Origin of the sequence: Terribium retamae (genome assembly GCF_022347545.1) — a bacterium.
GTDB lineage: Bacteria > Pseudomonadota > Alphaproteobacteria > Rhizobiales > Rhizobiaceae > Mesorhizobium > Mesorhizobium retamae.
Map to the genome: position 1 here is coordinate 1 of NZ_JAKREW010000031.1, position 57,082 is coordinate 57,082.

Annotated in this window: 53 protein-coding genes and 1 pseudogene; 31 read left to right on the forward strand and 23 right to left on the reverse strand. The window is 63.0% G+C overall.

The genetic code is table 11. From position 1 onward, the window contains the following. Positions 1–225: 225 nt before the first annotated feature. The 5 genes from L4923_RS22885 to speB form a co-directional block, all read right to left on the reverse strand. Positions 226–1,020, reverse strand: a complete 795-nt coding sequence (locus L4923_RS22885; RefSeq protein ID WP_239369413.1) for an ABC transporter permease — start codon at positions 1,018–1,020, stop codon at positions 226–228. After that, positions 1,017–1,871, reverse strand: a complete 855-nt coding sequence (locus L4923_RS22890) for an ABC transporter permease (protein WP_239369414.1) — start codon at positions 1,869–1,871, stop codon at positions 1,017–1,019. Before L4923_RS22890 ends, L4923_RS22885 begins: the two co-directional genes overlap by 4 nt. Then, complete coding sequence (locus tag L4923_RS22895) at positions 1,868–2,905, reverse strand: ABC transporter ATP-binding protein (protein WP_239369415.1); 1,038 nt, start codon at positions 2,903–2,905, stop codon at positions 1,868–1,870. Before L4923_RS22895 ends, L4923_RS22890 begins: the two co-directional genes overlap by 4 nt. Before the next feature lie 141 nt (positions 2,906–3,046). Beyond that, positions 3,047–4,135: an ABC transporter substrate-binding protein gene (locus tag L4923_RS22900; RefSeq protein ID WP_239369416.1), complete on the reverse strand. Its 1,089-nt coding sequence runs from the start codon at positions 4,133–4,135 to the stop codon at positions 3,047–3,049. Between the two features lie 133 nt (positions 4,136–4,268). Beyond that, the gene (speB, locus tag L4923_RS22905; protein ID WP_239369417.1) at positions 4,269–5,321 is read right to left on the reverse strand and encodes an agmatinase; all 1,053 of its coding nucleotides are present in this window, start codon (positions 5,319–5,321) and stop codon (positions 4,269–4,271) included. A gap of 238 nt (positions 5,322–5,559) precedes the next feature. On the opposite strand from speB, the gene gcvA reads away from it, so the two are divergent. The 9 genes and pseudogenes from gcvA (at position 5,560) to L4923_RS22950 (ending at position 14,613) form a co-directional block, all read left to right on the forward strand. After that, entirely contained in the window at positions 5,560–6,537 is a 978-nt protein-coding gene (gcvA, locus tag L4923_RS22910; RefSeq protein ID WP_239369418.1) for a transcriptional regulator GcvA, read from the forward strand. A 143-nt stretch (positions 6,538–6,680) separates the two neighbouring features. Further along, positions 6,681–7,985 carry a nicotinate phosphoribosyltransferase gene (gene pncB, locus L4923_RS22915; RefSeq protein ID WP_239369419.1) on the forward strand — a complete coding sequence of 435 codons (1,305 nt, stop codon included), beginning with the start codon at positions 6,681–6,683 and terminating at the stop codon, positions 7,983–7,985. Between the two features lie 29 nt (positions 7,986–8,014). Further along, positions 8,015–9,448 (forward strand): hypothetical protein, encoded by a 1,434-nt coding sequence (locus L4923_RS22920; RefSeq protein ID WP_239369420.1) that lies wholly within the window; start codon positions 8,015–8,017, stop codon positions 9,446–9,448. A 125-nt stretch (positions 9,449–9,573) separates the two neighbouring features. After that, entirely contained in the window at positions 9,574–10,878 is a 1,305-nt protein-coding gene (locus L4923_RS22925; RefSeq protein ID WP_239369421.1) for an ABC transporter substrate-binding protein, read from the forward strand. A gap of 47 nt (positions 10,879–10,925) precedes the next feature. Continuing rightward, positions 10,926–11,807: a branched-chain amino acid ABC transporter permease gene (locus tag L4923_RS22930; RefSeq protein ID WP_239369422.1), complete on the forward strand. Its 882-nt coding sequence runs from the start codon at positions 10,926–10,928 to the stop codon at positions 11,805–11,807. Continuing rightward, on the forward strand, positions 11,804–12,766 hold the full coding sequence (locus tag L4923_RS22935) for a branched-chain amino acid ABC transporter permease (RefSeq protein ID WP_239369423.1): 963 nt from the start codon (positions 11,804–11,806) through the stop codon (positions 12,764–12,766). The genes L4923_RS22930 and L4923_RS22935 overlap by 4 nt, the downstream gene beginning before the upstream one ends. Further along, a complete protein-coding gene (locus tag L4923_RS22940) occupies positions 12,763–13,494 on the forward strand; it encodes an ABC transporter ATP-binding protein (protein WP_239369424.1) in 732 nt (243 codons plus the stop codon). The genes L4923_RS22935 and L4923_RS22940 overlap by 4 nt, the downstream gene beginning before the upstream one ends. Beyond that, positions 13,487–14,194 carry an ABC transporter ATP-binding protein gene (locus tag L4923_RS22945; RefSeq protein WP_239369425.1) on the forward strand — a complete coding sequence of 236 codons (708 nt, stop codon included), beginning with the start codon at positions 13,487–13,489 and terminating at the stop codon, positions 14,192–14,194. The genes L4923_RS22940 and L4923_RS22945 overlap by 8 nt, the downstream gene beginning before the upstream one ends. Then, positions 14,178–14,613: pseudogene (locus L4923_RS22950) on the forward strand (type II toxin-antitoxin system VapC family toxin). The gene L4923_RS22945 and the pseudogene L4923_RS22950 overlap by 17 nt, the downstream one beginning before the upstream one ends. A gap of 14 nt (positions 14,614–14,627) precedes the next feature. On the opposite strand, the gene L4923_RS22955 reads toward L4923_RS22950, so the two are convergent. Then, positions 14,628–14,807: a hypothetical protein gene (locus L4923_RS22955; protein ID WP_239369426.1), complete on the reverse strand. Its 180-nt coding sequence runs from the start codon at positions 14,805–14,807 to the stop codon at positions 14,628–14,630. A 116-nt stretch (positions 14,808–14,923) separates the two neighbouring features. On the opposite strand from L4923_RS22955, the gene L4923_RS22960 reads away from it, so the two are divergent. Beyond that, complete coding sequence (locus L4923_RS22960; RefSeq protein WP_239369427.1) at positions 14,924–15,895, forward strand: LysR substrate-binding domain-containing protein; 972 nt, start codon at positions 14,924–14,926, stop codon at positions 15,893–15,895. Between the two features lie 81 nt (positions 15,896–15,976). On the opposite strand, the gene L4923_RS22965 is transcribed toward L4923_RS22960, so the two are convergent. The 9 genes from L4923_RS22965 to L4923_RS23000 form a co-directional block, all read right to left on the reverse strand. Continuing rightward, positions 15,977–16,252, reverse strand: a complete 276-nt coding sequence (locus L4923_RS22965; RefSeq protein ID WP_275448541.1) for an NUDIX domain-containing protein — start codon at positions 16,250–16,252, stop codon at positions 15,977–15,979. Further along, complete coding sequence (locus L4923_RS30995) at positions 16,192–16,320, reverse strand: hypothetical protein (RefSeq protein WP_275448539.1); 129 nt, start codon at positions 16,318–16,320, stop codon at positions 16,192–16,194. The genes L4923_RS22965 and L4923_RS30995 overlap by 61 nt, the downstream gene beginning before the upstream one ends. A 1-nt stretch (position 16,321) precedes the next feature. Then, entirely contained in the window at positions 16,322–17,014 is a 693-nt protein-coding gene (locus L4923_RS22970) for a response regulator (protein WP_239369428.1), read from the reverse strand. Continuing rightward, entirely contained in the window at positions 17,011–19,707 is a 2,697-nt protein-coding gene (locus L4923_RS22975) for a sensor histidine kinase (protein WP_239369429.1), read from the reverse strand. The genes L4923_RS22970 and L4923_RS22975 overlap by 4 nt, the downstream gene beginning before the upstream one ends. A gap of 119 nt (positions 19,708–19,826) precedes the next feature. Then, complete coding sequence (kdpC, locus tag L4923_RS22980; protein ID WP_239369430.1) at positions 19,827–20,396, reverse strand: potassium-transporting ATPase subunit KdpC; 570 nt, start codon at positions 20,394–20,396, stop codon at positions 19,827–19,829. A 2-nt stretch (positions 20,397–20,398) separates the two neighbouring features. Beyond that, positions 20,399–22,438, reverse strand: a complete 2,040-nt coding sequence (gene kdpB / locus L4923_RS22985) for a potassium-transporting ATPase subunit KdpB (protein ID WP_239369431.1) — start codon at positions 22,436–22,438, stop codon at positions 20,399–20,401. Positions 22,439–22,449: 11 nt separating this feature from the next. Next, positions 22,450–24,159, reverse strand: a complete 1,710-nt coding sequence (gene kdpA / locus L4923_RS22990) for a potassium-transporting ATPase subunit KdpA (protein ID WP_239369432.1) — start codon at positions 24,157–24,159, stop codon at positions 22,450–22,452. Between the two features lie 18 nt (positions 24,160–24,177). Then, positions 24,178–24,270: a K(+)-transporting ATPase subunit F gene (gene kdpF / locus L4923_RS22995; RefSeq protein ID WP_244483472.1), complete on the reverse strand. Its 93-nt coding sequence runs from the start codon at positions 24,268–24,270 to the stop codon at positions 24,178–24,180. Between the two features lie 313 nt (positions 24,271–24,583). Beyond that, positions 24,584–25,345: a DeoR/GlpR family DNA-binding transcription regulator gene (locus tag L4923_RS23000; RefSeq protein ID WP_239369433.1), complete on the reverse strand. Its 762-nt coding sequence runs from the start codon at positions 25,343–25,345 to the stop codon at positions 24,584–24,586. A 203-nt stretch (positions 25,346–25,548) separates the two neighbouring features. Here L4923_RS23000 and L4923_RS23005 point away from each other — a divergent pair, with 203 nt between their 5' ends. From L4923_RS23005 to L4923_RS23015, 3 genes are all read left to right on the forward strand, one after another. Next, positions 25,549–26,436, forward strand: a complete 888-nt coding sequence (locus tag L4923_RS23005; RefSeq protein WP_239369474.1) for a phosphotransferase — start codon at positions 25,549–25,551, stop codon at positions 26,434–26,436. Continuing rightward, on the forward strand, positions 26,433–28,886 hold the full coding sequence (locus L4923_RS23010; RefSeq protein ID WP_239369434.1) for a GcvT family protein: 2,454 nt from the start codon (positions 26,433–26,435) through the stop codon (positions 28,884–28,886). Before L4923_RS23005 ends, L4923_RS23010 begins: the two co-directional genes overlap by 4 nt. Positions 28,887–29,014: 128 nt before the next feature. Next, positions 29,015–29,644 (forward strand): CDGSH iron-sulfur domain-containing protein, encoded by a 630-nt coding sequence (locus tag L4923_RS23015; RefSeq protein ID WP_239369435.1) that lies wholly within the window; start codon positions 29,015–29,017, stop codon positions 29,642–29,644. A 247-nt stretch (positions 29,645–29,891) separates the two neighbouring features. Here L4923_RS23015 and L4923_RS23020 read toward each other — a convergent pair whose 3' ends face one another. After that, a complete protein-coding gene (locus L4923_RS23020; protein ID WP_239369436.1) occupies positions 29,892–30,806 on the reverse strand; it encodes a DMT family transporter in 915 nt (304 codons plus the stop codon). Between the two features lie 117 nt (positions 30,807–30,923). Beyond that, on the reverse strand, positions 30,924–31,643 hold the full coding sequence (locus tag L4923_RS23025; RefSeq protein WP_239369437.1) for a methyltransferase family protein: 720 nt from the start codon (positions 31,641–31,643) through the stop codon (positions 30,924–30,926). Between the two features lie 119 nt (positions 31,644–31,762). Between L4923_RS23025 and L4923_RS23030 the strand changes: the two genes are divergently transcribed. Further along, positions 31,763–32,455 (forward strand): response regulator, encoded by a 693-nt coding sequence (locus L4923_RS23030; protein WP_239369475.1) that lies wholly within the window; start codon positions 31,763–31,765, stop codon positions 32,453–32,455. Continuing rightward, positions 32,452–33,615: an ATP-binding protein gene (locus L4923_RS23035; protein ID WP_239369438.1), complete on the forward strand. Its 1,164-nt coding sequence runs from the start codon at positions 32,452–32,454 to the stop codon at positions 33,613–33,615. The genes L4923_RS23030 and L4923_RS23035 overlap by 4 nt, the downstream gene beginning before the upstream one ends. Before the next feature lie 19 nt (positions 33,616–33,634). Here the strand turns inward: L4923_RS23035 and L4923_RS23040 are convergent, their stop codons facing one another. After that, positions 33,635–33,898 (reverse strand): hypothetical protein, encoded by a 264-nt coding sequence (locus L4923_RS23040; protein WP_239369439.1) that lies wholly within the window; start codon positions 33,896–33,898, stop codon positions 33,635–33,637. A 241-nt stretch (positions 33,899–34,139) separates the two neighbouring features. Here L4923_RS23040 and L4923_RS23045 point away from each other — a divergent pair, with 241 nt between their 5' ends. From L4923_RS23045 to L4923_RS23075, 7 genes are read left to right on the forward strand one after another with little or no spacing between them, the layout of a single operon-like run. After that, positions 34,140–34,754 carry a helix-turn-helix domain-containing protein gene (locus L4923_RS23045; protein ID WP_239369476.1) on the forward strand — a complete coding sequence of 205 codons (615 nt, stop codon included), beginning with the start codon at positions 34,140–34,142 and terminating at the stop codon, positions 34,752–34,754. A 53-nt stretch (positions 34,755–34,807) separates the two neighbouring features. Next, entirely contained in the window at positions 34,808–35,893 is a 1,086-nt protein-coding gene (locus L4923_RS23050) for an extracellular solute-binding protein (protein WP_239369440.1), read from the forward strand. A 4-nt stretch (positions 35,894–35,897) separates the two neighbouring features. Beyond that, entirely contained in the window at positions 35,898–36,761 is an 864-nt protein-coding gene (locus L4923_RS23055; protein ID WP_239369441.1) for an ABC transporter permease, read from the forward strand. Then, entirely contained in the window at positions 36,761–37,558 is a 798-nt protein-coding gene (locus tag L4923_RS23060) for an ABC transporter permease (RefSeq protein ID WP_239369442.1), read from the forward strand. The genes L4923_RS23055 and L4923_RS23060 overlap by 1 nt, the downstream gene beginning before the upstream one ends. Then, positions 37,555–38,670, forward strand: coding sequence for an ABC transporter ATP-binding protein (locus L4923_RS23065; RefSeq protein ID WP_239369443.1), 1,116 nt, complete (start codon positions 37,555–37,557; stop codon positions 38,668–38,670). The genes L4923_RS23060 and L4923_RS23065 overlap by 4 nt, the downstream gene beginning before the upstream one ends. A 21-nt stretch (positions 38,671–38,691) precedes the next feature. Beyond that, positions 38,692–40,077, forward strand: a complete 1,386-nt coding sequence (locus L4923_RS23070; RefSeq protein ID WP_239369444.1) for an NAD(P)/FAD-dependent oxidoreductase — start codon at positions 38,692–38,694, stop codon at positions 40,075–40,077. A gap of 38 nt (positions 40,078–40,115) precedes the next feature. Beyond that, the gene (locus tag L4923_RS23075; protein WP_239369445.1) at positions 40,116–40,466 is read left to right on the forward strand and encodes a cupin domain-containing protein; all 351 of its coding nucleotides are present in this window, start codon (positions 40,116–40,118) and stop codon (positions 40,464–40,466) included. A 92-nt stretch (positions 40,467–40,558) separates the two neighbouring features. On the opposite strand, the gene ilvD is transcribed toward L4923_RS23075, so the two are convergent. Further along, positions 40,559–42,394 carry a dihydroxy-acid dehydratase gene (gene ilvD / locus L4923_RS23080; RefSeq protein WP_239369446.1) on the reverse strand — a complete coding sequence of 612 codons (1,836 nt, stop codon included), beginning with the start codon at positions 42,392–42,394 and terminating at the stop codon, positions 40,559–40,561. A 363-nt stretch (positions 42,395–42,757) separates the two neighbouring features. On the opposite strand from ilvD, the gene L4923_RS23085 reads away from it, so the two are divergent. Next, positions 42,758–43,234: a VOC family protein gene (locus tag L4923_RS23085; protein ID WP_239369447.1), complete on the forward strand. Its 477-nt coding sequence runs from the start codon at positions 42,758–42,760 to the stop codon at positions 43,232–43,234. Positions 43,235–43,307: 73 nt separating this feature from the next. Here the strand turns inward: L4923_RS23085 and L4923_RS23090 are convergent, their stop codons facing one another. Both L4923_RS23090 and L4923_RS23095 read right to left on the reverse strand, forming a co-directional pair. Continuing rightward, entirely contained in the window at positions 43,308–46,397 is a 3,090-nt protein-coding gene (locus L4923_RS23090) for an efflux RND transporter permease subunit (RefSeq protein ID WP_239369448.1), read from the reverse strand. Further along, entirely contained in the window at positions 46,394–47,614 is a 1,221-nt protein-coding gene (locus L4923_RS23095) for an efflux RND transporter periplasmic adaptor subunit (RefSeq protein WP_239369449.1), read from the reverse strand. The genes L4923_RS23090 and L4923_RS23095 overlap by 4 nt, the downstream gene beginning before the upstream one ends. 151 nt (positions 47,615–47,765) lie before the next feature. On the opposite strand from L4923_RS23095, the gene L4923_RS23100 reads away from it, so the two are divergent. Beyond that, positions 47,766–48,329, forward strand: a complete 564-nt coding sequence (locus L4923_RS23100) for a TetR/AcrR family transcriptional regulator (protein ID WP_239369450.1) — start codon at positions 47,766–47,768, stop codon at positions 48,327–48,329. Here L4923_RS23100 and L4923_RS23105 read toward each other — a convergent pair whose 3' ends face one another. Both L4923_RS23105 and L4923_RS23110 read right to left on the reverse strand, forming a co-directional pair. Then, positions 48,330–49,730: a sensor histidine kinase gene (locus L4923_RS23105; protein ID WP_239369451.1), complete on the reverse strand. Its 1,401-nt coding sequence runs from the start codon at positions 49,728–49,730 to the stop codon at positions 48,330–48,332. It abuts the gene before it with no gap. Beyond that, on the reverse strand, positions 49,727–50,401 hold the full coding sequence (locus tag L4923_RS23110) for a response regulator transcription factor (protein ID WP_239369452.1): 675 nt from the start codon (positions 50,399–50,401) through the stop codon (positions 49,727–49,729). The genes L4923_RS23105 and L4923_RS23110 overlap by 4 nt, the downstream gene beginning before the upstream one ends. Positions 50,402–50,604: 203 nt before the next feature. Between L4923_RS23110 and L4923_RS23115 the strand changes: the two genes are divergently transcribed. The 7 genes from L4923_RS23115 to L4923_RS23145 all read left to right on the forward strand — a co-directional run bounded on the left by L4923_RS23115 (position 50,605) and on the right by L4923_RS23145 (position 57,028). Further along, complete coding sequence (locus tag L4923_RS23115; RefSeq protein ID WP_239369453.1) at positions 50,605–51,207, forward strand: class I SAM-dependent methyltransferase; 603 nt, start codon at positions 50,605–50,607, stop codon at positions 51,205–51,207. After that, positions 51,204–51,821, forward strand: a complete 618-nt coding sequence (locus tag L4923_RS23120) for a DedA family protein (RefSeq protein WP_239369454.1) — start codon at positions 51,204–51,206, stop codon at positions 51,819–51,821. The genes L4923_RS23115 and L4923_RS23120 overlap by 4 nt, the downstream gene beginning before the upstream one ends. A gap of 40 nt (positions 51,822–51,861) precedes the next feature. Continuing rightward, positions 51,862–52,773, forward strand: coding sequence for a LysR substrate-binding domain-containing protein (locus L4923_RS23125; RefSeq protein ID WP_239369477.1), 912 nt, complete (start codon positions 51,862–51,864; stop codon positions 52,771–52,773). A gap of 131 nt (positions 52,774–52,904) precedes the next feature. After that, positions 52,905–54,065, forward strand: coding sequence for an ABC transporter substrate-binding protein (locus L4923_RS23130; protein WP_239369455.1), 1,161 nt, complete (start codon positions 52,905–52,907; stop codon positions 54,063–54,065). Between the two features lie 188 nt (positions 54,066–54,253). After that, positions 54,254–55,252, forward strand: coding sequence for an ABC transporter ATP-binding protein (locus L4923_RS23135; RefSeq protein ID WP_239369456.1), 999 nt, complete (start codon positions 54,254–54,256; stop codon positions 55,250–55,252). Beyond that, positions 55,249–56,223: an ABC transporter permease gene (locus tag L4923_RS23140; protein ID WP_239369457.1), complete on the forward strand. Its 975-nt coding sequence runs from the start codon at positions 55,249–55,251 to the stop codon at positions 56,221–56,223. The genes L4923_RS23135 and L4923_RS23140 overlap by 4 nt, the downstream gene beginning before the upstream one ends. After that, positions 56,213–57,028 carry an ABC transporter permease gene (locus L4923_RS23145; RefSeq protein WP_239369458.1) on the forward strand — a complete coding sequence of 272 codons (816 nt, stop codon included), beginning with the start codon at positions 56,213–56,215 and terminating at the stop codon, positions 57,026–57,028. The genes L4923_RS23140 and L4923_RS23145 overlap by 11 nt, the downstream gene beginning before the upstream one ends. Positions 57,029–57,082 lie beyond the last annotated feature (54 nt).

Here is a 57,082-nt window from a genome sequence, read left to right on the forward strand (position 1 = left end):
CAGTCATGAGAAAGATCGTCATCACGCTCAACGCAAGGCTCAGAGACGCCGAAAGTCCTCAGAGTTGATGAGGGCCGCCGTGTGAACGACATCCAAGTTCTGAAACGCCTCAGGACCAGGGTGTTGTTCCCGACGGCCCCCATCCTGAGGTGCGAGCCCGCACATCGGCGGAAGGCATCGTGCGGTTCTCCAGGGCGAGCCTCGAAGGACGCACCCAGATATCACTCAACCCTCCGACGACATCGCCCCAAGCAGCCTGCGGATGTCGCCGAAATAGGCGATCGCCCCGAACACCAGCGCCGCGACCGTGACGAAGAAGATCGACACCGCTGCCATGGTTGGCGTGTAGCCATAGCGCAGCGCGTTGAAGATCTTGATCGGCAGCGTTTCGGTGGTGAAGCCGATGGTCATGTAGGCGACGATGTATTCGTTGAGCGACAGCACGAAGGCGAAGGCGAAGCCGGAGACCAGATAGGGCAGGATCAGCGGCATCACGACGGTCTTCAACACCGTGCGATCGTCGGCGCCCATCGTCGACGCCGCCTCGGCCAGCGAGCGGTCGATCGAAGCGAAGCCGAGCGACAGCGTCACCAGCGGCAGCGTGACGAAGAAAATCGCGTGGCTGATGATCGCCGTGTAGAACTGCCCGAACAGGCCGACCGTCGCCCAGAAACTCAGGAAGCCGAGCGCGGTGATGACCGGCGGCAGGATGAAGGGCGCGAGCCCCAGCACCTGGAAGATGTTTGCCCAGGGCGCGATGCGCCGCCACAGGAACCACGCCAGCGGCAACGCGATGGCCACCGCGATCGCCGCCGAGCAGACCGCGAGCGTGACCGAATGGATCAGCGCCAGCCGCCATTCCGGGTCGTTGAAGATCTGTCCGTACCAGGCGAGCGAGAAGCCCTTCGGCGGGAAGGTCAATTCCTGCTTCTGGTTCACGGAGACGCCCGCCACCACGATCAGCGGCGCCGCCAGGAACAGGGCGACGAGGACGAAATAAAGCCGGCGAAGCACGGTCATAGCGCGTTCTCCTTGCGGCCGACGAGCAGGGTAAGCCCGACCAGTGCAAGCGAGATCAACACCAGGAACACGGCCATCGCGGCGGCGAACGGCATATTGGACTGGTAGATCGCCTGATCGGTGATCAGCACCGACAGCGTCCAGTTCGACGGCCGGCCGAGGATCTGCGGCAGCAGATAGGAGCCTAGCGCGAAGACGAACACCATGATCAGCGTCGCCACGATGGTGTTGCGCAGCGCCGGCGTGACCACGTTGAAGAAGGCGCGCACCGGTGAAGCGCCCAGCGTGCGCGCGGCTTCCAGCAATGTCGGGTCAAGCCGGACCAAAGCGGGGTAGAGCACCAGGATCGTGTAGGGTAGCGCCTGATAGACCATGCCGGTCAGCACCGCCCAGAAGCTCGGCAGCAACGCCACCGGCTCCTTCATCAGGCCGATCGCCACGAACAGGTTGGTGATGCCGGCGGTGCGCGAGAACAGCGTCGACCAGGCAAAGCCGATGATGACTTCGGAAAGCGACAGCACCGACAGCAGGCCGACCAGCCACAGTGTCTGCACCGCGCGCGAACGTTTGGTCAGCAGATAGGTGAAGGGAAAGGCGATGACGACGCAGCATACGGCAACCAGGATCGCCAGGAGCAGCGAGAATCCGAGCACCGAACCAAAGAAGGCGGTGAGGAAGCGCGCGTAATTGTCGAACACGAAATCCGGCGTGTAGAAGCCGGCCGGATTGCGCTTGAAGAAGCTCACCGCGATCATGATCGAGAACGGCACGACGAAGAAGACGATCAGCATCAGCGCCGGAAAGAACAGCGGCGTGTAGTCGGCGAGGGCCCTTGCCGGTTCGCGTCTCATGGCTGCAGCACCACGCAGCTTTCCGGTGGCAGCACCACGCCGATGGTTTCGCCGACGCTGACATTCGGACGCTCGCGCGGCGTCGCCACGGCCACGATGGTGGTGCCGCCGGCTTCGACGAAGGTTTCGACCGTGCCGCCGAGATCGCGCACGAAGCTGACGGTGCCCGGGATCGCACCGGCGCCGGGTTTCGCGAAATGGATGTCCTCCGGTCGGATCGAGATGGTTGCCTTGGCCGCGCCCGATGGCAGGGCGACGCCGGGCACGGCCGCGCCCAGCACGGTGGTGCGGCCGGCGCTGTCTGCCTCGGCGGGCAGCAGGTTGGTGATGCCGATGAAGTCGGCAACGAAGGCATCTGCCGGCTTGCGATAGATCTCGATCGGCGAGGCCGCCTGCAGGATCTTGCCCTTGCCCATGACGACGACGAGGTCGGCCATGGTCATCGCCTCACGCTGGTCGTGGGTGACGACGATGGTGGTGATGCCCAGGCGTTGCTGCAGCTGGCGCAGTTCCACCTGCATGGCTTCGCGCAGCTTCGCATCGAGCGCCGACAGCGGCTCGTCGAGCAGGAAGAGCTTCGGCGACAGGGCGAGCGCGCGAGCGATCGCCACGCGTTGGCGCTGGCCGCCCGACAGCTTGGCGACTGGGCGGTCGGCGAAGCCCGGCAGATGGATCATCGCCAGCAGTTCCTCGACGCGCTTGCGCTGATCATCCTTCGAGGCGCCGCGGATGCGCAGCGCATAGGCGATGTTTTCGCCGACGCTCAGATGCGGAAAGAGTGCCAGTGACTGGAACACCATGCCGAGATTGCGCCTGTGCGTCGGCACGCGGGTGATGTCGTCGCCGTCAAGCACGATGGCGCCGCTGGTCGGTTCCTCCAGCCCGGCGATCATGCGCAACAGGGTGGTCTTGCCGCAGCCGGAAGGGCCGAGCAGGCAGACGAACTTTCCGTCCGGTACCGAGAGGCTGACGTCGTCGACGGCGGCGAAATCGGCAAAGCGTTTGGTGATCGAATTTATGGACAATCCGGGCATGGCGTTATCCTGGCTGGTCGTGCATGCGGATGGTGCAGTCGGCTCCGCCTTCGAGCTTAGCGAAAGGCGGGCGAGCGGTCGATGCGAAGATGCGGAGCCCGCAAGCGGGCTCCCGATATCGTCACAGGGATGAGAGCAGGATCAACCGACGATCAGCTCGGTCCATTTCTGGTTGATCGCGTCAGCCTTCGACACATAGAGGTCGTAGCGCGGAATGATCGGCGCAATGTCGGAGGACACGGCGGCGAATTCTTCCGGCTTGAGGTCGAGCACCTCGCGCTTCAGCGTCGGTGCGGTGCCGACCTTGCGCGACATCAAGCCCTGGACCGCAGGCTGGCTCATATAGTCGATGAAGGCGTGCGCTTCGTCGACCTTCTTGGAGGCGCGCGACAGGACCCAGTTACCGGAATCCTGGATGCCGCCTTCTTTCGGGAAGGTCGAACGCACCGGTTGGCCATCCTTGGCAGCAAGGCCGGTGACGTCGTGATAGTACTGGCCCATCGGGATCTCGCCCGATTTCAGCGCCTGCTCGAACTGTGCCTCATCGCGGTACCACAGGCGCACATTCGGCTTCACTTCGGCGAGCTTGGCAAAGGCCTTGTCGATGCCTTCATCGGTGTCGAGCGCGTTGGTGCCGCCCATGAAGGTCTTTGCCGTCACTTCGAGCAGGAACGAATTGGAAGCGAGCGCCAAGAGGCCGAGTTTGTCGGCATTGGCCGTGTCCCATAGCGCGTCCCACGATTTCGGCGCTTCCTTGTAGACATTGGTGTTGGTGACCAGCGTGATGTACCAGGCCACCGCGCCGATGCCGGCAACGCGGCCGTCCGGATATTTGTTGATGAACTGCGGCAGCAGGTCGCCATAGTGTTTGAACTTGGCGCTATCGAGCGGCTGCCACAGCTCGGTCGATTGGCCCTTGAGCGTCGAGGTCTGCGACATCATCGAAAGGTCGGCGGGCGCCTGACCGGCCTTGGCGGCCTGTTCGAGCTGCACCAGCCAGGCTTCGCCGGTCGGCTCTGCCACCGATTCCACGGTTATGCCGGTCGCCTTGGTGAATTCGGGGAAGATGTGCTCGTCGAACGACTTCTTGAAGTAGCCGCCATAGACGCCGACCTTCAGCGACTTTTCCTGCGCGCGCAGGATGGCTGGCATCGCAAGCACGCCCGCCGCGGCAATGCCGGCGCCAAGCATGCTGCGCCGGCTGAGCATGGTCTTCATGATCTCGGTCATCATTGTTCTCCGTTGTTCCGGCTTTGGCCGGGTTCCCTTATGGTCTTCTTATAAAACGACGTCGCTGGATAGAGCATGATCTTTTCCGAAAACCGGTTCCCACTTCTCGGGATCAAGCTTTTTTCCAGCGCCGTTATCCTTTCAGCGCGGGGCTGAACACCATCAGCGACAGGATCTCGAACAGCACCTGCGCGCCGGCATGGGCCGTGTTGGTGGTGGAATCGTATTGCGGCGCCACCTCGACCACGTCGCCGCCGACGATGTTGAGGCCCTTCAGCCCGCGCAGGATCTCCAGAACCTCGCGCGTCGTCAGCCCGCCGACTTCCGGCGTGCCGGTGCCCGGCGCGAAGGCGGGGTCCAGGCTGTCGACGTCGAAGGAGATGTAGGTCGGGCCGTCGCCGACGATCTTGCGGGCTTTCTCGATGATGGCTGGAATGCCCAGGGCTGGAACCTCTTCGGCGTGGACCACGGTCATGCCGGATTCGTAGGTGAACTCCCACAGATATTCGGCCGCGCCGCGGATGCCGATCTGGATGGTGCGCGACGGGTCGAGCACGCCGTCCAGCACCGCATTGCGGAAGGGGCCGCCATGATGGAATTTGGTCTGGTCGAAAGCGCCGCCGGTGTCGCAATGCGCATCGATATGGATCATGCCGACCGACCGATCCTTGCCGACAGCCTTCAGGATCGGATGGGTGATCGAATGGTCGCCGCCGACCGACAGCGGGATGACGCCGGCATCGACCACCTGGTTGAGGCGCTTTTCGATATCGTCGTGGCTCATTTCCAGCCGGTAGCGGCTGCGGAACGGCACGTCGCCGATATCCGCCACCCTGAGCTCATGCGTCGGAGCGCAATCCAGCACGTGGTTGTAGGGCCCGATGCGCTCGATGGCGCGCAGCGCGCGCGGACCGAAGCGCGAACCCGGACGATTGGTGACGCCGAGATCCATCGGCACGCCGATCATCGCCACCTGGAGGTCGCCGAAGTCGGGATTGTCGACAGCCACGTCGCGATAGGGCGCGGTCAGGAAGGTTGGAATGCCGGAATAGGGGGCCAGCCGGGTGCCGCTCTTGGAGAAGATTTTGTCGGCGACCCGACGGAACTTCGGATCGAACAATTCGCCGCCATGGCTTTCGCCATATTTGCGGCGCAGCGCGTCGAGCTTGCCTTGGTCGAAACCCATCCTGAAACTCCTCCTGCTGCGCCCGAAAACCGGGACCGATTTTCGCAAAGGCGCCAGATCAAACTGGACGAGCCGAGGTGCCTCCAACGCGGGACATGAAACAGTTTTCGGCTGCCTGCGGTACCGTGTTTTTTTGATTGATTGACGTAGATTGTCAGGGCGTGCGGATGGAAAATCAATTGATATTGTTATAGCGCTGGCTGTTAGAAAATCTCACACTGTATCTTGACTTCGGCCCATGAGCAGTTCCCGTCGCCTTCCGCCGTTAAACCCCTTGCGGGCGTTCGAAGCCACAGCGCGGCATGGCTCGCTTTCCAAGGCTGCCGCCGAGCTCCATGTCACGCATGGTGCCGTCAGCCATCAGATCAAGGCGCTGGAGCAGTCGCTCGGGGTCAAGTTGTTCGAACGTGCCGGCTCTCGCCTGAAACTCACGCCGCATGGGGCAGAGCTTCTGCCTGCGGTGTCGGGCGCCTTCGAGGGGATCGCTGCCGCAGCCGCACGGCTGACCCGCCCGGCCAGCAGCGGCGCGCTCGTCGTGTCATGCGTGCCGGCACTGCTCTCGCTCTGGCTGATCCCGCGTCTCGGCTCCTTCACGGCGCGCTATCCCGACATCCGGATGAAGCTCGTCGCCTCCAATGATGCGCGCGACATCCGCCAGCCCGATATCGATGTCTGCGTGCACTATGGCGACGGCAGCTGGACCGATTGCTGGATCCGCAAATGGTCGGGGCTGGAATTGTTTCCTGTCGTCAGTCCGACACTGGCCAACAACAGGCCGATCCGTTCCATCCGCGACCTTGCCGATCATGTCCTCCTGCATGGCGATGACGGACGCGAATGGCACACCTGGCTTGCCGCTGCGGACGCTCTCGACCTCGAGCGGGTCTGCCGGCGCCACCATTTCAACGATGCCCGCCTGTCGATCGAGGCCGCACTCCATGGCCATGGCGTGGCGCTTGGCGACACGATGACGGCGAGCCGCCTGCTCGCGATGGGCCAGCTCATCGTGCCGTTCGGCCTCTCGGTTCCGGCAGTCGACGATTTCTATGTCATTTGCCGCAACGAGATGCGCTCCACGCCCATCGTGCAGCTCTTCGTGGACTGGTTGTTTGCCGAAAGGGCCGAGGCCGACAGCCGGGCCGAGACGGTCGGTACGAGGCTCTCGCCACGCCGCAAGCGCCCCATGCTGCAACTGGTGGCAAAGTCCGAGGATTAAGCGCGGCTCGACAAGCGGCGGCAATACCCCCATGTTCATGACTTCCCGCCTCGCGATGGCAAACAGGGAAGCGCGTTAATCATTTCAATGCTATGAGGCCACTCCAATAGCGGATTGGATCTCGGTGGAAGCAGGTTTCGGACATGGCCAAGACTGACATTGCGCGGCGCGTCTACAACCACACCTGGAAGCTCGATCCCATCGTGCGGTCGCTTCTCGACACCGATTTCTACAAGCTGCTGATGCTTCAGATGATCTGGGGCATGTACCCCAAGGTCGATGCCACTTTCTCGCTCATCAACCGCAAGACCAAGGTACGGCTGGCCGACGAGATCGACATTGGCGAACTGCGCGAGCAGCTCGATCACGCCAGGACACTGCGTTTCACCAAGAAGGAAATGATCTGGCTGGGCGGCAACAATTTCTACGGCCGCAAGCAGATCTTCGAGCCGGAATTCCTGGCCTGGCTGGAGAAGTTCCAGTTGCCTGAATACGAGCTGTCCAAACGCGACGGCCAGTTCGAGCTCTCTTTCTCGGGCCCGTGGATGTACACCACGCTGTGGGAAATCCCGGCGCTGGCCATCATCAACGAACTGCGCTCCCGTTCGGCGATGAAGGCGTTCGGGCCGTTCGCACTCGACGTGCTTTATGCACGCGCCAAGGCCAAGATGTGGGCGAAGACCGAACGCTTGAAAGAGCTGCCGGCCATCCGCATCTCGGACTTCGGCACGCGTCGCCGGCATTCATTCCTGTGGCAGCGCTGGTGCGTGGAAGCCTTGAAGGAAGGGATCGGCGAGGCCTTCACCGGAACCTCGAACGTGCTGCTCGCGATGGATAACGATCTCGAAGCGCTCGGCACCAATGCGCATGAGCTGCCGATGGTGCTGGCAGCACTTGCCAATTCCGAGGCTGAACTTCGTCAGGCGCCCTACAAGGTCCTGCAGGACTGGCAGCGTTATTACGGCGGCAATCTTTTGATCGTGCTGCCCGACGCCTTCGGCACCGCCGCTTTCCTGCGTGACGCGCCGGACTGGGTCGCCGACTGGACCGGCTTCCGCCCCGACAGCGCGCCGCCGATCGAAGGTGGCGAACGCATCATCACATGGTGGCGCGAGCGCGGCAGGGACCCGCGCCAGAAACTGCTGATCTTCTCCGATGGCCTCGACGTCGACACCATCATCGAGACTTACCGCCATTTCGAAGGCAAGGTGCGCATGTCCTTCGGCTGGGGTACCAATCTCACCAATGATTTCGAGGATTGCGCGCCGGTACCGACCGATCGGCTGAATGCCATCTCGCTGGTGTGCAAGGTCACCGAGGCCAATGGACGCCCGGCGGTGAAGCTTTCCGACAATCCGGCCAAAGCCACGGGCGATGAGCAGGAAATCGATCGCTATATCCGCGTCTTCGGTGAAGAGGCGCGTGTGCGCCAGCTGGTGAAGGTCTAGCGAGGCGAACTTCGGTTGCCGTTCTTCGAATGAGCAAGCGGTTCAGCCAGCGGCAGATTCGATGGGCAGTGTTCGCTGCCGCCGCGTCGTCATGCGGTGTCCTGTTTCTTCCGGTGCCGGCGCTGGCGCATGCTTCCGACCGCGGCCACGTGCTGCTTTTGCCGACCAATTACTATCTCGCCGGCGGTGCTTTCGCGGTCGCGGCTTCGTTCCTGGTGTTGAGCCTGGTACCCGCCGACGCATTGGGTCGCCTTTGGCGCCGGCGCTTGCCTCTCATGACGTTCGGGGATGGCGCGCGGGTCGCCGTCAGCCTGCTTTCCTTCGCCTTATTTGCCGTCCTGGTCGCGGCCGGATTCTGGGGCAGCCGCGACCCTCTCTCCAATCCCTTGCCGCTGACGATCTGGACGCTGTTGTGGACCGGCATGACTTTGGCTCAGGGGGTTTTCGGCAATCTCTGGTCATGGCTCAACCCGTGGTATGGGCCGTGGTGGATCGTCACGCGATTGACCGGCAGGCAAGATGCGGGAAGGCGCATGCCGTCGTGGCTCGGCTACTGGCCGGCCTTCCTGCTTTTCCTTGGCTTTGCCTGGTTCGAACTGATCTACCCGGCCCCGGACGACCCTTCGAAGCTGGCGATCGCAGCCGGCGGCTACTGGTTGCTCAGCTTCGTGCTGATGCTCGTCTTCGGTCATGACGGCTGGAGCAGCCGGGGTGAATTCCTGAGCGTCTTCTTTTCGATGCTGGCGCGGTTTTCCCTGCTCGATCGCAACGAGGCCGGCAGGCTGTCGCTTTGCTGGCCGGGCGCCAAGCTGCTCGATGCGCAGCCGTTGCCGTTAAGCGGTGCTGCCTTCCTGTTGCTTGCGCTGTCGTCCGTATCCTTCGATGGGCTGATGCGGACCTTCCTCTGGCTTGGCCTCAACGGCATCAACCCTCTCGAACTGCCGGGCCGCACTGCAATGGTCGGCATCAACAGCCTGGGGCTCGTCGCGACGTTCTTGCTGCTGGCGTTTTTGTTCGGCGTCTCGATCCTGGTCGGTCGCTGGCTGGCTGGTAGCCACATCGCCCTCGATCAGCTCGGCGGGCTGCTGGTCTGGTCGATCGTTCCGATCGCGCTTGCCTATCATCTCGCGCACTACCTCACCGACCTGCTCGTCAACGGCCAATACGCTCTGGTTGCGCTGTCCGATCCCTTGGGCTTGGGCTGGGACCTTTTCGGATCGGCGCATATGTCGGTCACGGCGGGCATCGCCGCCGGCGCGGAAGCAGCCTGGTGGCTGTGGAACATCCAGGCCGCCTTGATCGTTGGCGGACACGTCCTGGCCGTCCTGGTCGCCCATGCGGCGGCATCACGGCTTGGGCGAGCAATGCAGCAGGCGATCTTGCTGCAGCTGCCGCTCACCGCGTTGATGGTTGCGTATACGCTTTTCGGGCTCTGGCTGCTTGCGACACCCACCGCCGGGTGACGGCTCGCTGCTTGTAAAGGCTGAATGCTCGCTTGCCTTGCCAGGGGTTTGATGCTTGGTTTGCCTTGCGATTTTTCATGCGGCCGGCTGCTGGCTGTGGGTCGACGCTCATGAGGGGGAATTCGATGACTGGGAAAGGCCGCTTCTTCGATCTGACCAACGGCAAGGCGTCCCGCCGCACCGTCCTGAAAGGACTGGCTGCCGGTGCAGGCCTGGCTGCTGCACCCGGTTTCGTGCGTTATGCGCAGGCGCAGAGTTCCGCACCGATCAAGATCGGTTTCCAGGCGCATCGCACCGGCATCGGCGCCGCCTATGGCCGTTGGTATGAACGAACCACTGCAGCTGCCGTGAAGGCGATCAATGCCGCCGGCGGCATCAATGGCCGACCGATCGAAATTGTCGTCGAGGATGATGGCACGGATGCCGCGCGTGGCGCCGAAGTGGTGGCCAAGCTCGCCAACCAGCACAAGGTCGACATTGTCTACGGCACCCTGTTCTCCAATGTCGTCGTCGGTTCGGCTCCCACGGCCGGGGAGTTGAAGATTCCCTATTACGTCGTGTCGGAAGGCTATCACGTCGCGTCCGGCAAGCTGAACCGCTACGTGTTTCAGCCCGGCATCACCGACGTGCGCGCCCAGGTGACTTCGGTTGCGCCATGGATCGCCGCCAATGCCGGCAAGAAGGTCACCATGATCTTCCCCGACTACGCATTCGGCTACGATCATCGCGATTATCTGCCGCCAGCCCTGCAGAAGGCGGGTGCGGAAGTCGTGGCGAAGATCGCGATTCCGCCGACGGAATCCTCCTTCACCAAATACTTCCCGCAGATCCCGTCCGAGACCGACGCTATCTACCATGTCATGGTCGGACCGGCGGTGCTCACTTTCGTCAAGGAACTGGGCGACTTCTACGGTTCGAGCGGGCCGAAGCTGTTCGGCTTCATCGACTCGCTGGAAGCGGTCGACATCAACAGCCCCGGCCTCGAATATCTGGACGGCAGCCATTTCTGGGAAGGTTCGCCGCGCTACGCGCAGGCCGATGATACGGAAGCGCAGAAGGCATACCGCGCCGCCGTCGGCATCGACGACAATGGCGCTGCAGTTGCCGACGCCAAGGACGTCTCCACCGCCGCGCATATGTTCGGCTGCTGGGAAACGCTCTACGTCATCAAGAAGGCAATGGAGGATGCCGGCTACACGGGGCCGGGAGACCGCGCCAAGCTGGTCGAGGCGACCGAGGCGCTGACCGAGTTTGCCGAAGGGCCGGAACATCCGCAAGGCAAGAAGCTCTTCAACGGCAAGATCCATCAGTGCTTTGGCCACCAGAACATCTCCAAGCTGGAAGGCGGCAAGCTCAAGGTCGTGCACAAGACGACGATCGAGGACGGCATGTACGAGCCGGAGGCCGACTACACCAAGCAGTCCTTGTAGGGATGGTAGTGGTCTTGCCGTTGCCGAAAGTCCGGATCAGCGCCTGAATGGCTTTCGGACCGCATCTTCTGCTTGCGACACTGGAAGGGCTGGTTACGGCGGCGGTGCTGGCGTTGACGGCGCTCGGCCTGTCGCTGGTATTCGGCGTGATGCGCATCGTCAACGTCGCCCATGGCGAATTCTTCATGCTGGGCGCGGTGCTTGCCTGGGCAGTGGCAACTACGCTCGGCGCGCATCCTGCCATCGGCTTCGTGGCGGCATTGGTCGTAGCGCCTCTAGTGGTCGGGGCGATCGCCCTGCTTTCCGAGCGCTTGGTGTTGCGCCGGCTCAATTACGATCCGGAGGCCACCATCGTCGCCACGATCGGCCTGCTCTACATCATCCAGCAACTGGCGCTCAGCCTCTACGGACCGGAAGCGCGGCCGGTGACGCCTCCCTTCAACTACCGCGTGCTGCTGCCCTGGTTCGGCTATTCCGGCTACAAGCTCTCGATCATCGCCGCGTCCGGTTTGCTGCTGGTCGCCACATGGCTGGTGCTGACCCGCACGAAGATTGGGCTCGTCATGCGCGCCACGCAGTATGACCGCGAAATGGCGCAGGCCTTCGCCATTCCGGTCGAACGCGTCTATGCCGGCGTCTTTGCACTGGGCGCCATGCTGGCGGCTTTCGCCGCGGTGCTGATCGTGCCGATCAGCCAGGCGCATTACCTGATGGGACAGGACCCGTTGCTCTTGTCCTTCATCGTCGTGATCATCGGCGGCCTCGGCTCGCTGCGCGGTACCGTGTTGGCAGCGTTGATCATTGGCCTGTCCGACGGCATCGTCTCGATGTTCTTTTCGCCGACGCTCGCCAAGCTCATCGCCACGCTGGTGGTTGCGATGGTGCTCGTGTTCCGCCCCCAGGGCCTGTTCGGGACGGTCGCCCGATGACGGAAGCGTCGACGGCAAGGATCTATGGATTGCACATTGCCGTGGTGGCCGTGCTGTTCGCGTTGAACTTCCTGCTGCCCGACTATCACCATGGCCTCTTCGCGCGCATCCTGGTGCTGGCCACTTTTGCCATGGGTTACAACCTTCTGTTCGGTTATGCCGGCCTGCTCAGCCTCGGCCACGCCATGTTCTTTGCCGCCGGCCTCTATGGCAGCGGATTGGCGATCACCAATCTCGGCTTCGGCGTGGTTGCTGCCTTTATCGCCGGTCTCGGCTGTGGCGCCTTGTTGTCGCTGATCGTCGGCCTGCTGGCGCTGCGCACCTCCGGCGTCGCTTTCATGATCGTAACGATGATGTTCGCGCAGGCGGTGCTGCTGACCATCGTCTATTTCAACCAGTGGACCGGCGGTGATCAGGGGCTGGTGCTGCAGCAGGCAAGCCGCATCCTGACGGTCGGCGGCGCCAGCTTCGATCTCACGGCTCCGGCGGTGCGCTATCTCGCGGCGCTCGCGCTGTTCGCCATCGTGCTGTTCCTCACGCTCGCCATCGTGCGCTCCCGCTTCGGTCGGGTCCTGGTAGCGATCCGAGAAAACGAGGAACGCACGCGGATGCTGGGCTACGACACCTTCGCCAACAAGCTGGCGGCGGTCGTGCTTTCCGGCGTTTTCTGCGCTGCGGCCGGTGCCGCCTATGCGCTGCTGTTCGGCTATGTCGGCTCCAACTTCGCCTCGGTGCAGTATTCCATCCTGCCGTTGCTCTGGGTGCTGGCCGGCGGCGCCGCTACCACGCTCGGCCCGGTGATCGGCACGCTGTTCATCTATTACGTCACCGACATCGCAAGCAGCTACACTTCGGCCTGGTTGCTGATCGTAGGGGTGGCGCTCATCCTGCTCGTGCTGTTCGCACCGAAAGGCATCCTGGGCGCCGTCCGCAAGCGCTGGATCGGGTGGTTGCCATGACGCAGCCCTTGCTGACCACCAAGGGCCTGTCGCGCGATTTCGGCGGCCTGCGTGCCGTGGACAAGGCCGATTTCACCCTGATGCCCGGCGAGATCCGTGCCATTATCGGCCCCAACGGCGCCGGCAAGACGACCTTCGTCAGCTTGATCTGCGGCCGCATCCTGCCGTCGTCCGGTGCGATCGGTTTCAACGGCGCCGAGATTACCGCCTTGCCGGCGTATCGGCGGGTACGGCTTGGCATCGCCTATACGTTCCAGGTCACCAGCGTCTTCGCCAATCTTTCCGCCTACGACAATGTCGCGCTTTCGGTGCAGCGCACGTTGACCGACGGCCGCTCCAGGGGCGCGGTGCGGGAAGGTGCCATGAAGGCGCTGGAGCAGGTGGGTCTGGCGGATCGGGCAGGAACGCCGGCCGGGCAACTCGCCTATGGCCATCAGCGTCTGCTGGAGGTGGCTATGGGCCTGGCGCTGCAGCCGAAACTGCTGATCCTGGATGAACCGACGCAGGGCCTTTCCGATGGCGAGATCGAAGGTTTCGTCGCCTTGATCCGCGAGATTGCGCGCGAGGCCACGGTGCTGATCATCGAACACAACATGCCGGTGGTGATGCAGCTTGCCCACCGCATCACCGTCTTCGACGCCGGCCGGATCATTGCCGAGGGCGATCCGGCAGAAATCCGCACCAACACCCAGGTGCAGGAAGCCTATCTCGGAGCAGCCCATGGCTGAGCTGGTCGCCATCGAGGGTCTCGATTGTTTCTATGGCGAGGTTCAGGTCCTGCACGGGCTGAACCTTGTGTTGAACAAGGGCGAGGTGTTGTGCCTGCTTGGCCGCAACGGCGCCGGCAAGACTACGACGCTGAAGGCGATCATGGGGCTGGTGCCGGCAGCAGCCGGTTCGATCAGGCTGGAAGGCCGCGAACTGACGGCGCTGGCTGCCCATGAGGTGCCGAAGGCCGGCGTTGCCTATGTGCCGCAGGGCCGGAGGCTATTCGCCGAGATGACGGTGGCGGAGAACATCGAGATCGGCCTGATGGCGCGTGGCAGAGGCGCGGCGACGCGTGAAGCGGTGCTGGAACTGTTTCCGCGCCTGCGCGAACGGCTCCGGCAACGCTCCGGCACGCTGTCGGGCGGCGAACAGCAGATGCTTGCCATGGCGCGAGCGCTGTGCCTGGAACCGCAGGTCCTGCTGCTGGACGAGCCGACCGAAGGGCTGATGCCGTCGATGATCGACAAGATCCGCGAGACGGTCGCCAAGCTGCGCGACCTTGGTGTGTCGACCATCCTGGTCGAGCAACGGGTGGAAGCGGTACTCGCCGTCGCCGATCGCGTTGCCTTCATCGAAAACGGCCGCAATCGCGAAACCATGACAGCCGAAGCGCTGCGTGCCGATCCGATGGCGGTCAAACGTTATGTCGGCGTTGGGTAGGCTCATTTGGTCGGAGGTGAGGGCCCGCCGAACCAACGTCCTGCTCGACCTCGTTACGAACGATCCTCATTGGGCGGACTGGTCGATCAGCCAGCTCGAAGCCGCAGTCTTAGAGGGCATTGTTCGTCAATGACGTTATCTACGCTGAGCTCTCGGTGCGGTATCAGCGAGTTGAAGAGCTGGAAACATTCCTCGAAGAGGCCGGACTGGAGATTCTGCCGGTGCCTCGCGAGGCGCTGTCCCTAGCAGGGAAGGTCTTTACACAATATCGTCGTGCCGGCGGCTCACGAGCCGGCGTGTTACCAGATTTCTCTGTCGGCGCGCACGCTGCGATTGCCCAATTGCCGATCCTGACCCGCGATGTCGGCCGTTTTCGAACCTACTTTCCCTCGTTGATCCTCATTACCCCGGACGCTTGACGGACAGCTCACCCTCAGCCTAGCCACCGCCCGCAGGGATCGTTGCCGTCGAGCAGGCCGAGATCGCGGAGAAGGTGCGGCGACAGCTCCCGGACATCGAGATGCGCCCTGCGACGCCGTCCGAAACCATCGGCCAACCAGGACAGCCAGCGTTGGCTGGAAGCTGGAAGCGTCAATTGCTGTGTCGTTGTCATGGCGGAACACCTCCGATATGCCTAAATGCATCTGATCCGTGAGGTTCAATGTCGTGCCAGTACGCCTTTGTTTCCAATTGAACGTCGATTATGACCTATAAAGAGAGCTTATAGGCATGAGCTTTCAGCTTCCGCCCCTCGCCGCTGCCCGTGCCTTCGAATCGGTGGCGCGGCACCTGTCCTTCACCAAGGCTGCGCGTGAGCTCGGCATGACGCAGGCAGCCGTCAGCTATCAGATCAAGCTTCTGGAGGAGCGCGTGGGCGCGCAGCTCTTCCTGCGGCATCCGCGCCATATCGAACTGACCGATGTCGGGCAGCGGCTGGCGCCGGCGATCACTGACGCTTTTGCCATCATCGGCGAGGCTTATTTGGCCGCGCGTTCCGGCGCGGAAGGCGTCCTGTGCGTCAGCACGATCCTGACCTTCGCCTCCAACTGGTTGGCGCGCCGCCTCGGTGCCTTCCAGATGGCTTACCCTTCGCTCGCCGTGCGCCTCGACACGTCGACCAGGTTGATCGACTTTGCGCGCGAGGATGTCGATATCGCCATCCGTTCCGGCAGCGGCAAATGGCCTGGCACCGAAACGCACAAGCTGTTCTCGGCCGACTTCACGCCGATGCTGAGCCCGGCTTTGGCCGCAAGCATCGGTGGCGTGCACAAGCCAGCGGATCTGCTTCGCCTGCCGATCCTGGATCCAGGCGATATCTGGTGGAAAGAATGGTTCAAGCTGGCCGGTGTCGACGCTGGTGAACTTGCGTCACGGACAGCCTCCAGCATGGGTGCGCAAATGTATGAGGCGAGTGCTGCGATCGCCGGCCACGGCGTCGCCATCCTCACCCGCGAGCTGTTCCAGGCCGAACTCGCCGACGGCCGCCTGATCCAACCTTTCGACCTTGTCGGTGACGACGGTCATTCCTACTGGCTGGTCTATCCGACCTCGCGGCGCAATGTGCCGAAGATCAAGGCTTTCCGCGATTGGCTGCTGGTCGAGGTCGAACGGTCGCTCCAGGCAAATGCCGAAGCGCGCAGCGCAGCCGTGATCGTTGGCACTTCTGGCCGATCTCGGTTCTCGTCGGCGACAAAGCGATAGCCGACGCGTCGCCCAGGGGGGCAACGCGTCGCACGTTGCACCAGTTCAGGATAGCCGCAATCGACAAGATTGGAGAGTGCCTTAAGTGCGGCAACGTCGAACCATCGAAGCTCTGTGTGTTCGCACGGGATCGCCGCCATCCCACGCAGATACCATGAAGACGTGATGGATCGCGTTGCCATAAAGCTTGGGGTGTCGCTCTTCAACCGATGCCAACCAGGTGAATTCGGTCGGTGTCACGCCGACTTCCTCCTGAGCCTCGCGAACAAGGGCTGCCTCCAGGGTCTCCCCCGGTTCTACATGGCCACCGATGGCGTCCCAGTGTCCGGGCCAGGCGCCTTTCCAGGCGGCCCGCAGCCCATCAAAACCTTGCGCTCTTCGTTCACGAACAATGCGCTGACGGTGACCACCGGAGTGGTTGGCATTCTAAGTCTCATCGCCGACGAAGCGATAACCGACGCCGGGTTCCGTCCGGATGATCGTCGGCGTGGAGGGATCGCGCTCGATCTTGCCGCGCACCTGACCGACAAAGACACGCAGGTAGTGCAAATCGTCCGCATGAGCCGGCCCCCACACAGAGGTCAGCAGCGCCCTGTGGGTTACGACTCGTCCGGCGTGGCGCGCCAGCATCAGTACGAGATCGTATTCCTTGGGCGTGAGATGGATCGGGGCACCATTGCGGGTGATCAGCCGGCGCACGGTATCGATATGCAGCCCGTCGACCGAAATCTCCGTCACGCCGCCGTCCTCGCGGGTGCGGTGTCGCAGCGCCGTGCGGATGCGTGCCGTCAGCTCGCCGATGCCGAATGGCTTTTCGATATAGTCGTCGGCGCCGAGATCGAGTGCCGCAATCTTCTCGCTCTCGCGGTCGCGTGCCGAAAGGATGATGATCGGCAGTTGCGACCAGCCGCGCACGTTTTTCACCACCTCCTTGCCGTCCATGTCGGGCAGGCCGAGATCGAGGATGACGAGGTCGGGTGCCGCTGTGGCGACGGCCTTCAAGGCCTGGGCGCCGGTTCCGGCCTCGATCACCTCGTAGCCGGCCGCCGTCAGCGCCGGGCGCAGGAAGCGTTGGATCTGCGGTTCGTCATCGACGACCAGGACACGATAGCCGCTCAAGAGATGGTCTCCGCTTCGACAGGCATGTCTTCGATCGGGAAGCGCAGGATCATGCGCGTGCCTTTCCGTTTCTGGGCCGGGCTCTCCGCCTTGATGGTGCCACCCATCGCCTCGACGAAACCACGCGCGATCGGCAGGCCGAGACCCGTTCCAGGAGCACGGCCATCGGGCTTGCCGCGTCGGAAGAACTTCTCGAACACCTGTTCGAGTTCTTTTTCAGGAATGCCTTTGCCCATGTCGACTACAGAAAGGGCAAGTTCGTCTCCATCGCGCCGGGCATAGATGCGGATAGGCTCGGCACCGCCATATTTATCGGCATTGTCGATGAGATTGAACAGCACCTGCCCCAGCAGCACGCTGTCGCCGCGGATGAGCGGCAGATCCGGTGCGAGCTGAACTTCGATTGCGCGATCCGGAAACACCTTGCGGCAACGCTCGACCGTGGAGTTGATCACGTCGACCACGTCGACCCAATCGCGTTTGGCTTCGACCGAGCCGGATTCGATGCGGGTCATGTCAAGTAGATTGGCCAGGAAGCGCGAGAGCCGTGCGCTTTCTTCATCGATCGACGCAAGCAGGTCGTCGCGGCTTTGCCGGTTCATCCTGTCGCCGAGTTGGCGCAGGCTGGTGATCGCGCCGGTGATGGTGGCGAGCGGCGTTTTGAGATCGTGCGACACCGATGCGAGCAATGCCGAGCGGAAGCGTTCGCCTTCCAGCGCTGCGGCCTGCCGAAGGCTTTCCTTGGACAGCCGCGCCCGGTCGATGGCAACCGCCGACTGGTCGAGGATGGCGTTGAGCATCCTTTCCTCAGTCCCCTCCAGCAGTTCGCCGTCCTGTTGGATGCCGCAGACGCCGACGACACCATGCGGGCTCATCAGGGGAATGAAGCGGAAGGCACTGTTGGGCAGCGTGCCGGTGCCGCTGCCGGCCTCTTCGCTCTTCTCATAGGTCCAGCGGGCAGCGGCCATGTCCGAGACCCCAAGTTCGGTGTCCGGCGGCCAGGACGCCTGCAGGCGCAGCTCGCCCTGATCCGGCAGCAAGAGCGCAACGGTGCGGGACAGCGCCCCCTGCAATTGGGAAACTGTCGCCCACACCACGTCATCCTGTTTTGCCGTGCCCGAAAGCTTGCGCGAATAGTCGTAGAGCGTCTGCGTGGTAACGGAGCGCTCGCCGGAGACCTTGGCCTGTTCGCGCAGCCGCGAGGTGAGGCCGCCGGTGAGCATGGCTGCGGCGAGGAAGACGAAGAGCGCGAAGACCTCATGCGGCTCGGCGATGGTGAGCGTGTAGAAGGGCGGAATGAAGAAGAAATTATAGGCGACCGCGGAGCCCAGCGCGGCAACGATGGCGGCGAGATAACCGCTGCTGATCGCCGAGACCAGCACGGCCAGCAGGTAGACGATCGAAATGTTGGGCAGCCGGACCCATTCGCCGATGGCAAGGCCGAAGCCAGTCGCGGCGGCGACAGTGGCGAGAGCCACGCCGACCTCACGGGCGAGGCGAAGCATCAGCGGTCGTTGCCTCACCGGTGTCGTCGGCGGTGGCATCGTATCGTCGCCGGTGACGACATAGACCCCGATGCCGGAAGCTTTCTCCATCAGCGCATCGGGCAGCGAGCGCCGGAAAAGCCGCCACGGGAAGGACAGCCGGCGGCCGCCGATGACGATCTGCGTGGCGTGCTCGCGCCGTGCCAACCGCAGGATCTCCTCGACGAAATCGCTGCCCTTGACCCGCCGCGTTTCCGCACCAAGCCGTTCGGCAAGCCGGAAGGTGTCGTCCAGCCTTCGCTCGCCGGCCTGGTCGGCGACGGCACGGTCCACCGGTTCGATCGACGCGACGATCCAGTGCGCGTTGAGGCCTGAGGCGAGCCGGCTGGCGATGCGAACGACCTTTTCGGAAAGCGCGTCGGGGCCGATGCAGACCAGAAGCCGTTCGGCGGAAGGCCACGGGCCTTCGATGGCGTTCTGCTTGAGGTAATCGACCATCTGGTCGTCGACGCGGTCGGCGGTGCGCCTGAGCGCGAGATCGCGCAGCGCGGTGAGATTGCCGAGGCGGAAGAAGGAATCTGCCGCGCGCGCCGCATTGGCGGGCAGGTAGACCTTGCCTTCTTTCAGCCGCTCCAGCAGCTCCGCCGGCGGCAGGTCCACCAGCAGCACCTCGTCGGCCTTCTTCAGCACGGTGTCGGGAATTTGCTCGCGCACCGGCACGCCAGTGATCTGCGCGACAACGTCCGACAGGCTTTCCAGATGCTGGATGTTCAGCGCCGTCCAGACATTGATGCCGGCGGCCAGAAGTTCGTCGATGTCCTGATAGCGCTTGGGGTGACGGCTCTCGGGCGCGTTGGTATGCGCCAGCTCGTCGACGACGATGGTGTGAGGGTGACGGGCAAGTGCTGCGTCTATGTCGAATTCCTCGATCGCACGGCCGCGATAGGGGATGCTGCGCCGAGGCAGCACTTCCAGTCCTTCCAGAAGTGCGGCGGTCTCGCTGCGACCATGTGTTTCGACGAGACCAATCAGGATATCGCCGCCATCCTCCTTCACGCGGCGCGCGCGCGACAGCATGGCGTATGTCTTGCCGACACCGGGTGCTGCGCCCAGGAACACGGTCAGCCGACCGCGTTCCTGTTTGCCTGCCAGTGCCAGCAGCGCGTCCGGATCTGCGCGCTTTTCTCGATGACGGTCGCTATCGGCCATTCGCTAGAGCAGAATGCAAGCATTCCGCTCTATCTCCTTTTCTTTGACGCATGATCCTTGTCCGAAAAGTCTGCAACTTTTTGGTTCGCTGCCCTTCGGTTCGGGGTCATGCTCTAGATTTAGGACTTTAGCCGATCCAGCGCGAGATTTAGTTTCAGCACGTTGACGCGGGGTTCACCGATCAGGCCGAGCAGCCGGCCTTCCCGCGTCTCGTCGACCAGCTTGGCGACATCCGCCTCCGGCAAGCCGCGTGCCTTGGCGACACGGGCCACCTGGTCACGGGCGAAATCGGGCGAGATATGCGGGTCGAGGCCGGAACCGGACGTCGTCACGGCATCGGCGGGCACCGGAGTGGCGATGCCTGCGCCGTTCAGGCGTTGGATATCGGCCGCGACACGGTCCCTCAGCTTCTGCGAGGTCGTGCCGAGATTGGAGCCGCTCGAATTGCCGGCATCGTAGGGCGTGCTGCCGATCGCCGAGGGGCGCGGCCAGAAATAGCGATCGGTGGTGAAGTTCTGTCCGATCAACTCGGAACCGATGACGGTTCCGTTCTGCTTGATCAGGCTGCCATTTGCCTGCGCCGGCAGGACGATCTGGCCGACACCGGTGATGGCGAGCGGATAGGCGATGCCGAGCAGGATCGTGAACAGCACGATCATCACGAAGGCGGGACGAAGATAGCTTGTCATGATTACACCAGATGAAGAGCCGAAACGGCGATGTCGACCAGTTTGATGCCTGCGAAGGGCAGGATCAGGCCGCCGAGGCCGTAGACAAGGAGATTGCGGCGCAGAAGCGCGGCAGCGCCGACCGGGCGATAGGCGACACCTTTCAGCGCCAGCGGGATCAGCGCGATGATGATCAGAGCGTTGAAGATCACCGCCGACAGGATCGCCGATTCAGGCGAGGCCAGCCGCATGACGTTCAGGTTGTCGAGCGCCGGATAGGTCGCCACGAACAGCGCCGGGATGATGGCGAAATATTTGGCGACGTCGTTGGCGATCGAGAAGGTCGTCAGCGAGCCGCGCGTCATCAACAACTGCTTGCCGATCTCGACGATCTCGATGAGCTTGGTCGGACTGGAATCGAGGTCGACCATGTTGGCGGCTTCGCGCGCGGCCTGGGTGCCGCTCTGCATCGCCACGCCGACATCGGCCTGGGCCAGCGCCGGCGCGTCGTTGGTGCCGTCGCCGCACATGGCGATCAGCCGGCCGCCTTCCTGCTCCTTGCGGATGTAGCCGAGCTTCTGCTCCGGTGTTGCTTCCGCCAGATAGTCGTCGACGCCGGCCTCGGAGGCGATGGCCGCAGCGGTGACCGGGTTGTCGCCGGTGACCATGACGGTGCGGATACCCATGGCGCGCAGCGCCGCGAAACGTTCCTTGATGCCGGGCTTCACCACGTCCTTCAGATGGATGACGCCGAGCAGTTTGTTGCCTTCGGCGACCGCCAGCGGCGTGCCGCCGGTGCGGGCGACCTGTTCGACAGCCTGCCTGAAAGCGGCAGGCACGCGAGCCTCGTCCAGTCCGGTGAACTTCAGCATGGAATCGACCGCCCCCTTGCGCAGGCGGCGCGTACCGAGATCGACGCCCGAAAGCCTGGTCTCGGCTGTGAATGATACGATTGCGTCGGGCTGCTTGGCAGGCGTGGCAGCACCGTATTCTCCGGTGGCCAGCGCCACGATCGAGCGGCCTTCCGGTGTCTCGTCGCCAAGACTCGCCAGCATGGCGGCTTCGGCCAGCTCCTCGGCGCGGATACCCGGCACCGGCAGGAATTCCGTCGCCATGCGGTTGCCGAAGGTGATGGTGCCGGTCTTGTCGAGCAGCAGCGTGTCGACGTCGCCGGCCGCTTCCACCGCGCGGCCGGAAGTGGCGATGACGTTGAAGCGCACCAGGCGGTCCATGCCGGCAATGCCGATGGCCGAAAGCAGGCCGCCGATGGTCGTAGGGATCAGCGTCACCAGGAGTGCTGCCAGCACCGTCACCGAAAGCACCGTACCCGAATAGCCGGCGAGGCCCCACAGCGTCGTCACCGCGATCAGGAACACCAGCGTGAGACCTGAGAGCAGGATCGACAACGCGATCTCGTTCGGCGTCTTCTGGCGTTCCGCGCCTTCGATGAGCGCGATCATGCGATCGACGAAGGACGAACCAGGTGCGGCGGTGATGCGCATCCTGATCCAGTCGGACAGCACCTGCGTGCCGCCGGTGACGGCAGAGCGGTCGCCGCCGGATTCGCGGATGACGGGGGCGGATTCGCCGGTGATGGCGCTCTCATTGACAGAGGCGATGCCTTCCACCACCTCGCCGTCGCCCGGGATCAGTTCGCCGGCCTCGACCAGCACCATGTCGCCGACCTTGAGATCGGTGGCCGGGATGGTGGTGACGTCGATGCCGTCTGCGGACATCAGTTTGCGGGCGGTGAGCTGCGACTTGGTGCGGCGCAGACTGTCAGCCTGCGCCTTGCCGCGCCCTTCGGCAACCGCTTCCGCGAAGTTGGCGAACAACACGGTGAACCAGAGCCAGGCGGCGATCTGGCCGGAGAACAGTGGCTTGCCGCCAGCGATGACCAGATCTCGCAGGAACATCAGCGTCACCAGCGCCGCCACCACTTCGGTGACGAAGATGACGGGATTGCGCATCAGCTTCTGCGGCGCCAGCTTGGCAAAGGCCTGCCCGAGGGCGGGCCACAGGATGGTCGGTTCGAAGAGCTTGTGTTTTAGAGCGGTCGACATGGATGATGTCCTTAGAAAGTCTGGCCGGCCAGCATCGCGAAATGCTCGACGATGGGGCCGAGGGCGAGGGCCGGGAAATATTGCAGGCCGCCCAGGATGAGGATGATGCCGACGAGCAGGCCGACGAACAGCGGTGTATGCGTCGGGAAGGTGCCGGCCGATGCGGTCGTCTTGGTCTTGCCGACCAGCGAGCCGGCGATGGCCAGTACGGGCACGACATAGCCGAAGCGACCGAGCAGCATGGCGATGCCGAGGGTGGTGTTGTACCACGGCGTGTTCGCCGTCAGGCCGCCGAAGGCCGAGCCGTTGTTGGCCGTCGTCGACGTGTAGGCATAGAGGATCTCCGACAGTCCGTGCGGGCCGCTCATGCTGATCGAAGAGACGGCGAAGGGCAGCATGGCCGACAGTGCGCTGAAGCCGAGGATCGACAGCGGCAGGATGAGCACCGCCAGCATGGCGTATTTCATCTCGCGGCCTTCGATCTTCTTGCCGAGGAACTCCGGCGTACGGCCGACCATCAGGCCGGCGACAAAGACGGCCAGGATGGCGAAGACGATCATGCCGTAGAGACCCGAGCCGACGCCGCCGGGCAGCACTTCGCCGAGCTGCATCAGGAACATCGGGATTAGGCCGCCAAGGCCCGTCAGCGAGCCGTGCATGGCGTTGACGCCGCCATCGGAAATGCCGGTGGTGACGGCGGCGTAGGCGGCGGTCATGGCCTGGCCGAAGCGCACTTCCTTGCCTTCCATGTTGCCGAGCGCATTGTCGAGGCCGAGGGCGGTCAGGATCGGATTGCCCTGGGTCTCAGCCCAGTAGATGACGCCGACGCCGGCGATCAGCAGGATCGCGATGGTGGCGACGAAAGCCCAGCCCTGGCGACGGTCGCCGACCATCTGGCCGAAAGTGTAGGCAAGGGCTGCCGTCACCATCAGCATGGCGAGGATGTTGAGGTAGTTCGACAGCGCCGTCGGGTTCTCGAACGGATGCGCGGCGTTGACGTTGAAGAAGCCGCCGCCATTGGTGCCGAGCTGCTTGATGGCTTCCTGGCTGGCGACCGGTCCGAGCGCGATGGTCTGGTTGGCGCCTTCGAGCGTGGTCGCTGTCACCGAGCCGTCGAGCGTCTGCGGCAGGCCCATGGCCACGAAGGCGATCGCGATGACGATGGCGATCGGCAGAAGCACGTAGAGCGTGGAGCGGGTCAGGTCGACCCAGAAATTGCCGACAGTGGTGGCGTTCGAACGGATGAAGGCGCGGGTCAGCGCCAGCGCCATGGCGATGCCGCTGGCCGCCGAAACGAAGTTCTGCACGGTCAGCCCGGCCATCTGGGTGAAATGGCTCATCGTGGTTTCGCCCCCGTAGGACTGCCAGTTCGTGTTGGTGACGAAAGAAGCGGCGGTGTTGAAGGCAAGGTCCGGCGCCACGCCGGCAAAGCCTTGCGGATTATAGGGCAGGTAGGCCTGCAGCCGCTGGATGGCGTAGAGCGCGACCAGGCCTGCAATGCTGAAGGCGATCATCGAAAACGCATAGGCCAGCCAGCCTTGCTCCTTCTTCGGGTCGACGCCGGCCAGCGCATAGAAACCGCGCTCGACGGGTCCGAGCACGGGCGACAGGAAGGTTCGTTCATTGGAAAAGACTTTTGCCATGAACAAGCCGAGCGGCTTGATCAGCAAAAAAGTGACGAGAAAAAGCAGGCCGATCTGCAGCCATCCGATCAAAGACATGGCGGAACTCTTTTGTTCTTAGAATTTTTCAGGCCGCAGCAACGTCACCAGCAGGTAGACGCCAAGGGCTGCGGCAACGGCGAGGCCGAGTAAGGCTTCCATCAGGATCACCTCCCTCAAAGCCGCGTCAGGGCACGCGCGTAGAGCGCGAAAATCAGGAAGGATCCTATGCCAAGGGCAAGGTAGGCGAGGTCGAGCACGATGCTTCTCCGCAGTTCCAGGCAGGTTCCGCAAAAGTGTTCTGCGGTTTTGCGATAAGAACCTGCAACAAACGAAAGGTCAGTCAGATGAGCGTGGCCTAGCCACGCTCATCTGACTGACTGTGCGGAAAATGCTCCTGATGCCGGTCAAATATCGATTGGGATTAGGTCTGCCGGGTATCAAGAAAAGATAAGGATCGCCTCAAGCGGAAGTTTGCCCCAGTTCAGCCTGCCACGTGCAAGCGCGTACCGGCTGTCTCCAGGGCAGCTATGATATCGGCCGGCGGCATCTTGTCGGTGGCGAGTTCGGAGAAGCCGGAGAAGCTGCACACCCGCACAAGACCCTGACGGCCGAATTTGCTGTGGTCGGTGATGACGACGGAACGTTGTCCGCGTGACAGCACGGTCGCCGCGAATTCGGCCTCTTCGAGATCGAAGTCCATGACGCCGCCCGCCGCATCGATGGCGCCGGCCGAAATGATGGCGTGGTCGACGCTGAAGCGGCCGACGAAATCGATTGCCGAGACGCCGAATGCCGCGCCTGAATCGCTGCGCAACTCGCCGCCGGCCATATACACCCGGTTGCCGTTCGAGGTGGCCAGCGTGCGGGCGATGTCGGAAGAGTTGGTCACCACGGTGAGCCGGTGATGGCCCAGCAGTTCCCGGGCCAGGAAACTGGTGGTGGTGCCACAGTCCAGCATGATCGACTCGCCGTCGCGGATCGTTGCCGCCACCATCCGTGCGATCGTGCGCTTGGCATCGGCATTGTCGCGCATGCGCCGTTCGAACGGCGCTTCGCCGATGATGCCGGGCAGGCTGATGGCGCCGTGCATCTTCAACACGGAGCCGTCCTCGGTCAGCGGCTTCACATCACGCCGCACGGTCTCCAGCGAAACGTCGAGCCGTTGGGCGAGATCGGCGATTGTGACCGTGCCTTCCTCTTTCAGGAGGCGCAGGATTTCGCCGTGACGCTTGGAATGGTTCACCGGAAGCTTCCTGCCATTGTGATGACTGATTTCTAGGGCTTTGATGAATCGAAAACAACAGAAACGGTCATAAAAGCAGAAAAAACCACAGAATTACGTTGACAATCCAAACCCGCCGTTCGACCTTGCCGCAAGGAGATGCGGTTGGGCGTGGTGAAAAGGCCTTCGACAGAGAGAAGGCTCGCCAGGCGATGGGAGGAGATGTGACGAGCGAGGACCGTATTCGCCGCTTGCCGTGCTGGAAGGGAAGTGTCGATGTCGCTCCCTTGTCCGGTGGCTTAAGCAACGAGAACTTCCTGGTGACGGATGCCGCCGGCAAGCATGTTGTCCGGCTCGGACGCGACTATCCGTTCCACCATGTGTTGCGCGAGCGCGAACTGATGACAGCGCGTGCCGCTTCAGCAGCCGGCTTCGGACCCGCGGTCGAATATGCCGAGCCCGGTGCCATGGTCACGCAATTCCTGGGGGCGAAGACCTTTTGCGCGGAAGATGTGCGCGCCAATGCGGAGCGCATCGCAACGCTGATGCGGAGCTTCCATCGGCAGATGCCGGCGCATGTTTCCGGCCCCGGCTTCATGTTCTGGGTCTTCCACGTCATCCGCGACTATGCCCGCACGTTGAGCACAGGGAAAAGCCGCATGATGCCGGTGCTGCCGCTCTATCTCGCGCTGGCGGACCGGCTGGAAAGCGTGCAGGCGCCGCTTCCGATCGTGTTTGGCCACAACGATCTTCTCCCGGCCAATTTTCTCGACGACGGCGACAAGCTTTGGCTGATCGATTTCGAATATGCCGGCTTCGGTACGGCGATGTTCGACCTTGCCGGCATCGCCTCCAACTCCGGCATGCCGGACGCGGAAGCCGAGCCGTTGCTTGGCGCCTATCTTGGCCATTCGCCGGATGAGGCGGTGCGTCGTTCCTTTGCCGCCATGCAGTGCGCTTCACTGCTGCGCGAGGCGATGTGGAGCATGGTCTCCGAACTGCATCTCGATGCACCCGGCGTCGACTATGTCGCTTACACCACCGAGAACCTCGCCCGCCTCGACGCGGCGCTCGAAAACTACAGCTCCAGATACGGAAAAATCCTGTCATGACCCTCCCAAGTCACGCGGAGATCGTCGTCATCGGCGGCGGCATCATTGGCTGCTCCACCGCCTATCATCTGGCGCGCGACCACAAGGCCGACGTGATCCTGCTTGAGCAGGGCGCAATCACGTCCGGCTCGACCTGGCATGCCGCGGGCCTGGTGGGGCAGTTGCGCTCATCGGCTTCGATCACCCGGGTGCTCAAATATTCGGTCGAGCTCTACAAGGGGCTCGAGGCCGAGACCGGGCTCGCCACCGGCTGGAAGATGACCGGCTGCCTGCGCCTCGCCACCAACCAGGACCGTTGGACCGAGTTCAAAAGGCTGGCGACCACGGCCCGCAGCTTCGGCATGGACATGCACCTGCTCTCACCTTCCGAGGTGAAGGCGATGTGGCCGCTGATGGAGACCGGCGATCTCGTTGGCGCCAGCTGGCTGCCGACCGACGGTCAGGCAAGCCCTTCCGACATCACCCAGTCGCTCGCCAAGGGTGCCCGCATGCATGGCGCCAAACTGTTCGAAAAGGTCCGCGTGACCGGCTTCGACATCAAGGATGGCCGCATCGTCGCGGTAAAGACCGATCAGGGCGACATCGCCTGCGAGAAGGTGGTCAATTGCGCTGGCCAGTGGGCGAGGCAGGTCGGCGCCATGGCCGGCATCAACGTGCCGCTGCAGCCGGTCAAGCATCAGTACATCATCACCGAGAAGATCCCGGGTCTCGCCACCGACGCACCCACCATCCGTGACCCCGATCGCCGCACCTATTTCAAGGAGGAGGTCGGAGGCCTGGTCATGGGCGGCTACGAGCCGAACCCGCAGGCCTGGGAGACCGGTTTGGCGGGCGGCGACGTGCCGAACGAATGGGAGTTCCGCCTATTCGACGACGACTACGACCATTTCGAACAGCACATGACGCAGGCCATCGCGCGCGTGCCGGCGCTGGAGACCGTCGGCGTCAAGCAGATGATCAATGGCCCCGAAAGCTTCACGCCGGACGGCAATTTCATCCTTGGCGTAGCGCCCGAATGTTCGAACATGTTCGTCGGCGCCGGTTTCAACGCCTTCGGCATCGCGTCGGGCGGCGGCGCTGGCTGGGTACTGGCGAAATGGGTGGTCGACGGCGAGGCGCCGCTCGATCTTTGGGTCGTCGACATCCGCCGTTTCTCAGACCTGCACCGCGACCGGCAATGGGTGTGCGACCGCACGCTCGAAGCCTATGGCAAACATTACACGATTGGCTTTCCGCATGAGGAATATGACAGCGGCCGGCCACGCATTGTCTCGCCGCTCTACCAGCGCCTGCATAAATACGGTGCCGTCTTCGGCTCCAAGCTCGGCTGGGAGCGGCCGAACTGGTTCGCTCCGGCTGGAACCGAGGCGAAAGACATCTATTCGATGGGCCGGCAGAACTGGTTCGAAGCGGTCGGCGACGAGCATCGCCATGTCCGCGAGAAGGCCGGCATCTTCGACCAGTCGTCCTTCGCCAAATACGAACTGAGCGGCAGCGATGCCGGCAAGGCGCTCGACTGGATCTGCGCCAACGATGTCGCCAAGCCCGTCGGCCGGCTGACCTATACGCAACTCCTCAACACGCGCGGCGGCATCGAGGCCGATCTCACCGTGGCGCGACTGGCCGACGACAAGTTCTACATCGTCACCGGCACCGGCTTCCGCACCCATGACCTGGCCTGGATCCGCGATCATATTGGTAGAGGTCTGGATGTCGACGTCGCCGATGTGACCGAAGCCTTCGGCACGCTCTCGCTGATGGGACCGCAGGCGCGTGCGGTGCTGGAGAAGGTGACGGAGGCCGATGTCTCCAACGCCGCTTTCCCATTCGGCCATGCGCGCGAAATCGCGATTGCAGGGCACACGGTACGGGCATTGCGTGTCACCTATGTCGGCGAACTCGGCTGGGAACTGCACGTCCCGATCCCTGCCACCGGCGAGGTGTTCGATGCCCTGATGGAGGCTGGCAAAGCGCATGACATCCGGCCGGTCGGTTATCGCGCCCTGGAGTCGCTGCGGCTCGAAAAAGGCTATCGTGCCTGGGGTTCGGACATCACGCCGAATGACACGCCGTTCGAGGCCGGTCTCGGCTGGGCAGTGAAACTGAAGAAGGAAACGGATTTCGTCGGTCGGTCGGCGCTTGAGAAGCTCTCCGCGCAGCCGCTGGTCAAACGGTTTGCCGGCTTCACGGTGGATGATCCGGAGGTCGTCCTGCTGGGCCGCGAGACGATCCTGCGCAATGGCGAACCGGTCGGCTATCTCACGTCGGGCGGCTATGGCTACACCGTGGCCAGCAACATCGGCTACGGCTATGTGCGCAACGCTTCCGGCGTCGACGATGCGTTCTTGCGCGACGGTGATTACCAACTGGTCGTCGCAACGCAGGGCGTTCCGGCGCGCCTGCATCTGGAACCGCTCATTGATCCTGGCATGAGCCGCATCAAAGCTTGAACGACAGGGCGAAGCACCTGATCTGATGGACAGTTCAGGGATCCGACGTGTCTCAGGCCTAGGTAAACGCTTGCGCCTGCGATCTGGCTTGCTCTACGCTCCTTTCAGGCAAGCTGAGGAGCTACCCAATGGTGCGGAAATTCGTCGAAGGTGAAAACATCGACGTCGGTTTCGACGGCAAGCTCTGCATCCACTCACGCAATTGCGTGCTCGGCCATCCCGAAGTCTTCGTGCCCAATGCGCCGGGCGAATGGATCCATCCGGAAGCGGGAGCGGTCGAGGCAATTGTCGGTGTCGCCCATTCCTGTCCGTCTGGCGCGATCACCTATCGCCGCAAGGACGGCGGGCCGGAAGAGACTGCGCCGGTGGTCAATCTGGTCAGGGTGCGCGAGAACGGACCGCTCGCTTTCAATGCGGAAATGGACATCAATGGCGAGACGATGCTGCGGGCAACGCTCTGCCGTTGCGGCGCGTCCGCGAACAAGCCGTTCTGCGACGGCAGCCACACCAAGGCCGGCTTTGCCGCGACCGGAGAACCGGAGACGAAGGAGTCCGTCGCGCTGGAGGCACGCAACGGGACGGTCAAGGTGACGCCCTTGCCCAACGGATCGCTCAAGGTCGAAGGCAATCTGGAGATCGTGTCGGGCACCGGCCGCACGGTCGACCGTGTCACCAAGGTGTTCCTGTGCCGCTGCGGCCATTCGAAGAACAAGCCGTTCTGCGATGGCAGCCACAAAGCGGCCGGCTTCATCGGCTGACCTCATGCCGACCGTCGGCGTGGCCCCTCACCTGCCTGCCGGCATCCTCTCCCCGTAAACAGGGAGAGGAGCGCTCCCATCGAAGGTTTCGCCAATCGCCGGTGTTGCAGAACAGGCGCTACGTTGCGGCCAGCCTCCTTCTCCCCGTTCACGGGGAGAAGTGCCCGGCAGGGCGATGAGGGGCAGCGCCACATTCGTGCCAAAGCATTCCCACGTAAGATGTCCGCTGACGCGAGCCACGACAGGCTTAGTTCACGCCCTTAGGCACGTTCTCCGGCGGCACGGTGTCGACCACCTTCTGCCGGTGGAAGATGAACAGGCCGGCCAGCACGACGATGGCGGCGCCGACGAGGACGCGTGGACCCGGCACGTCGCCGAAGAACACCATGCCGAACACGATGGCCCACAACAACAGGCTGTAGTGGAGCGGTGCCAGCGTCGAGGCCGGCGCCAGTTTCAGCGCACGCGTGATCATCAGATGGGCAGCGCAGGAAACGATGCCGAGCAGGAGCATGGGTCCGATATCGACGAGACCCGGTGTCTGCCAATCGGGAAGCGCGAAGGCGAGGCCCGCCACCAAAGCGGCAATGGTTTGCCAGGTCACCAGCGTGGTGTCGGGCGTTCCCCGCAATTGCCGGCTGTAGACGATCGACAGCGCGAAGGCGACCGAGCCGATGAAGGCGTAGACGGCCGATAGCGAGAAGGCGGCAGCCGATGGATTGAGGATGACGAGCACGCCGCAGAAGCCCACCAGGATGGCGGCCCAGCGGCGCCAGCGAATGCGCTCGCCGAGCATGAAGTGCGAAAGTGCTGCCACGTAGATTGGGCCGGCCATGTAGAAACTCATCACATCGGCCAGCGGCAGATGCACCACGGCGGCATAGAACAGGCCGGTATCGACCGTTGTCATGACGGCGCGCACGACCTGCGTTCCCGGTCGCTCGACCTGGAAGAGTTTGGAGACGCCTTGCCGGGCGATCATCGGACCCAGGATGATGAAGGCGCCGATCGAACGGACGGCGACCACCAGTCCCACCGAGAAGTTGGCGACCAGCCATTTGCCCATCGCGTCGTTGAGCGCGAACATGAAATCGCCGGCCAGCATCAAAAGGATGCCAGCCACGACAAGATTCTTGGGAGCGAGTGCCCGAAGCGGCGCCATGGGTCGACAATCCTTCACGCCGATCGTTAAGCCGACGGCCCTCTAGCCGTTGGTTGGGATTTTGGCGAGAGGGAAGCAGAACTTTTGGTTACGCCAGAGCGTCGCGCAGCTCTCGGCTTAATAAAGGCTGAAAAACACCGGCAGATAGCCTTCGTCCTGCAGATATTCGACCAACAGCATGGCCGGCACGGCGGCGAGAAAAACAAGACTGTCGATCAAAGTGCTGTAGAGTCGTTTTGGAGCGATCTCGACCGTCTCCCGGTCGATGAATAGCCGGCAGTTCAGGCAAAATGCCGGAACGCGATTGCAATAGTCGGCGTAAGCCTGGCCGAAATGCACCCGCAGCAGGTGTTCTTCGCGCGTTGCGGTCCTGAGCAGGATGGCATGAACGACGAGGGCGCAGATGATTGCCGGAGCCACACTTCCCGTTTGAGCGCCGACACCTGCCGCTCCGATGATCGAGAACAAATAGAGCGGATTGCGGCACATCGAATAAGGGCCGTCGTCAACCAGCACCATCGACTTCTTTCCGCCGATGTAGAGCGTGCACCAGAGGCGTCCCAGGATCGCCGTGCCGATGAGGCCGATGCCGGCGATCCTGATTGTCAGTTGCAGGTCCACGCCGCCCGGCGGATAGAGTTTCCAGGCGGACTGGAACAGCAGCGCAAAGCAAATGAGGATCAGGGTGACGATCCATAAGATTATTATACGCGGACGCTGGATGTGTCCGAAGGTCTTTGGTGGCGTTTGCATGATGGCCCCGACGAGATAGCGCCGGCGCGCCATTGGCCCATACCGTGACGACGCGCCGACATCCGGACATTCGTCGAGTTTCATCAAGATTTGGCGGAGAGCCTGCCAAGGCTTGCCAAGGAACCCAGCAATTACAGCTATTTGCGATTGCCTACCGTTTCGTGTTGCGGAATATGGCCGTGCAGACCAACGAAGGGCGGGGCATGGACAAGGGGTTGATCCTTATCGTCGAGGACGAACCGCGCATTGCCGAGATTCTCGAGGCCTATCTGGTGCGCGAGGATTTTCGCACCGTCACTGCGGCAAATGGCGAGATCGCCCTGTCCCATCATGCCATGCTGTCGCCCGATCTCGTGCTTCTCGACGTGCACATACCCCGTCTCGACGGTTTCGAGGTTCTGGCGCGCATCCGTCAGGAAGCGAACACGCCGGTCATCATGGTGACGGCATTGGCGGAGGATATCGACCGTCTATCGGGTTTGCGGCTGGGCGCAGACGACTACGTCGTCAAGCCGTTCAACCCGCAGGAAGTCGTTGCGCGCGTCAACGCGGTACTGCGTCGGTCCCGCGCCGCCGGAACCGCCCGGACTTTGCGGTTTGCCCCGGTCGAGGTCGATCTCGATGCGCATGTCGCCTTCGTCGATGCCGGCGCCGGTCGCCAGCCGCTGGCGCTGACGCTCAGCGAATTCCGCATCGTCGCCTATATGATCCGCCGGCCGACTCATGCATTCGGGCGCGCCGATATACTCGATGCTTGCCTGCCGGAGAACGATGCGCTGGCCAAGACCGTCGACACCCACGTCGCCAATCTGCGTCGCAAATTCGAGAATGCCGGGGCTCCCGGCTTCTTCCAAGCGGTGCGCGGCGTCGGCTATCGCTTCGCGGCGCCGAAATGAAATTGCGCCGCCTGTCCCTCTCCACCGTCACGGCCATGACGATCGCGGCGATGATCTCGCTCACCATGTTCATAGCCTATTTCAGCTTCTTCTGGATCATGAAGCGCGTCACGGAGGTGCGGTTGCTGGAATTGCCGGCGGATGCGGCCCAGGCCTATCGTGACATCCAGGCTGGCGTCACGCCGCCCTTCGAGAGCTTCCAGAAACTCATGCTCTTGATGCCGGAGTTCGAGAAGAGCCTCGACAACGAGCTCAACTGGACTTTTGGCGGTCATATCCTGTTTGCGGCGATTGTCTGCAGTGCGATCGGTTTCTTGCTGGCGCGCCGCATCGCTCGTCCGCTGAAACGACTGGTATCGGCCGCGGAAGCGCTGCGAGAGGGCGATTTCGCAATTGGTCTCGGCGACTTCCGTGGCGGGACATCCGAAGTGCAGCGGCTCGGCAAGACCATCGACGCGTTGGCCAGCGATCTGGATCATATGCAAAAGCGCCTGCGCTTCAACACCATGGCGGTCGCGCATGAACTGCGCACGCCGCTCACCATCCTGCAGGGCAATCTGCAGGGCATGATCGATGGCGTTTTCCCCATTCGTGAGCAGGGCTTGCAGGACCTGCTTATGCAGGTACAGGGGTTGTCGCGGCTGGTCGAAGACCTGCGAACGCTATCGCTCGCCGCAGGCCACAAGCTGATCGCCGTTCGATCGCCCACCGACCTTGCAGTCGAAGCCAGGACCGTCCTCGCCGCGGCCCGGCCGCTGCTCGACGAAGCCGGCGTGCAGCTCGAAACGGACCTCTGCACAGCACCGACCAATGTCGATCCGGAGCGTTTACGGCAAGCGATGCTGGCGCTTGTTCACAATGCCTGCCGCTATGCCTCGACGGGCGGTGTGCTTCGCTGTGAGACCGGCGTGGACAAGGACGGCAGCGCCTTTGTCCGCTTCCTGGATCGCGGGCCCGGCCTGCCCCAAGAAATCCGATCGATATCGTTCGACGTCTTCTGGCGCGGCGAGACCTCGCGCTCTCGTGCCACTGGCGGCACCGGCCTTGGTCTCTCCATCGTCGAGGCGATCGCCAAGGCGCATGACGGCAGGCTGCAAACAGGCAACCGGCAGGACGGCGGCGCAGCTATAATGATCGTTATTCCGCCGCAGCCGCGGTAGGCGCAGCGGAAGGCCCGGCCTACTGTTTCACCACGACCGGACGATAGATCACCACGGGAGGACGGGCCGTGAAGCGGGCGAACTCCGCATCGCGGGCGCGCATTTCGGCTGAGCGATCGAGGTCGATCCGCTGCAGGCATGCGGCGAAGGCGTCGGTATTCCTCTTGAAGCCGTAGGAACTGCATTTCGCTTCGTCCGCCGCGCGCCGCTCTTCCGGCGTCATCGTCTGGCAACCGGCCAGAAGGGTCGCAACAATCACCGTCGCCAGGATTTTGAGCGACATCGCCGTCTCCTCGATTCAAAAGGTGAGGCGCATTGTAGACTTCATCTGCGGGGAAAGAAATGCGGTGCCGGGTGAGGAGTTTCCGGTTCCGCTGCGTCTATTTTGCAAGGCATATCAACGACCTCCAGGCCATTTCACGTGCGATGGCCAGCCATCTTGATCGTTGTGCAGTCTCACTGTACAGTCTGTTCAGTGGAGTTATGGCATGACGATTGTCGCATCTTCCCTGGAGCAGGCCTCCATGGAGAATCCGCCTGAACGAGCCGGGCCTGAAACGGCTCAACTCGGCCAGCGCCTCAAGGATTTGAGGCTGCGGCGCCGGCTCTCGCTCCGCCAGCTTGCCGACAGGACCGGAACCAGCGCGAGTTTCATCAGCCAGCTCGAACGGGGGCTGACCGGTGCCAGCACCGCGTCGCTCAACCAGATCGCGGCAGCGCTCGGTGTTACCGTTGCAGCGCTTTTCGAGGAACCGGCAACGCCTTCCGCAGAAGGCGTGCTGCGACGCAGCCAGCGGCCGGCCATCCCAACCAGCTATGGCTGCCGCAAGACGCTGCTGTCGCGCCGTCCTGCCACCGAGATGGAAGTCTATGTCGGTGAATTCGAGATCGGCGGCTCGACCGGCCCTGATCTCTATACGCATGGCGACGCCCACGAGATGCTGGTGGTGACCCGGGGTGTCGTCGAAGTCAGCCTCGGCGACAGCCGCCATGTGCTCGAAGAAGGCGACAGCATCGAATACGCGACCTCCACGCCACATCGCACCGAGAACATCGGCAACGGCCGGGCCGAGGTGATGTGGATCATCGCGCCACCAACCTCGGGAGGCGAGGAACTCGACCAATACGTCAGCTGGTGACCGCTCGCGACCAGCGACGCTTCACAGAACGTGAGCCAATGGGAGAAATGACGATGACCATCTTACGCTCAAGACTAGCAGCGATCGGTGCCGTGGCGGCGCTGGGCGTTGCCATGGCAACGGGCGCCTTTGCGCAGGAGAAGCCGGTAGCCGGTGCGGTTGCCGAGGGCTCGCTCAAAGGCAAGACCCTGACTTTCGCTTCCTTCGGCGGCATCTTCCAGGACGGACAGATCGCGGCCCTCAAGGAGTTCGTGGACAAATCAGGCGTGAAGCTGCTGAGCGACGGTCCGACCGAGATCGCCAAAGTGCAGGCGCAGGTCGAATCGAAGAACGTGACCTGGGACGTCGTCGACACTGCTGACTTCCCGCCTTACGTCCATTGCGGGACGCTGTTCCAGAAGCTCGATTTCAGCAAGATCGACACGTCGAAGATCCCGCAGGGCCAGGTCAGCGACTGTTCGGTGCCGGCGATGAACTATGGCGTCGTGCTGATGTACAAGACCGAGAAGTACAAGGACAACCCGCCCAAGAACTGGGTCGACTTCTTCGACACCGAGAAGTTCCCCGGCGTGCGTGGCATCGATGGTTCAGGCGACTTCACCGGCGGCTTGCTGGAACAGGCCTTCCGTGCCGCCGGCGGCGATCCGAAGGCGATGACGAAGGACGATATCGCGAAAGCGGTCGACAAGGTCCGCGAGCTGGGCGGAGACACGATCTACTGGAAGACGGGCGCGGAATCCCAGCAGCTCGCCGAAGCCGGCGAAGCCGACATGATCATGATGTGGACCGGCCGCGCAATGACCGCGGTGAAGAACGGCGCCAAGTTCACGCCGGCCTGGCAGGACTGGCTCGTCGTCATGGATCAGCTGACCATCCCTGTCGGCGCCAAGGATCCGGATGCGTCGCATGCGTTGATCAACGCCTATCTCGGCAAGAGCGCGCAGGAGATCCTGACCAAGGAAACCTCCTACACGCCGATCAACAGCGAGGCGAAGCCGGTTGTCGACGATTCGGTCGCTGCCTTCCTGACCAACACGCCCGAGCGTCAGAGCCAGGGCTATCAGCAGAACATCAAGTTCTGGGTCGAGAACTTCCAGGCTGCTTCCGAGCAGTGGTCCGCCATGATGGCCGGCGGCTGATCCTATGAGCGCGAGCGACGCTCCGTCCGAAAGGGCAGCCTCACCTCGACGGTCCTGGGGCCCGCTCGCGCTGGCTTTGCCGGCGCTTGTCCTGCTGGTCGCCGTCATCGGCTATCCGCTGGCGACGATCGTTATCAGGAGCTTCACCGAGCCCCAGGCAGGTTTGCAGAACTACAGCTGGTTTTTCAGCACGCCGGTCAACCTTGTCGTGCTGCAGCGAACCTTCACCATCTCGGCCTGGGTCACGCTCGTCTGCGTGTTCTGCGCCTATCCTTTCGCTTACGCCATGACTGCCGTCGGCCCCAAGCTCCGCATGCTGCTCACGCTGTGCGTGCTCATCCCGTTTTGGGTGAGCGGCGTTGTGCGCACGCTGTCCTGGGTCATCCTGCTGCAGGATTCCGGCGTCATCAATTCGATGTTGCGCTCGGTCGGTCTCGATGGCGTCAGGCTGATCCGCACGCAGACCGGCGTCATCATCGGCATGGCGCAGGTGCTGCTGCCCTTCATGGTGCTGCCGCTCTATTCGGTCATGAAAGGTATCGACCTGCGCCTCGTGCAGGCGGCGCGCAGCCTCGGCGCCGGCCCGATCCGCGCCTTCTTCACTGTCTACCTGCCGCTGTCGCTGCCGGGTGTCTATGCCGGCGCGATCATCGTCTTCATCCTGGCGCTGGGCTTCTACATCACGCCTGCTCTGCTCGGCGGGCCGCGCTCGACCATGCTGTCGACACTGGTCCAGAACCAGGTGCTCAGCCTGCTGCAATGGGGCCGCGGCGGCGCGATGGGTGTCGTGCTGCTGGTTGCGACCTTCCTTCTCCTGGCCCTTGCGGGCCCGCTGATGCGCCAGAGACACAAGCAGGGGACGCGCTGATGACGATGCATCCGCTCACCCGCGTCCTGCTGGGCCTCGCCTGCATCCTCGTCGGCCTCTGGCTCGTCGCGCCGACATTGGTCGTCGTGCCGATGTCCTTCAACGAGAACAAGTCGCTGGCTTTCCCGCCGCAGGGCTTCTCCTGGCAGTGGTACCAGAATTTCGTCACCAACCCGGAATGGTCGACCAGCTTCTTCAACTCGCTGAAGGTCGCAGTCGTCGTCGCCATCCTTGCCACTGTCCTCGGCACGCTCGCGGCCTTTGGGCTGGACCGCATGCGGGCTCGGCCCGCAGGGCTGTTGCGCATGTTGCTGCTGACACCGATGGTCGTGCCGGGCGTCGTGCTGGCGATCGGTATCTATGCCGTCTACCTCGATGCGCGGCTTGTCGGCACCATGACCGGCTTCGTGCTCGCCCATACCATCCTGGCGCTGCCTTTCGTGCTGATCGCCGTTCAGGCCAGCCTCGAAGTCTTCGATAAACGTCTGGAAACGGCCGCCGCGAGCCTCGGCGCCGGCCGCATCGCGACTTTCCGCACCGTGACACTGCCGCTGATCGCGCCCGGCATCCTTTCCGGTCTGCTCTTCGCCTTCGTGACATCGTTCGACGAAATCATCGTCTCGCTGTTCATCACCAGCCCTTACATGAAGACCCTGCCGGTGCAGATCTTCACCTCGATCACGCGCGATGCGGATCCAACGGTTGCCGCCGTCGGCACGATCCTGCTTTGCGCCACCACCATCCTGATCGGCGGCGGCCTGCTGCTGCTTGGACGCGACAGAAGGAGCAGCCTGTGAGCGAGACCGGCAAACAGCGCGGCGCGGCGATCGACCTCAGTGCGGTCAGCAAGGCCTATGGCAGCTTCCGGGCTCTGGACGACATCTCGCTTCACGTCGAGCCTGGTGAGTTCATGACGCTGCTCGGCCCCTCCGGTTCCGGCAAGACGACCACGCTCAACGTGATCGCCGGCTTCACCGAGGTCTCCTCGGGCAGCCTGCAGGTGGGCGGACGCAGCGTGGTCGGCGTGCCGGCGCACAAGCGCAACATCGGCGTCGTCTTCCAGCACTATGCGCTTTTTCCCCACATGACGGTCGGCCGCAATGTCGCCTATCCGCTGGCTTTGCGCGGCATTGCGAAGGCGGAACGCGAGGCACGCGTGAAGCGGGCGCTCGACATGGTGCGCATGGCAGACTTCGCCCACCGCTATCCCAGCGAACTCTCCGGCGGTCAGCAGCAGCGTGTTGCGCTTGCGCGCGCCATCGTCTTCGACCCACCGCTGCTTCTCATGGACGAGCCGCTCGGAGCGCTCGACAAGAAGCTGCGCGAATGGCTGCAGCTGGAGATCAAGCGCATCCACCGCGAGCTCGGCACGACTTTCGTCTATGTCACGCATGATCAGGAAGAAGCGCTCGTGCTGTCGGACCGCATCGCCGTCTTCAACCGTGGCAAGATCGAACAGGTCGGCACCGGGCGTGATCTCTATGATGCCCCCGCGACACTTTTCGTCGGCCGTTTCATCGGAGATTCCACCGTCCTGCGCGGGCGGCCACGTGGCGACAGGTCGAGCACGGCACTCGACATTGCCGGCGAGACCGTGACGGCACCGCATAGGCACGCCGGCGACACCCAGCCCGTCCTTCTCCTTCGCCCGGAGAAGCTGACGATTCGCCGACCTGGCAGCGACCGTCGTGACGGCCACAACCGGCTTTCCGGCACCGTCTCTGAAGCGATCTATCTCGGCTCCGGCTCGAAATATGAAGTCCGGCTCCGTGACGGCTCGACCGCCATCGTGCGGTCGCCGCTCACCGACACCAGCTTTGCGATCGGTGAGACGGTCGAGCTCTGCTTCCGCGGCGAAGACGCCAAGCTTCTCGCCGACGACAGCACGGCCGACACCACCCTCACCTGACAACTCTGGAAAACCAACATCATGCATGCTGAGCGCAACGGCGACATCTCGTTCTGGTATGCCGACATTGGCGGCCGGCCGGCGCCTCGCCCGCCCATGCCGGGAAATCTCGAGGTCGACGTCGCGATCGTCGGCGCCGGCTATACGGGGCTCTGGACGGCCTATTACCTCAAGCAGGCGAAGCCGGATCTTTCCATAGCCATCCTGGAACGCGAGTTCGCTGGCTTCGGAGCCTCGGGACGCAATGGTGGCTGGCTATCCGGAGGCTTCGGCTGGTCGCGGGAGAAATATTTGAAGACATCCAGCCGCGAAGGCGTGGTCGCCATGCAGAAGGCGATGGCCGGCACCGTCGACGAGGTCATCCGTGTGGCGGACAAGGAAGGTATCGACGCCGACATCCGGCGAACAGGCAACCTTACCGTCGCGACCAATGGACCGCAGCTGGAGCGAGCGAAGGCCGAATTCGAAGAAACCCGGTCCTGGGACTTCAACCCCTCAAGGCTGGAGTGGCTCGATGCGGCCCAGGCGAGGGCCCGCATCAACATCCACAATGTGCTCGGCGGTTACGTCATCAACGGTCAGGCGCGCGTGCAGCCGGCAAAACTCGTGCGAGGACTGGCGGAGGCAGTCGAACGCTTGGGGGTCGCGATCCACGAGCAGACCGCCGTCACCAACATCGAACCGGGCGTTGTTTCGACCAACCGGGGGACGGTGAAGGCCGGAACCATCATCCGCGCGACCGAAGGGTTTACGGCGGGCCTGCCCGGGCAGGAGCGTACCTGGCTGGCGCTCAACAGCGCGCAGATCGTCACCGAGCCGGTTCCGGATGCGCTTTGGGAAAAGATCGGCTGGGCCGGCTACGAACTCCTTGGTGATGCTGCCCATGCCTATTGTTACGCGCAACGCACCCGCGAGGGGCGCATCACCATGGGCGGACGCGGCGTTCCTTATCGGTACGGCTCTGCCACGGACGTGAACGGGCAGACCCAGCAGGCAACCATAGACAAGCTGCATGCGATCCTGAAGCGCCTGCTCCCGCAGGCTGCACATCTGCGCATCGACCATGCCTGGTGCGGCGTATTGGGCGTCCCGCGCGATTGGTGCACCACGGTCGGCCTCGATCCGAAGACGCGGATCGGCTGGGCGGGCGGTTATGTCGGGCTGGGCGTGTCGAGTTCGAACCTGTCCGGCCGCACGCTGACCGATCTCGTTCTCGGCCAGGACACCGAGCTGGTGCGCCTGCCGTGGGTGAACCGACAGGTGCGCAAATGGGAGCCCGAGCCGCTGCGGTGGCTCGGTGTCCATTCCATGTATCAGCTCTACCGCATCGCCGACGAGCGCGAGGAACGCGGTTTGCAGCATTCCTCCCGGCTTGCCGCGATCGCCGACCGCATCACCGGGCACTAGAGCTTCAGAACAAACTTCCACGAACTGCGAGAGTGACCATGATCGATCTGGAGACCTTCAAAAGCCTTGCCGGTGTCGAGTTGGGCGCGCCGGTGCCCAAGCCGACGTCTATCGAGGGCAATCAGATGGAGGCCGCCACGTCGCTTTGGAGCTCGCCTGACGGCAAGCTGGACGTCGGTGTCTGGGAATGCACGCCGGGCCGCTTTACCGCTGACCGCTCGGACTCGACGGAGATATGTCACATCGTCTCGGGCAAGGCCGAGATGCGGGATCATCAGGGGCAGGCGCGCGTCCTGGGTCCGGGCGACCTGCTGGTGTTGCCGAAAGGCTGGAAGGGCGAGTGGCGGATCCTCGAGACGACCCGCAAGCTCTATTTGATCCAGGCATAGAGCGTTTCCATTTTCACGGAAACGCTGAAGCACTCTGACGCTTTTACGCAAGCCCGGACGATACGATCGCCCGGGAGCAGTGATGGTGATGCTTACTCCGGCACGTGCCGGACCGCACCCTTGTCGGCGCTGAGCGCAAAAGCGGCGTAGGCGCGCAGTGCCGGCGTCACATTGCGCTTGCGCTTCTCGACAGGCTGCCAGCCCTTGGCATCCTGCTCCTTGCGGCGCGCGGCCAATTCTTCGTCACTGACCAGCAGGTTGATGGTGCGACCGGGGATGTCGATAGCGATCTGGTCGCCCTCCCGCACCAGGCCGATGGCGCCACCGGTTGCGGCTTCCGGCGAGGCATGCCCGATCGACAGGCCGGACGTGCCGCCCGAAAAACGGCCGTCGGTCAGCAGCGCGCAGGCCTTGCCGAGCCCTTTCGACTTCAGGTAGCTGGTCGGATAGAGCATCTCCTGCATGCCTGGGCCGCCCTTCGGGCCCTCGTAGCGGATCACCACCACGTCGCCAGCCACGACCTCATTGCCGAGGATGGCCTTCACCGCGGCGTCCTGGCTCTCATAGACCTTGGCCGGTCCGGTAAACTTGAGGATCGACTCGTCGACGCCTGCGGTCTTCACCACGCAGCCGTCGAGCGCGATGTTGCCCTTCAGCACGGCCAGGCCGCCATCCTTGGAGAAGGGGTGTTCGGCCGAACGGATGACGCCGTTTTCACGGTCGAGATCGAGCTCATCCCAGCGGCGGTCCTGGCTGAAAGCGACCTGGGTCGGCACCCCGCCAGGGGCGGCCATGTAGAATTTACGCACGTTTTCGGCCGTGGTGCGCGAGATGTCCCAGCGCTCGATGGCGTCGCCGATCGTTTCGGTATGCACGGTCGGCTGGTTGCGATTGATCAACCCGGCTTTGTCGAGCTGGCCGAGGATGGCCATGATGCCGCCGGCGCGGTGCACGTCTTCCATGTGCACGTCCTGCTTGGCGGGCGCGACCTTGGAAAGCACGGGCACCTTGCGCGACAGGCGATCGATGTCGTCCATCGTGAAGTCGATGCCGCCTTCCTGTGCCGCAGCAAGGATGTGCAGCACCGTGTTCGTCGAGCCGCCCATGGCGATGTCCAGCGCCATCGCATTCTCGAAGGCCGGCTTGGCGGCAATGTTGCGCGGCAGAACGCTGTCGTCTTCCTGCTCGTAATAGCGCTGGGCAAGGTCGACCACGAGATGGCCGGCTTCGACGAACAGCCGCTTGCGGTCGGCATGCGTTGCCAGCGTCGAGCCGTTGCCCGGCAGCGAAAGGCCGAGCGCTTCGGTCAGGCAGTTCATCGAATTGGCGGTGAACATACCCGAGCACGAGCCGCAGGTCGGGCAGGCCGAGCGTTCGATGACCTTGACCTCCTCGTCGGAGACCTTGTCATCGGCGGCGGCCACCATGGCGTCGATCAGGTCGACTGCAGTGACCTTGTCCTTCCAGACGACCTTGCCTGCTTCCATCGGGCCGCCGGAAACGAAGACGGCGGGGATGTTGAGCCGCATGGCGGCCATCAGCATTCCGGGCGTGATCTTGTCGCAGTTGGAGATGCAGACCATGGCGTCGGCGCAATGCGCATTGACCATATATTCGACGCTGTCGGCGATGAGTTCGCGGCTCGGCAGCGAATAAAGCATGCCATCATGGCCCATCGCGATACCGTCGTCGACGGCAATCGTGTTGAACTCCTTGGCGACGCCGCCGGCTGCCTCGATCTCCCGGGCGACCAACTGGCCGAGGTCCTTGAGATGCACGTGGCCGGGCACGAACTGCGTGAAGGAGTTCACCACCGCGATAATCGGCTTGCCGAAATCCGAATCCTTCATGCCGGTGGCGCGCCACAAGCCGCGGGCGCCGGCCATGTTGCGGCCATGGGTGGTGGTTCGGGAGCGATAGGCTGGCATGGGTACTGTCCTTGATGCCTGTACGGCAGGTTCCTGTGCGATCAACTTAGATAGGAAGCTGGCGTTATATACGCCATGAGCCCGTCTGGCCATGGTTTTGCGGCAAAGCCGGCTTCACGGAAACGCGACGGTTCCTGCAACCGGAGCATCTCCGTTTTTCACGGAAAACGCGCAGACGCTCTGGCTTTTATTTTTATCCATTTCCCGATGCAAATCCGCTGCTGGAATAGCTCAGCCAAGAAAAATGCCGGTAGCTGTCGGATCGATGTGGTCTCGCCCGTCCTTGGGAGACGGTGGCTGATATCGGCGATCGTCAGACGGATCGCCGCGAAACATTCGAAGAAATTTCTCAGGAGGAAGACCATGCAGAAGATCACCCCGTGCCTGTGGTTCGAGAACAACGATGCCGAGGATGCCTTCAAGTTCTATTCGTCGATTTTCAAGAACAGCAAGATTGTCGACGAAATGTACTGGGGCGAGGCTGGTGGGGAACAGAAGGGCAAGCTTCTGGTCGCCACCTTCGAACTCGATGGTATGCAGTTCCAGGCGCTGAATGGCGGCCCGCATGCGACCTTCAACGATGCGATCTCGCTCAGCATCGACTGCAAGGACCAGGAAGAAGTCGACCACTATTGGAACGGTCTTACCGCCGATGGCGGCAAGGAGGTCCAGTGCGGCTGGCTGAAGGACAAGTACGGTATTTCCTGGCAGGTGGTACCCGAAATATTGCCCCGGCTGTTGCGAGACAAGGATCAGGCCAAGGCCGATCGCGTGATGCAGGCGATGATGAAGATGGTGAAGATCGATATCGCCGCACTGGAAGCCGCTGCCAGGGGATAATTTCGAAGCTTCGAAACAAACAGGGCGCCGGATTGCTCCGGCGCCCTGTTTTTTGTTTCTTGTCGGCTGCCGCTTATTCCGCGGGTACCGGCGCGGCCGCCCCAGGCTGCTGCTCGGGAGCGTGGCCGCGATGTGCCAGGAACGTGTAGAACATCGGCACCACGAACAGCGTGAAGCAGGTGCCCACCAGGATGCCGGTGAAGATCACCAGGCCCATGGAGAAGCGCGCGGCTGCACCCGCACCCTGGGCGATGATGAGCGGCACGACGCCCAGTGCCATGGCGGCGGTGGTCATCAGGATCGGGCGCAGGCGAACCTTGGCCGAGGCGACGATGGCTTCCCGGATGGACAGGCCATGCTCCTCGCGCTGCTGGTTGGCGAACTCCACCAGCAGAATGCCGTGCTTGGTGATGAGGCCGATCAGTGTGATCAGTCCCACCTGCGTATAGATGTTCAGCGTAGCTCCGGCGATTCCGCCGTTGATCAGGTTCAACGGCAGGATAGCGCCGAAGATCGAGAGCGGCACCGACATCATGATGATGAGCGGATCGCGGAAGCTTTCGAACTGCGCCGCCAGCACCAGGTAGATCACGATGATCGCCGCTGCGAAGGCGATGATGATCGTGTTGCCCTGTTCCTTCTCCTGCCGCGACTGGCCGGTGTAGTCGATGAAGAAACCGTCGGGCATGGTTGCCCGGGCGATATCCTCGATCGTCTTCAGTCCGTCGCCGGTGGTAACGCCTGGCATCGGCAGCGCAGTGATCGTCGACGAGTTCAGCTGATTGAACTGCTCGATCGCGGCCGGCGATGCATTGCTGTTGATCTTCACCACTGAAGTCAGCGGCACCATCTCGTCCGTCACGCTGCGCACGAAATAGTCGCTGAGCTTTTCGGGGTTGTCGCGATAGACGATCGGCACCTGAGGGATGATCTTGTAGGCGTTGGAGTCGCGGTCGAACTTGGCCACTTCGTTGCCGCCAACCAACAAGGTCAGCGTGCGCCCGATATCGCTGATCGGGATGTTGAGCGCGGCCGCGCGATCGCGATCGATGGTGATCGTGGTCTGCGGCGCGTTGTACGACATGGAGTTCTGCACGACGATGAAGCGGCCCGAGGCCTGAGCCTTCTGCTTGATCTCCTCGGCCACTTCGAACACCTTCGAGGACTCGCCCGTCGAACGGACCACGAGGCCGACCGGCAGGCCGCCGCCGGAACCCGGCAGCGTGGGCGGCGCGAAGACGAAGGCTTCCACGCCGGCAACCTTCTTCAGGCGTTCCGTGATGTCGGCCTGGAGTTCCTTCGATGAGCGCACGCGATCGGCCCAGTCCTTGAAGGCGAAGCCGACGAAGGCGCTGTTGGTCGCGCTGCCGAAGGCAACTGCCGAGAACAGGGCACGTGTCTCCGGGATGTCCTGCACCAGGCCGAGCATCTGGTTGACGTAGGCTTCGGTGTAGTCCGAGGTCGCGTATTGCGGACCGGTGACGATCGAGAGCAGGAAGCCTTGGTCTTCTTCCGGCGCCAGTTCGCTCGAGGTCTTGGTGAACATGAAGCCCGTCACCCCGACCAGGGCTACGACGATCAGCAGCGTCACCCACCGCGCGTTGAGCGATCGGTTGACCAGTCGCTCATAGACATTTTCAACGCGCGTGAAGGTCCCGTCCACGATCCTCTGGAACCGGCTGTGCGAGCCAGCCTTGAGAAGGCGTGCCGACATCATCGGCGTGATCGTCACGGCGACCAGGCCGGAGATGATCACCGCGCCCGCGAGCGTCACCGCGAATTCGCGGAACAACGAGCCGGTAAGGCCACCGGTGAAGGCAAGCGGTGCGAACACCGCGGCCAGCGTGATCGTCATGGCCACTACGGCGGAGAAGATTTCACGCATGCCGGCAAACGCCGCCTGCATCGGCGTCATGCCTTCCTCGATGTGGCGGTGGATGTTCTCCACCACCACGATGGCGTCGTCGACGACCAGGCCGATCGCCAGAACCATCGCGAGCAGCGACAGAAGGTTGATCGAATAGCCCATGAAATAGAGGATGAAGCAGACGCCGATCAGCGACAGCGGGATGGTGATGATCGGCATCAAGACCGATCGGAACGAACCGAGGAACAGCAGGATCACCACCACGACGATGGCGACCGCCTCGCCGATGGTCTTGAACACTTCCTCGATCGAGGCGCTGATCTGTTCCGTCGAGTCGTAGACGACCTGGATCGTCATGCCTTTCGGCAGCGTCTCCTGGATCACCGGCACAAGCTTCTGGATGGCCTCCGCCGTCGTCAGCGGGTTGGCTGCCGGTGTCGGGAAGATGGCCAGGAAGGTACCCGGCTTGCCGTTGAAGGTCACGCGCGTGTCGGTGTTTTCCGCACCGAGTTCGACGCGGGCCACATCGCGCAGGCGCACGACATTGCCGTCGACCGAGCGGATCGGCAGCGCCGAGAAGGCCTCTGGCGTCTGCAGCGTCGAACGCACCGTGATTGACGAGATCACATATTCGTTTTCGGTCTTGCCCGGAGCCGACAGGAAGTTCGAGTTGTTGATCGCCTGCACAACCTCAGCGGCGGTGACGCCGCGCGAAGCCAGCCTGACAGGATCGATCCACACGCGCATCGAATATTGCTGGGCACCGAAGATCCTCACGTCGGCCACGCCCTCGACGGTGGTGATGCGCGGCCGCACGACGCGTTCGATGTACTCGGTCAGCTGCTCCTTCGTCATGTTCGGATTCTGCATCGAGATGTACATCATCGCGAACGAGTCGCCGGTGCCCTTGACGATCACCGGGTCCTTGGCTTCCGAAGGCAGATCGCCGCGCACGCCCTGCACCTTGGACAGGACTTCGGCCAGCGCGACGTCCGGGTTGGAGCCGAGCTTCATGTTGACCGTCACCGTGCTGGCCGAAGGCGCACTGGAAGAGGTGACGTAGTCGATGTTTTCCGTCGAAGCGACCGCACGTGCGATCGGGGCCGAGATGAAGCCCTGGATCAGGTCGGCGCTGGCGCCGGGATAGGCGGTCGTGACCGTGATCGCGGTTTCCTCGACCTTCGGATACTGGCGGATCGCCAGATTGAAGATGCCTTGGATGCCGACAAGCAGGATCATGGCGCCGAGCACCGTCGACAGGACGGGTCGTTTGATGAAGAGGTCAGAGAAATTCATTGGGCGGAAGCCTTCTGCTCTGCCGGCTTGCTGGGGTCGACCGTGTTGTCGATCTTCACCAGCGCGCCATTGCTCAACCGGTTCTGGCCGGCGGTGACAACCTCGTCGCCGGCCTTGACGCCTTCAACGATCTCGGCAACGCCGCCGAAGCGCCGGCCGACCTTGACGAAGACTTGGTTGGCGGTGAGCTGCGGCCCTTCTGCCGGCTTCTGCGCGGCAGGCGCTGCAGCGCCATCGGCTGGCTTCGCGCCTTCGGCCGGCTTGGCTTCCGCTGGCTTTGCTTCACCTTCCTTGGGCTTGGCCGGAACGACGGTGTAGACGTAGTCGCCGTAGAGGCTGGTGGTCAGCGCCGTCTGCGGAACGGTGATGACGTTGTCTTCCTTCGGCAGTTCGACGCGCACCTGCACGAACTGGCCGGGGCTCAGACGGCCTTCAGGATTGTCGATGCGGGCACGAACCGAAACCAGGCGGCTGCTCGGATCGATTTTAGGATCGATGCCGGTGACGACGCCCTTGAACGGCATGTCCTCCGAGGTCGGGCCGAATGTGACGGGCTGACCGACCTTCAGCTTTTCGAGTTGCTGCTCAGGAACGGTGAAGTCGACACGCATTGTCTCCATGTCCTGAAGCGTGACGATGGCGTTGCCGGGGGCGACATACTGGCCAAGCTCGATCTTCGGAATGCCGGTGACGCCTCCGAACGGTGCCTTGAGCAGCTTGAGGTCCGCCTGGGCCTGCGCCTTGGTGACCTGGGCGATCGAGGTTTCGGCATTGGCATTCGCGGTGTCCAGCGCGGCTTCGGTGCCAACGCCGGTCTTGCGCAGCGCCTGGGCGCGTCCCAGCGCCTGCTGGTCGAGTGTCGCCTTGGTCTTTGCAGCAATTAGGTCCGCCTGTTCGACCGCATCGTCCAGGCGCACCAGAAGCTGGCCGTTCTCGACCTTGTCGTTGGCTTTGAACAGGATCTCCTTGACCACACCGGACGTTTCCATCGTCAGGTCGACGCCCATCGACGCACCGACGGTACCGATGGCCTCGACGCCGGGTGTCCAGGTTGCGGGCTCGATCTTCTTGGCCGAGACCGTCAGCACGTTCGCCGGCATGTTGGCGAAGAACCCGGCGATCATCTTGTCGCGGAAGAAGTTGAACCAGATGATGCCGCCGGCCAACAAGACCACGAGGACAAGCAGGATGAAAGGAACGATAAAGCGCTTGATCATGGGATCCCTCGAACGCGCGTGGCAATGACAATCGAATCAAAATAGCCGGGTGCGCTTTGTGCGGAACCCCGGCTGTCAATTTTTCGACGCCTTACTGTACCGTCTGGACGGTCTTGTCAATTGGGTCTAGTGTGTCTTATAGGCGACAGAGATGAAGAAACCACGAGCAAACTCGCGCGACAAGATCCTTGCGGCCGCGGCTGACGTGGCCCGCGAGTCAGGGCCGGGCAATCTGTCGCTGGATGCCGTTGCCCAGCGCGCCGGGGTCTCCAAGGGCGGCCTTCTCTACAACTTTCCGACTAAGGCCAAGTTGATGCAGGCGCTGGTCGAGCACCATCTGCAGGAGTTCCAGGAAGCGCTGGAGGAGGCCAGGCGCGAATGCGCCCAGGGCAACCTTCTGGCAGCCTATGTGAAACTCTCGGCCAAGAAATTCGAGGAAGACCAGCCGCCTTCCGCCTGGATATTCTCGGCGATTGCCGAGGATCCGGATTTTCTCGCCCCGATCCGCGTCTTCCAGCGCGAGCTTTTCGACCGGCTGAAAGCGGAAACTCCTGATTTCAAGGCACTGTTGCTCACCTATTTCGCCGTCGAGGGCATGCGCAGCGCCAGCCTGTTCGACTTTCAGGTCCTGTCGGAACAGGAGCGCCAGTCGTTGGTGTCCTCTCTCCTGTCGGTAGCTAAGGGCAAACTGGCGCCGGTGCCGGAGCCGGCCTGATCAGCAACCTTTGCGCGCTTCCGCTCCCTCTCTCTGGCGCGTCGGAAAACTGATCCTGAACAGCGCCCCCGGGCTGCCATCCAGCACTTCGATGCGGCCACCATGCAGTTGCATGATCTCCTGCACCAGGTTGAGGCCGAGCCCTGCGCCGTGATCATGCGGCCGCAAACGGTAAAACGGCTGAAAGATCTTCTTGCGCTCGTCTTCCGGCACGCCTTCGCCTTCGTCCAGGATCTCGATGGTGGCCGGCCTGACGACGCTGATGGTGATCCTGCCGCGATTGCCGCCATGCTCGATGGCATTCTGCACGAGACTGGTGACCGCGCGTTCGATGGACGCGCGATCGCCGGTGGCGGGCAGTGTCTCTATCGCCGGTTCGAAGGCCATTTCATAGCCTGAGGAGAAGGCGATCGGGGCCATGTCGACGACGACGCTGCGTGCGATTTCGACAAGGTCGACCTTCGTAAATCGGTCGACCTGACGCCCAAGCCGCTGCAGGTCCAGCAACTGGTCGGTCAAGGTCGAAAGCCGGGCGGCGTCACGCAAGACGCGGGCCCGCTCCGGCGTCGGCGGCAGCGAGGCGACGCGGGTATTGAGGATCGCCACGGGGGTCCGCAATTCGTGTGCGGCGTCTGTCAGAAAACGGCGATGGCGCTCATAGCCGGTATCCAACCGCACCAGCGCCTCGTTCACCGCGTTGACCAGCGGCGTCACCTCCATCGGCACGCCTTTGAGCGGGAGTTGCACGCCGCGCTTGTCGATGTCGATCCGGCCGGCCTCGTTTGCCGCGGCCCCCAGGCCACGCAGGGCGCCACGCACGACCCAGGGGGTGACGAACAGCGTTGCCAGGGCCATGACGCCGGCCACCGGCAGGATGACGACCAGGAAGAATTCCCAAGCGGCAAATCCCAGGCGACCCCAGGAGAGGCGGCCTTCGGTGCCGGCCAGGATCTGGACTTCACCTGCTCCGGTATCGCTTTCCCAGACCACGATGCCTGCGGGCCGGTCGACCTTACCCATGGTCCAGGAGAACCGCGCCTCACTGATATTGTCGAGTTGGTTTGCGAATGGAGCAAGCGCCGATGGGATTGTGCCTTCCCTCATTATATTGCCCTGCTTGTCGCGCACCACATACCAGAGGCCTTTTTCAGTGCGACGCAGTTCCTCGAGCTCGCGTGTCGGCTTGAGCGCCAGCTTGCCGTTGGCATCCCGCGTCAGCGCCTCCTTGATCACGTCGGCGGTACCGCCTTCGTAATCGTTCATGCTGGCCACCCCGAACCAGATGAGCGCGATGATCAGCAACGGCACGAGCAGAGTGATCAAGATCCCTTGCAGCAGCGCGATGCGCAGCACGAGGCTCCATTTCAGAGAACGGGGTCGGCGCGGTTTACGAAAGATCATGACGTTTCGCGCAAGAGATAACCAACACCACGCACGCCGTTGATGGTGACGCCGACCCCGGCTTCGGCCAGTTTGCGGCGCAGGCGCGAGACATGTGTGTCGAGCGCGTTGGACTGGATCTCGTCGTCCAGGCCGAACACGGCTTCCATGAGCGTTTCGCGTTGCACCATGCGGCCCATGCGCCGCATCAGCGCTTCGAGCACCAACAACTCACGTCTCGGCAAGGACATCGGCTCGCCGCGGATGCTGGCTTCCCGATGGCCGACGTCGAAGGCAAGGTCGCCGGCGCGGATGATCTGCGAATGCACTGTCGCCGGCCGGCGCAGCAAAGCGCGCAGCCTGGCCATCAGTTCCTCGAAGGCGAAAGGCTTGGCGAGATAGTCGTCGGCGCCGACATTCAGCCCGTCGACCTTGTCGGCGGTATCGCCGCGTGCCGTCAGCACCAGCACCGGCGTCGCGCTGCCGCTGGCGCGCAGCTTGGTCACGAGACGCAGGCCGTCCCCGTCGGGCAATTGGCGATCGAGCAGGATCGCGTCGTAGCTGTCGGTCGCCACGAAATCCTCCGCCTCGAGAAGCGAGGCAGCATGGTCTGCCACCATGTCGTGACGCTTCAGGGCCACGCGCAACGCCGAGGCCATTTCAGGTTCATCCTCGACCAGAAGGATACGCATTGTCGTCTCTTGCGATGAAGTGTGCTGCGGCGGGCTACGACCTCAACATTGCGTAAACATGGCAAAACAATGTGAGCATCCGCCATGCGTTTTCATCGCAAATCGCCGTTTTCCGCAATGTTTGCGCAATCCAGCCGTCTCAAACAGCGCCGCACCGGCTGGCGTGCGATTCGCCGGCAGTTCGATTTCGGATCGAGGATGATATGCACACCAACGACGCTTTCTCATTTCTGATGGCCTGGGCGGCGGCACCATTCAGGGTTGGGGCGGTCGCACCTTCGAGCTCAACCTTGGCGACCCTGATGACCCGCGAGATCGGTCCCGACACCGGCCCGGTTCTGGAACTCGGACCCGGTACGGGGCCGTTCACCCGCGCCCTGATCGAGCGCGGCGTTCGCGAACAGGATCTGACATTGATCGAAGCCGACAGCGATTTCGCTTCGATGCTCACCAAGCGCTTTCCGGCTGCGCGCGTGTTCGAGATGGATGCCACCGGTTTGCGTCACCTGGCTTTGTTCAATGGCCCGGTGGTGGGCGCGGCCGTCAGCGGGTTGCCGTTCCGGCTGATCTCGCCGCGCCGCACCCGGCTCATCCTGGAGGGCATCTTCGCCAACTTGCGGCCGGGTGCTTCGCTCTACCAGTTCACGCTGGGGCTGCGCTGCCCGATCGACCAAAGCATGCTCGACCAGCTCGACCTGAAGGCTACGCGCATCGGCCATACGCTGCGCAATTTCCCACCGGCCACGGTCTACCGCATCAGCCGCATTCCGATCGTCAAGTCTTACGACTGGCGCTACGCATCGTGACGGGGCCGCTGTCGGTCATTCTGGGTTCCGGACTTCTCGGCGTGTTCTGTGTCGCGTCCGTCGAGAAGATCTTTCCGGCGCCGCCCTCTCACATCGTCCTGCTGTTCCTCGGCATGACGGCGGCGCCGGGTCTGGATCGGCTGGAACTGCTTCTGGCGATAACCGTCGCCGGATCCACCCTGGGATCGCTGTTCTGGTACGCAATGGGCTGCCGTCTCGGCGAGGAGCGTGCGGAGGCACTGGTCGGCCGTTTCGGCAGATATGTCTTCCTGCCGCTCGCGACATACCGCAAGTTGGCCGAAGCCTATCGTCGCAAGGCGTTCGCGGCTTCGCTGGTGGCGCAGCTCATCCCGACCGTGCGCAACTATCTCGGCATCGGTGCAGGGGCGCTGCGGCTGCCGATCCTGCCTTTCGCCTCCGCCACATTGCTTGGCGCAATGATCTGGAATTCGGCTTTTCTGCTCATCGGCTATCTGATGCGCGGCGGCGATCACAACCCGGTCTCGATCGGATTCCGCATCATTGTCATCGTGGTGCTGGTGGAAGCTACGTTCTTCCTTGCCTTGCGCTTTCGGTCGGTGCGTCGCCGCCGTGCGGAACTGGCCGAAGGCTGACGGCTTTTCTTTCTTCACGCGCCAGTGTCTATTCGCCACCATGGCATTCACGCTCAGGCAGCTTCAGTTCTTCGTCGCCGTTGCGGATCAGGGCTCCGTCTCGCGGGCCGCACAGAAACTGTCCATCTCGCAGTCGTCCGTCACCGAAGCGATCAAGGAACTGGAGAGCGACCTCGGCGTCGAGCTGTTCGAGCGCCATTCGCGCGGCCTCAACATCACGCACAAGGGTCACCAGTTCCTGCGCCACGCCACCAAGATCCTGTCCGACGTGTCGGATGCGCGCCGTACCTTCCTCGGCGAACAGGAGCAGACTACGGGTCAGTTGCAGCTTGGCGTCACCTCGCTCGTCGCCGGCTATGTCCTGTCGGATATCCTGGCGCGCTATCGCCGCGCCTATCCCGGTGTCGACATCACGGCGATCGAGGACAATGGCGATTATCTCGAGCACCTTTTGGTCGGCGGCAAGCTCGACGTCGCAGTCATGGTCATTTCGAACCTGCGCGACCGCACAGCGTTGCAATCGGAAATCCTTGAGGTGTCGGCCTACCGCCTGTGGATGCCGCTCGGCCATCGGCTGACCGGCGCCGACATCATCGGTGTTGGCGACATCGTCAGCGAACCGCTGATCATGCTGACCATCGACGAGATCGAGGAGAACACCGGAAAGCTGCTGGCCGCCATCGGTGCCAGGCCGCATGTCGCCTTCCGTACCCGTTCGGTGGAAGCTGTGCGCAGCCTGGTCGCGACCGGCGCGGGTGTGGCGCTGCTGCCGGACCTGATCTATCGCCCTTGGTCGCTGGAAGGCGATCGCATTGAATCGCGTGACGTTTCCGGCTCGCTGCCGGTCGTCCAGGTCGGCATGGTCTGGCGGCGCGGCTCAGGCCTGGCGCAGCCGGCACGCGACTTCATCGGCATAGCGCAGTCGCAGCGGACGGTGAGGCAGCGGCAATAGTAGCCTGCTATCGGAAAAACCGATATCGCCTTTCTGATAAATGGATTTGCGAAAGCGGCTTTTTCAAGACACCTTCTATTTCAGGGAGCGAAGCCGCCGTCAGAGCGCGGCCCCTGAGATGGGAGACGACGATGAATTCTTTCCTCAAATCATGCACTGCCCTGACGATCGCGCTGACCTTTGCCGGTCAGGCCGTGGCGCAGGAAGCCTTGAAGGAAGTCGGCAAGGGCGAAGGCCAGCTCAACATCATCGCCTGGCCGGGCTACATCGAACGCGGCGAGACCGACAAGGCCTATGACTGGGTCTCGGACTTCGAGAAGAAGACGGGCTGCAAGGTCAACGTCAAGACCGCCAACACTTCCGACGAAATGGTCTCATTGATGAACGAGGGCGGTTTCGACCTCGTCACCGCCTCGGGCGACGCGTCGCTGCGGCTCGTTGCGGGCAAGCGCGTACAGCCCATCAATACCGATCTCGTTCCGAGCTGGAAGACCGTCGACGAGCGCCTCAAAGATGCGCCCTGGTTCACGGTCGATGGCAAGCATTACGGCGTGCCCTATCAATGGGGCCCGAACGTGCTGATGTACAACAGCAACGTCTTCAAGGAGGCACCGAAGAGCTGGAACGTCGTGTTCGAGGAACAGACGCTCCCCGACGGCAAGTCCAACAAGGGACGCGTGCAGGCCTATGACGGTCCGATCCACATTGCTGACGCCGCCAACTACCTGATGGCGCACAAGCCGGACCTCGGCATCAAGAGCCCTTACGAACTGAACGAGGATCAATACAAGGCAGCGCTCGACCTGCTGCGCGTGCAGCGCACCCTGGTCGGGCGCTACTGGCATGATGCCGCCATCCAGGTCGACGATTTCCGCAACGAAGGCGTCGTTGCCTCGGGTTCGTGGCCGTTCCAGGTCAACACGCTGGTTGCCGCCAAGCAGCCGGTCGCCTCGACCATTCCGGAAGAGGGCGCCACCGGCTGGGCCGACACCACCATGATGGAAGCCGACGCCGCCAACCCGAACTGTGCCTATATGTGGCTTGAACATTCGCTGTCGCCGAAAGTCCAGGGCGATGTCTCGGCCTGGTTCGGTTCGCTCCCCGTCGTGCCGGCTGCCTGCAAAGGCAATGAATTGCTGACCGACGAAGGCTGCAAGACCAACGGTTTCGACCAGTTCGAGAAGATCAAGTTCTGGCGCACCCCGACCTCGAAATGCGCCAGCCAGAATGACCAGTGCGTGCCCTACTACCGCTGGGTCTCGGACTATATTGGCGTCATCGGCGGTCGCTGACCACCCATCCCCTCCCGGTAACCAGGGAGGGTGCTCCAGTGGGGCGGGTGGAGAGCTGCGCGAAGCTGAGATTCCCCCGCCCTTCGGCGCAGCCTTCCTTTGAAAGGGAGGTGACCGCGTCTGTCCCCCGGCCGTCGTGCGGCCAGTCAGGACAGGCATGATCGTTTGCAACGATGATCGCGAATGAGATGACCCCAGCTGTTTCCTTCCAGAACGTGGCCCGTCACTTCGGCGCTGTAAAAGCCGTCGACGCGCTCGATCTCGACATTGCGGCAGGCGAATTCTTCGCCATGCTTGGGCCCTCCGGTTCGGGCAAAACGACCTGCCTGCGCCTGATCGCCGGTTTCGAGCAACCCACGGCCGGCACCATCTCGATCTTCGGCGAGCGCGCCGAAGGCGTGCCACCCTACCGGCGCAATGTGAACACCGTTTTCCAGGACTACGCGCTGTTTCCGCATCTCAACGTGCTCGACAACGTCGCCTATGGCCTGATGGTCAAGGGTGTCGGCAAGACCGAACGCCTGAAGGCGGCGGAAGAGGCGCTCGCGCTGGTGCAGTTGCCGGGATACGGCGCACGCCGTCCAGGTCAGCTTTCCGGCGGCCAGCGCCAGCGCGTGGCATTGGCGCGTGCGCTGGTCAACCAGCCCAAGGTGCTGCTGCTCGACGAACCGCTCGGCGCCCTCGACCTGAAGCTGCGCGAAAACATGCAGGAAGAGCTGAAGTCGCTGCAAAAGGCGCTCGGCATCACCTTCGTCTTCGTCACCCACGACCAGGGCGAGGCGCTGTCCATGGCTGACCGTGTCGCCGTCTTCAACGAAGGCAAGATCATGCAGGTGGGTTCGCCGCAGGAAATCTACCAGCGGCCGAAGACACGCTTCGTCGCCGATTTCGTCGGTTCTTCCAACGTTCTGCCGCCGGACTTCGTGCAGCGTTATGCCGGCCAGCGCCGCTGGGGCAGCCTGCGCCCCGAGGCGATCCGTATCACCCGCGACGCGGGCGGCGATGCCATTCAGGCGCGGGTTTCCGGTGTCAGCTATCTCGGCGCCTCCACCCGGCTGGCGCTCGACACGGAAGGGTTGCGCCTGCATGCCAGCGTGCCGTCGGGCTCGACGGTGCCGGAGCAAGGCGACGCCATCGCGTTCACCTTCAATCGCGACGCCATCCACCTGATGGACGAAGCGCCATGAGCATCGCTTCCGTCACCGCCACACGCCAAGCTCCTGTTTCGGCGATCCTGCCTGCCCGTGGCGGCATGCTGGGCGCGCTGTCCGACCTGTTCTGGCGCCGGCCGCGTTTCCTGCTCGCGCTGATGCTACTGCCGCCGCTGCTCTGGCTCGGCATCGTCTATATCGGCTCGCTGTTTGCGCTGCTGCTGCAGAGCTTCTTCTCGATCGACGAGTTCTCCGGCCTCATCAACCGGGAGTTCACGCTCAAGACCTATGCCGAACTGTTACAGGCCGCGAATTTCGACATCATCGTGCGTACGGTTGTGATGGCCGCGCTGGTGACGCTAGCGTCCATCGTCATCGCGTTCCCGATTGCCTATTACGCCGCTCGTTACGCGCAGGGCCGCTGGAAAGCGCTGTTTTACCTGGCCGTGATGCTGCCTTTGTGGTCCAGCTATCTGGTCAAGGTCTACGCCTGGAAGCTGATCCTCGCCAAGGAGGGTATCCTGACCTGGCTGCTCGCCAAGCTGCATCTGCTGTGGCTTCTCGACGGCTGGCTGGCGCTTCCCTATGTCGGCGGCAACTCGCTGTCGGTGTCTGCGACTGGCACCTTCATCGCCTTCGTCTATGTCTGGCTGCCCTTCATGATCCTGCCGATGCAGGCGGCATTGGAACGCGTACCCGGAAACCTGGTGGAAGCGTCGTCGGATCTCGGCGCCTCGCCCGGCCAGACCTTTCGCAATGTTCTGTTCCCGCTGGCGCTGCCCGGCATCGTCGCCGGCTCGATCTTCACCTTCTCACTGACATTGGGCGACTACATCGTGCCGCAGATCATCGGGACGTCCCGCCTCTTCATCGGCCAGGCCGTCTATTCGCAGCAAGGCACCGCGGGCAACATCCCGCTGGCCGCAGCCTTCGCGGTGGTGCCCATCGTCATCATGGGGTTCTATCTGTGGGGCGCCAAGCGCATGGGGGCTTTCGATGCGCTCTGACCGCAGCCAGTCGGCCCCGCTCGGCCTGAAGATCGCCGCCACCTGCGGCCTGCTCTTTCTGCACCTGCCGATCCTGCTGATCTTCATCTACGCCTTCACCACCGAAGAGAAGAGCTACCAGTGGCCGCCGCCCGGTCTCACCACGCAATGGCTGGCCGTCACCTGGAACCGGCCGGATGTCTGGGAAGCGCTGTCGCTTTCGGTCAGGGTGGCTGCGATATCGACACTGGTTGCCCTAGTCCTTGGCACGCTGTGCGCGGCGGCCGTCTCGCGCTCGCGTTTCTTCGGCCGGGAGACTGTATCGCTGCTGGTCATATTGCCGATCGCGCTGCCCGGCATCATCACCGGCATCGCGCTGCGCTCGGCCTTCTCGCTCACCGACATACCGTTCTCATTTTGGACGATCGTGCTTGGCCACGCCACCTTCTGCGTGGTGGTGGTCTATAACAACGCCGTCGCCCGCTTCCGCAGAACGTCGGGCTCGCTGATCGAAGCGTCCTACGATCTCGGCGCCGACGGCTTCCAGACCTTCCGGTATGTGGTGCTGCCCAACATCGCCACGGCGTTGCTTGCCGGCGGCATGCTCGCCTTCGCGCTGAGCTTCGACGAAGTCATCGTCACTACTTTCACAGCCGGCCAGCAGCAGACGTTGCCGATCTGGATGTTGGAGGAACTGATCAGGCCGCGCCAGCGTCCGGTCACCAACGTCGTCGCCATGGTCGTGGTGCTGGTGACGCTGCTGCCCATCCTGCTTGCCTATTACCTCACCCGCGACGGCGACCAGGTCGCCGGGTCGGGGAAATGAAAATGAGCGAGTAGGGAGTAGCGAATAGCGAATAGGGGGCATTCGGTTCCCGCT

Coding starts and splice junctions, on each gene's coding strand:
- L4923_RS22885 (WP_239369413.1), bottom strand. CDS start 1,020: ATGACCGTGCTTCGCCGGCTTTATTTCGTCCTCGTCGCCCTGTTCCTG.
- L4923_RS22890 (WP_239369414.1), bottom strand. CDS start 1,871: ATGAGACGCGAACCGGCAAGGGCCCTCGCCGACTACACGCCGCTGTTC.
- L4923_RS22895 (WP_239369415.1), bottom strand. CDS start 2,905: ATGCCCGGATTGTCCATAAATTCGATCACCAAACGCTTTGCCGATTTC.
- L4923_RS22900 (WP_239369416.1), bottom strand. CDS start 4,135: ATGACCGAGATCATGAAGACCATGCTCAGCCGGCGCAGCATGCTTGGC.
- speB (WP_239369417.1), bottom strand. CDS start 5,321: ATGGGTTTCGACCAAGGCAAGCTCGACGCGCTGCGCCGCAAATATGGC.
- gcvA (WP_239369418.1), top strand. CDS start 5,560: ATGAGCAGTTCCCGTCGCCTTCCGCCGTTAAACCCCTTGCGGGCGTTC.
- pncB (WP_239369419.1), top strand. CDS start 6,681: ATGGCCAAGACTGACATTGCGCGGCGCGTCTACAACCACACCTGGAAG.
- L4923_RS22920 (WP_239369420.1), top strand. CDS start 8,015: ATGAGCAAGCGGTTCAGCCAGCGGCAGATTCGATGGGCAGTGTTCGCT.
- L4923_RS22925 (WP_239369421.1), top strand. CDS start 9,574: ATGACTGGGAAAGGCCGCTTCTTCGATCTGACCAACGGCAAGGCGTCC.
- L4923_RS22930 (WP_239369422.1), top strand. CDS start 10,926: ATGGCTTTCGGACCGCATCTTCTGCTTGCGACACTGGAAGGGCTGGTT.
- L4923_RS22935 (WP_239369423.1), top strand. CDS start 11,804: ATGACGGAAGCGTCGACGGCAAGGATCTATGGATTGCACATTGCCGTG.
- L4923_RS22940 (WP_239369424.1), top strand. CDS start 12,763: ATGACGCAGCCCTTGCTGACCACCAAGGGCCTGTCGCGCGATTTCGGC.
- L4923_RS22945 (WP_239369425.1), top strand. CDS start 13,487: ATGGCTGAGCTGGTCGCCATCGAGGGTCTCGATTGTTTCTATGGCGAG.
- L4923_RS22955 (WP_239369426.1), bottom strand. CDS start 14,807: ATGACAACGACACAGCAATTGACGCTTCCAGCTTCCAGCCAACGCTGG.
- L4923_RS22960 (WP_239369427.1), top strand. CDS start 14,924: ATGAGCTTTCAGCTTCCGCCCCTCGCCGCTGCCCGTGCCTTCGAATCG.
- L4923_RS30995 (WP_275448539.1), bottom strand. CDS start 16,320: ATGCCAACCACTCCGGTGGTCACCGTCAGCGCATTGTTCGTGAACGAA.
- L4923_RS22975 (WP_239369429.1), bottom strand. CDS start 19,707: ATGGCCGATAGCGACCGTCATCGAGAAAAGCGCGCAGATCCGGACGCG.
- kdpC (WP_239369430.1), bottom strand. CDS start 20,396: ATGACAAGCTATCTTCGTCCCGCCTTCGTGATGATCGTGCTGTTCACG.
- kdpB (WP_239369431.1), bottom strand. CDS start 22,438: ATGTCGACCGCTCTAAAACACAAGCTCTTCGAACCGACCATCCTGTGG.
- kdpA (WP_239369432.1), bottom strand. CDS start 24,159: ATGTCTTTGATCGGATGGCTGCAGATCGGCCTGCTTTTTCTCGTCACT.
- L4923_RS23010 (WP_239369434.1), top strand. CDS start 26,433: ATGACCCTCCCAAGTCACGCGGAGATCGTCGTCATCGGCGGCGGCATC.
- L4923_RS23015 (WP_239369435.1), top strand. CDS start 29,015: ATGGTGCGGAAATTCGTCGAAGGTGAAAACATCGACGTCGGTTTCGAC.
- L4923_RS23020 (WP_239369436.1), bottom strand. CDS start 30,806: ATGGCGCCGCTTCGGGCACTCGCTCCCAAGAATCTTGTCGTGGCTGGC.
- L4923_RS23025 (WP_239369437.1), bottom strand. CDS start 31,643: ATGAAACTCGACGAATGTCCGGATGTCGGCGCGTCGTCACGGTATGGG.
- L4923_RS23030 (WP_239369475.1), top strand. CDS start 31,763: ATGGACAAGGGGTTGATCCTTATCGTCGAGGACGAACCGCGCATTGCC.
- L4923_RS23035 (WP_239369438.1), top strand. CDS start 32,452: ATGAAATTGCGCCGCCTGTCCCTCTCCACCGTCACGGCCATGACGATC.
- L4923_RS23040 (WP_239369439.1), bottom strand. CDS start 33,898: ATGTCGCTCAAAATCCTGGCGACGGTGATTGTTGCGACCCTTCTGGCC.
- L4923_RS23045 (WP_239369476.1), top strand. CDS start 34,140: ATGGAGAATCCGCCTGAACGAGCCGGGCCTGAAACGGCTCAACTCGGC.
- L4923_RS23050 (WP_239369440.1), top strand. CDS start 34,808: ATGACCATCTTACGCTCAAGACTAGCAGCGATCGGTGCCGTGGCGGCG.
- L4923_RS23055 (WP_239369441.1), top strand. CDS start 35,898: ATGAGCGCGAGCGACGCTCCGTCCGAAAGGGCAGCCTCACCTCGACGG.
- L4923_RS23060 (WP_239369442.1), top strand. CDS start 36,761: ATGACGATGCATCCGCTCACCCGCGTCCTGCTGGGCCTCGCCTGCATC.
- L4923_RS23070 (WP_239369444.1), top strand. CDS start 38,692: ATGCATGCTGAGCGCAACGGCGACATCTCGTTCTGGTATGCCGACATT.
- L4923_RS23075 (WP_239369445.1), top strand. CDS start 40,116: ATGATCGATCTGGAGACCTTCAAAAGCCTTGCCGGTGTCGAGTTGGGC.
- ilvD (WP_239369446.1), bottom strand. CDS start 42,394: ATGCCAGCCTATCGCTCCCGAACCACCACCCATGGCCGCAACATGGCC.
- L4923_RS23085 (WP_239369447.1), top strand. CDS start 42,758: ATGCAGAAGATCACCCCGTGCCTGTGGTTCGAGAACAACGATGCCGAG.
- L4923_RS23090 (WP_239369448.1), bottom strand. CDS start 46,397: ATGAATTTCTCTGACCTCTTCATCAAACGACCCGTCCTGTCGACGGTG.
- L4923_RS23095 (WP_239369449.1), bottom strand. CDS start 47,614: ATGATCAAGCGCTTTATCGTTCCTTTCATCCTGCTTGTCCTCGTGGTC.
- L4923_RS23100 (WP_239369450.1), top strand. CDS start 47,766: ATGAAGAAACCACGAGCAAACTCGCGCGACAAGATCCTTGCGGCCGCG.
- L4923_RS23105 (WP_239369451.1), bottom strand. CDS start 49,730: ATGATCTTTCGTAAACCGCGCCGACCCCGTTCTCTGAAATGGAGCCTC.
- L4923_RS23110 (WP_239369452.1), bottom strand. CDS start 50,401: ATGCGTATCCTTCTGGTCGAGGATGAACCTGAAATGGCCTCGGCGTTG.
- L4923_RS23115 (WP_239369453.1), top strand. CDS start 50,605: ATGCACACCAACGACGCTTTCTCATTTCTGATGGCCTGGGCGGCGGCA.
- L4923_RS23125 (WP_239369477.1), top strand. CDS start 51,862: ATGGCATTCACGCTCAGGCAGCTTCAGTTCTTCGTCGCCGTTGCGGAT.
- L4923_RS23130 (WP_239369455.1), top strand. CDS start 52,905: ATGAATTCTTTCCTCAAATCATGCACTGCCCTGACGATCGCGCTGACC.
- L4923_RS23135 (WP_239369456.1), top strand. CDS start 54,254: ATGACCCCAGCTGTTTCCTTCCAGAACGTGGCCCGTCACTTCGGCGCT.
- L4923_RS23140 (WP_239369457.1), top strand. CDS start 55,249: ATGAGCATCGCTTCCGTCACCGCCACACGCCAAGCTCCTGTTTCGGCG.
- L4923_RS23145 (WP_239369458.1), top strand. CDS start 56,213: ATGCGCTCTGACCGCAGCCAGTCGGCCCCGCTCGGCCTGAAGATCGCC.